The sequence below is a fragment of the Polyangium fumosum genome (genome assembly GCF_005144585.1).
GTDB lineage: Bacteria > Myxococcota_A > Polyangia > Polyangiales > Polyangiaceae > Polyangium > Polyangium fumosum.
In genome coordinates this window covers 1-56,466 of the sequence record NZ_SSMQ01000067.1, presented here as the reverse complement: position 1 = coordinate 56,466, position 56,466 = coordinate 1, and the positions used below count along the sequence as shown (strand labels likewise).

Below are 56,466 nucleotides of genomic sequence, written 5' to 3'. Positions count from 1 at the left end.
GGCACGATGATCGCGTAATCGGGGTGATCCCATTGCGACCGATCGGTCCAGGCGCTCGACGACACGCCGAATCGATTGCCCTGCCACTTGCCCTTGAGGTCGTAGGTGTACTCGCGAGAGTCCTCGAGCATGCCCACGAAATTGCGATCGTCGACGTGCGGGCTCACGAGGAAGAGCCACGTGCGGACGTGCGCCACGCCCTTGTCGTTTGCATCTCTCTCGACCCGCGTGATGGTCTTCCACGCCGGCTCGTTCCACACCTCGGGGCCCGCGTCCTCGTCGATGATGAAGGCGCGCTTCCGGCCGATGAGCTCGGTCTCGAGGATCCGATGCAGCTCGTGGGGCAGGACGTCCTCGTAGACGTCGTCCCATTCGCCATTGAATCGGCTGCCGACGAGCGTGAGCGGCGGGACCTTTTCGTACGTCTTCAGCAGGAGCGCCTTCAGGTCCCCGACCGTGAACGTCACCTCGCCTTGCGTCAACGAGCGCGTCGGCTCGGGCTCCAGGATCGACGCCAGGGCCCACGCGTCGCAGAGGCCCGACCACGAGGCCGCGCGCGGCTGATAGAGCTCCTTGCGCTCGTAGGCCGCGGCCGACGTGCGCGTATTGCCCTCTTTCTCCACCCAGATGTCGTACTTCTCGAGCGTCGAAGCCTCGCCGTTTTTCCCCTGGAACAGCGTGTCCTCCCAGAGCGGGTACCACCAGGATGACCAGGGTTTTTTGGTCGCTTCCGCCTTGCGTTCTCCCTCCTCGACCCAGTAGAGCGGCTGCCCCGTCGCCGAGCTTCCGCCGCCGGTGCCGCCGGTGCCGCCGGCTCCCCCTCTGCCGCCGCTTCCGCCGTCACCTCCATGTCCGCCGGTGTTGTCCGGGCAATCCTCCGCCTGCTCGCAATCGGGTCCGCCGCCGGTGGCCGTGGTGCCGCCGATGCTGCAACCGGCGCCTACGAGGCCGATCACGAGGAGGGTGGAGGTCGTCACGATACGAATCGCCATGAGCCGTCTCCTTGGATGTTTGTCCCGGAATGCTCAGGGGATTTTTGAAAAAGGCCAGGCGGCCGAGCCACGCGGCCCGGCCGCCTGACGAGCGCGCTCCTTGTCACCTCAGCGCGACTTGCGGCCGATGAGGCCCGGGAGCGCCGGGAATTGCCCGCCGATGGTCGGACGCACGCCGATGGCCGGATTCTGGCTCGGCTGCGCGCTGCCCGGCGCCGCCTTGCCGCCATTCTGGATCGGAGCGGCGGGCGGCGACGGGGCCTTCGGGGGCTCGTTCACGAGCCCGGGCGCCGCGCACAGGTTGTACACGCGACCCGTCGCGGTGCGCGTGGCGAGCTGCTGGTTGCCCTTGATCGCGGCGTCGAGCCGACCCTGGCAGAACTCGTTCATGTTGCCCTGGAAGCTCTGGATCTCCTGGCACGAGAGCGAGAAGCTCTGCGTGTGCGAGACCTCGTACTCCCGGAGGCGCGGGCAGCTCGTCGACGTATCCGGCATCTTCACCGATTGCTCCTGCCGGATCACGTAATACTTGTCCGAGCTCAGCGACGCGGTGATTCGCCGCGAGTTCTCCTGATCCACCATGTCGCTATGCTCCGCCTCCCAGACGAGCCGGTTATCCTCGCAGGTCACCCGGATTGCGTTCGGCGGGCGCTGGCTTTGGAATGCCGCCGGGTTTTGACAGGCCGACTGGAGTTGCTGCCACGAGAGCTGCTTGAGCCCCGCGCTCTGACCAGCCCCCGTCTCCGCGAAAGCCGTGGCTCCAAGAGCGAAGGTCGAGACGAGAGCGGCGGCTGCGATGTGCTTGAGCATGGGTTCCTCCTCCACTTCGTTCCGCGTTCCGAGACCGGGCGAGCGCGCCTCGGCCGGCTTCGTTCACGCTGCCAGACCCCAATGCAAGGCCCCTGCCGTCCCCCGTTCCAAGCACATTTCCGCGTGAATCGCGGGGTCGACGCTTTGGAGGCTCTGCGGCGTCCGATCCGGACGGATACAGGGAGCGAGCGTGATCCCGCACATGACCGGCACGGACCCTCACGCCCGACCGATACGGAGGGGACTGACGTCCGTCCGTGCAGGGAGGCAGCACCCGACCCTGCACACCACGGCCAACTCGTCAGTCGCGAAAAGCAGCGGAGGCCATTCGGCGTGCGCTGGACGTCGAGGCTGCGCGGACAGGCCGGAGAACTTGCACTCGGCGTGGCGCGGCGAAAAGCCGGCGTCCATTCCGACCCTCTTGGCGTTCGTGGTCGGCGGCTGCGGCATCGCTGCCTTTCGCAGGTGCCGGAGGGGCGCGCGCACGGGAGGGACGTGGTGCGTGTGCGGCGCGAGGTGCGCTGGGAGGGGCGCAGAACGTCGACAAAAACTCGAAGGTGCGCTAGTCGGTCGGCCGTGGACCTTCTACGCGAGTTCTTCTCCAAGCTGCGCCACCTCGAGGACCTCCTCACCTGGGGCGGCTACCCGGTGCTCATGGCCATCATCTTCGCCGAGACCGGGCTGCTCGTGGGTTTTTTCCTCCCCGGCGACTCCTTGCTCGTGACGGCGGGCGTACTCGTCAACGCGAATCTGATCAACCCGTTCCAGCTCTCCACGTTCTCGAACCTCCTGCTCATGAACGCCGTGCTCTGCGTCATGGCGATCGTGGGGGATACGGTGGGCTACTCGATCGGGTACAAAGCGGGTCCGAAGCTCTTCAACCGGGAGCAAAGCCTGTTTTTCCGGCGTGACTACCTCGTGGCCACGCAGAAGTTCTACGAGAAGCACGGCGGCAAGACGATCGTGCTCGCCCGCTTCATGCCGTTCGCCCGCACGTTCGCCCCCGTCGTCGCCGGCATCGGCAAGATGAGTTATCGCCGCTTCCTCATGTTCAACGTGTTCGGCGGCATCGGCTGGGTCGTGTCGATGACCTTCCTCGGCTACTTCCTCGGCAAGGTGCTCGGCGCGAAGGACATCGAGCGGGTCGTTTACCTGATCATCCTGATTTCGGTGCTCCCGCCCTTCATCGGCGCGCTCCGGACGCACCTCGCCTCGAAGAAGGCGGCGGGCGCGGAGAAGGCGTAGTCGCCGTCATTCAGGTCGGGGGCGGCTCGGGGACGACGCGCATGTGGATGCTGCCCCGGGGCCGGAGCGTGATTCCCGGCTCGGGCGTGATGGTCTGTCCGGGGACGAGGTCGAGGCGGACGCGGCGCAGGATCGTGGCGAGCACGAGCGTCCCCTCGACCATGGCGAAGCTCGAGCCGATGCACTGGCGCGCGCCGCCGCCGAACGGAAAATAAGCAAAACGAGGCATCCGCGCGAGCGCGCCGCCGGCGAAACGATCGGGATCGAAGCCCTCGGGGTTCTCCCAGTACGCCGGGTGGCGGTGCGTGACGTAGGGGGCGAGGAAGACGAGCGAATCCTTGGGGATCAAATATCCCCCGACGACGTCGTCCTCGGCCGCGCGGCGGGTGATCATCCAGGCCGGCGGATAAAGGCGCATCGATTCCTGAAACACACGGCCGACGAGGTCGAGGGCGCCGAGGTCCGCGAACGTCGGGAGGCGGCCGCCCGTCCCCGTGAGGACCTCGGCGCGGGCGCGGCGCCGGACGTCGGGATGCGTGGAGAGCAGGTAAAACGTCCAGGTGAGCGCGTTCGCCGTGGTCTCGTGGCCGGCGGCGAACATGGTCATGACCTCGTCCCGGAGCTGGCGGTCGGTCATTCCTTCGCCCGTCTCGGGGTCTCGCGCGGCCATGAGCGTGGAGACAAGGTCCGTCCCGCCCTCGGGCGCCTTGCGGCGGTGCTCGATGATGCGGAGGACCTCGCGGTCGAGGACGGCGACCGCCTCCTGAAACCGCCGGTTGTCCGGCGTGGGCACGTGGCGGGGGATCTTGAGGATCCGCGTGACGCCTTTGCGCGTGTCCGCGAGGATGAGGTCGAGCGCGTGCGCGGTCGCGGCGGCGTCGATGGGGACGTCGGTCCCGAGCAAGGTCTCCGTGACGATCCGCAGGGCGAGGCGCATCATCTCGCTGACGACGTCGACGGGCGCGTCGGGGCGCGGCCTTCGCATCCATCCGTCGACGAGCTCGTCGGCGGCGCGGACCATGACGTCGGCGAAGGCGGCGATGCGTTGCTTGTGAAAGGCCGGCTGGGCAATCCGGCGTTGCCGGCGCCAGAGGGCGCCTTCGCTCGTGAGCAAGCCGTCGCCGAGCAGCGCGCGGACCTCGCGGACGCCGGGGGTTTGTTTGGTAAAACGATCCGCGGCGTCGATGAAGACGTGCTTGATGTGGTCGGGGTGGCGGAGGAGGTGGCCGGTGCGCTTTGGGCCGGGGCCGAATTGAAAACGGACGACGTCGCCGTAGGTATCGGCGGCGTCGAGGAAGATGCGGATGCGGTCGCGGCGAAGATCGGGGAGGTTGCCGAGGAGCGGCGCGCCGCGAGGTCCCGGCGCGAGGGGGGCGGCGTGCGAGCGCGGGGCGGAGGCGTGGGTCACGGGAGGAACATAGCAGCGAGGCCACGTCGCGGGGAGATCCGGTGTAAGATGCCGGTATGCGAGCGCAATCGATCCTGATTTCGGTGATGTTTGCAGCCGGCCTGTCGCCGACCGTTTCGGGGTGCAGCGACGAGGGCGAGGGGGCCACGGGGAGCGGGGCGTCCGGCGCGGGGACGGGTGCGTCCGGGGGCGCGGGCGGAATCGGGGGCGGCAGCGGAGGCGGCGGCGGAATCGGGGGCGGCAGCGGCAGCGGCGGCGGAGGCGGAATCGGGGGCGGCAGCGGCGGCGGCAGCGTGAGCAGCAGCGGCAGCGGCAGCGGCGGGAGCGCGAGCGGCAGCGGCGGCGGCGGGGGCGCAGGGGGCGGCAATGGGGTCGGCGCGCCGTGCAACGGGGGCGTCGGCGGGTGTGATCCGGGTCTTTATTGCAATGCGCCGGGGTGCGGGGCGGGGGTGTGCGCGCCGAAGCCGCCGCCGGGGCTACAATCGCAGACGCCCTCCCTCGTGTGCGGCTGCGACGGCGTGACGTACTGGAATGCGGAGATCGCCGAGGTGTTCGGGTCGAGCGTGAAATCGGCGGGCACGTGCCCCGCCGCGGAAGCCATGGCCTGTGATCCGCAGATGCCCTGCCCGGCCGGGCGTCAATGCAATCGCAAGGTGGAGACGGCGAACGCCTGTTCGCCCATGGCCACGGGCGTTTGCTGGGGCATGCCCATTTCGTGTTCGGTGAACGGGGCGAAAGCGAAGGGGTGCGCCGGGGGGACGTGCTTCGATCAGTGCAGCCTGATCCAGAGCCAGAATCCCTGGTACGACGACGGCGGCTGCTGAGGCGGGAGAATGGGGGGGGCGGCGCGCGGCGCGGGTTATTGCGTCGTGATCGCCTTGAGGTCGAGCATCTCCTCGACGCTCGGCACCACGATGACGTCGCAGCGGCGGTTCTTCTGCCGCCCCTCGTCCGTGTCGTTCGTGGCGATCGGGTCCGTGTCGCCGAAGCCGGCGGCGCTCCACTTCGCGGTCGGCATGTTGCCGCCCTTGTCGCTCACGAGGTACATCAGCACCTCGCGCGCGCGCATGAGCGAGAGGCCCCAGTTGTCGCGGAAGACGCCGCCCGCGAGGGGCTTGTTGTCCGTGTGCCCAGCGACCTGGTAGTCGCGGCCGAGCAGCGAGGCGTCGTTCTTGATGATGCCCGCCACCTTCGTCAGGATCTCCTGACCCTCTTTCTTCAGCGTCTCGCGGCCCGAGTCGAAGAGCACGTCGCCCGGGAGCGAGATGACCATGCGGTTCTTGCGGATGTTCACCGCGAGGCCGAGCTTCGTGAGCTCGTCGAGCTTCTTGCGCAGCATCTCGAACCGCGCCTTGATCTGCTCGAGCTGCTTGGCGCGCGCCTTGTACTCGGCGAGCGCCTTCTCGCGCTCCTCCAAGGTCGAGCTCAGCGCCGACACCTTCGTCGCCGACGCCTGCAAGCTCTCGTTCAGCTTGCTGATGTCGACGCCGGCGTCCGAGAGCTTCTTCGTCAGCTCAGCGACCTTCGCCTGCTCTCCCGCGAGCTCCTCGGCGAGCCTCTTCTGCGCGGCCGCCGCGGCCTGGTCGTTCGCGTTTTTGTCGGCCAGGAGCTTGTTGTACTTGTCGAGCTGCGCCTGCCACTCTTCCTCGGAATATCCGCAGCCGCTCACAGCGAGCGCCGCGGCGAGCGTGGAGGCAGCAAGGATGCGCACGTTCATGACGATCTCCCCGGTGCATCCCAGGAGAAAATACGTCCCTGGGACGAGCGTTTTTGCACCGTAGCGAGGTCGTCCCTCCCGCGAAAGTCCATTCCGCCCGGAGTCGCCAGGCGGATGCCGAAGCCTGGGCGTTCCATGTAGGGATTCTCTCTTCGACGGGCCGGGGAGCCCCCTGCCCGACGCTTCCGGTTTGCACCCGAGTCGTGATCTTTCCCGCGTACTGCACACGCGAAGGACAAACCAGCGACGTCGCGACAGACAAACCAGGCTCCAGAACGACAAACCGGGCGGACCCGAGATCCCCCGCGGGATCCCGCCGATCGAGGGCGTGTACATCGTTTCCCTGACGAAGACGGGAAGTTCCTCGAACCCACGGCCCCGAGAGCCCGATGGCCGTTTCTTTCCGATGCGCCAGATCGTCCGTGTTCGTCGGGACCACGTTCGTCCCGGCCCGGCCGCGCCGCCGCGCAGGCAAACAAGGGCGCGGCGACGACGCTGCGCGCGAGGATGGCCGCGTCGCCGCGTCGAGAAAGACCCATCCGCCGGAGGAGATCCGATGCGATCCGTCCGTCCGAGTTTCATCGCTTCCGTGATCGTTTGTGCCTCGCTCGGGGCCGAGAGCGCCCACGCCGCTCCGCTGCCCTCGCCCGCGGACACGCTCGCCGCCGTGCTGCGACAAACCGCCGCCGTGATCGAAGGCGACGTCGAGGACGTGAGCTTCCATTTCGACGAGGTCGAAGGCCCGCGGACCGTCGCGACCCTGACGAACCTGTCCGTTCACCTGGGCTCGCTCGGTGCATCGGCGCCGAACTCCGTCGAGATCCGATCCTTCGGCGGGTACCTGCCCGACGGTCGCGAGATCGTCGCGACCCACGTGCCCGAGCTCGCCGCGGGCAAGCGGTACGTCCTGCTTCTGCGCAACACCGAGTGGACGTTGTCGCCGATCGCGTTCGGCCACGTCTTCCGCCTCGACACCTTGGGGAAGACGCGCGCGCTCGTGGACGCCTACGGGCGGCTCGTCACGGGCGTGGGCGCGACCGAGATCCTCACCGGGCCACAGCTCTGGGTGCAGCCGAGCGGCGCCGTGGATGGTGCGTCGTCGCCGCGGCTCTCCACGTGGATCACGGAGGCCGACATGGAGCGCGCGCTCGACGCCGCGGAGCTCGCCGAGGCGCTGCGCGTCTTCGCCCGCGCGACGGGCGCGTGGCCCCACGGGTCGTTCTCGCCCGCGCCGATGTCGGCCGGGCCGTGGCGGCGCGTGACGACGTGGCGCGCGCCCACGCCCACGGAGAGCCCCGCGAGCACCGAGGGCCTGCTCGCGTGCTTCGACCCGCCCGTGGGCCTCGCGGACACATCGACGAAGGAGCTCGCCGTGTGCGAGGCCGGAGGTGCGCCGTGATGCGCATGCCTCTCTCGATCGTCGTGATGTGCGTGCTCGTCGCGTGCATGACGCTCACGCACCGCGCCGAGGCGTTTCGTTACCTCACGTGCGAGGGCAAAAACGTCCGTTGGAAGTCGCCGTTCGGGCTCGTGCAGAACCTGTGCAGCATCCCCTCGGGATCGAGCCAGGCGAAGGCCTACGCCGCGGCAGTTGGGCAGTGGCGCGGCGTCGGCGGCATGCAGGACGCCGTCTACCACTACGGATCCTGGTCCACGAACCACTGCTGGGTCGACCTCGACGACGGCTGGAACGACGTGGCGCTCGTCGAGGCGTCGAGCATCGACGGCTCGCTCGGGACGACGGTGGTCGTGCGGAGCTGCGATCGGATCGACGAGGTGAACGTGCTGCTCGCGAACCTGGCGACGCAGAGCTTCGACAACCCCGACGAAGCGTTCGCCTCGGGCGCGTGCCCGTACAGCCCGACGCGGACAGGCCGATCCACGTTCCTCCACGAGCTTGGTCACGCGCACGGGCTCTCGATCTCGACCCCGGGCGGAGCCGACAACCACACGCTCGACTTCACGGTCATGCGGCCCTCGCCGCCCGTGCCGCTCGGCGGCGGGCCGAGCGCGATGTTCGCGCAGCCCATGCCCGACGACGCGGCCGGCGGGCGCTTCTTGTACCCGTCGACGACCGGCGAGACGAACCTGATGGCCTCCGCGCAGCGCCTGACGAGCGGCAACATCCGCAGCACGGCGCCGTGGAAGACGATCCAGCGCTGCCGCGGCGAGACGTTCTCGTTTCACTTCACCACGGCCAACACGGGGACGAAGAGCGTGGCATCGGACCAGCGCTTCTTCCTCGCGACGAGCCCGACCGCGCACGCGTGGGCAGGGATCACGCTCGGGACGTGGTTCGGCGCGACGGTCAACGCGGAGAAGCAGGTCCATCCGAGCGTGACGACCACGGTGCCGTGCGGCACGCCGAAGGGTTTGTACTGGCTCTACCACCAGGTCGACGCGGGCAACGCGGTCGTGGAGAGCTCGGAGAGCGACAACGTCATTCACAACCCGCTCACCGTCCAGGTGCTCGACTGCGGGTGCTGAAGCCAGAGGATACGTCGATGAAGGACGAGAAAAACCTTTTCTTACTGCGCGTATGCGCCGCGTCCGCCGCCGCCGTGAGCACCACGGCCTGCTCGGTGGGTGACGTGAGTGATCTGTTCGCATTCCGGACGACGTCCGTGGACGACGACCTCACGATCCGGACCTCCGACGGGCGCGTCTTCCGCGGGGATCCAGGGAGCATCGAGATCCGGGCGCCGCTGCCGAACGGCCCTCCCGCGATGGCGTCGGTGACGCTCTCGACGGCCGATCGCCGCGGCTACGGGCTCAGCATCGCGTTCGACATCAGCACGGAGACGCTGCTCGAACGGAGCTTCTCGGTGGCGCTCTCCGAGGGGTACAGCGGAGGGACGCTCGCGTACCTGTCGCAGAGCGGCGCGAGCATCATCGGTCCGGGCACGCTCTTTTTGCGCACGTCGTACGGCAAGCTCAACGGGCAGTTCGAGACGGCGGACGAGGCGTTCCCGGTGGGGACGATCGAGGGTCGTTACGAGGTGGTCTGTCTGGTCCTCCCCGAGATGCTCGGCGCGTCGCCGAACGGAGAGGCCTCGCAGGGGACGTGGATCCTCGTGGAGGACGAGGCCAAGACGAGCAAGTTTTGCCAGACGTTCGCGGGGCTTTAGGGAGACGGTCTCCCGAGGGTGTCGCCACGTGGCGACACCCTCTCCCGGCTGGGACGCGTGGGCGCGAGCTCGCTCTGGAAGTGCATGCGCCGGAGCGAGCCGTCCATCATGACCGCGAGCCGCTCCATCACGACGCGCTCGCTCGCCCCGCGCGTGGCGAAGACGTACACGAAGCACCGCTTGGCCCAGCCGCCAAACGCGAGCACGAAGCCGTCCGTAGGCCCGCCGTTCGTGGCGCGGGGGCCGAGGAAGACCTCGGCGAGGGTGTCGTGATCCGGGGGCACGGCGAGGCGCGAGGCCGACACGAGGCGGGCTCCGTCGCGGGAAGGAAGGTCCCGCCAGGTGCGCGCGCGCGCCTCGCACCGCGCGCGGTTGCCGACCTCGTCCTCGCGCCACGTGCGCACGAGCAGGAGCGAGCTCGTCGCGTCGTGCCGCGCCACGAGCCACCGCTCGGTCCGATCGTCGACGCGGAAGGCCGCGCCGTCGGGCAGCGGCAACGAGAGGTCGAAGCGCGCGGAGGTGAAACGCGTGAAGGACGAGGCCGCGGCGAGGGGATCCGGCGTGGCCCGGGGCGCCGCGCTCCCCGCGGAGGGGAGCGGGCGCGGCGGGTTTGTCGCGGGGGGCGAAGGCGCGCTGCCGCATCCGCAGGCGAGCGCGAGGGCGAGCGCGAGGGGCGCGCGCACGGTCAGACGCGCGTGAGCCACTCGGGGTGCGCGTTGTCCTCGCCCCGCACGATGCCGAAGAAGCGCTGCTGGAGCCTGCGCGTGATCGCGCCGACCTGGCCCTCGCCGATCGCGCGATCGTCGACCTCGCGGATCGGCGTGACCTCGGCGGCGGTGCCCGTGAAGAACGCCTCGTCGGCGAGGTAGAGCTGATCACGCGTGATCATCTCCTCCGCCGCGGGGATGCCCTCCTCGCGGGCGAGCGTGAGGATCGTGTCGCGCGTGATGCCCTCGAGGATCGAGGCCGAGAGCGGCGGCGTGATGAGCCGGCCGCGACGCACGATGAAGATGTTCTCGCCCGAGCCCTCGCTGACGTAGCCGTTCGGATCGAGCAGGATCGCCTCGTTGTAGCCGGCGATGCGCGCCTCGCGCTTGGCGAGCGAGCTGTTCGTGTACTGCCCCATCATCTTCGCCTTGGGCAAACCCACGTTGATGTGGTGCCGGGCGAACGCGCTGATCTTCGCGCGGATGCCGGCCTCGGTCGCTCCCTTGCCGAGGTACGCGCCCCAGTGCCACGCGACGATCGTGGTGCGCACGGGGTTGTCGTGCGCGTACACGCCCATCGGCCCCTCGCCGAGGTACACGAGGGGGCGGATGTAGCCCTCCTGCATGTCGTTCTGGCGCAGCGTCTCCACCGTCGCGTCGGCCACCTGCTGCCGCGTGAACCGCGGCTGGATCGCGAGCAGCCTGCACGTGTCGAAGAGGCGATCGATGTGCTCCTTCAGCCGGAACACGTACGTGCCGCCGTCGGCCCTGCGATAGGCGCGGATCCCTTCGAAGGCGCCGAGCCCGTAGTGCAAGGAGTGCGTCAGGATGTGCACCTTGGCGTCGTCCCAGTCGACGAACTCGCCTTCCATCCAGATCTTCTTCAGCTTGTCGACCATCACGCGCTCCTTCGGAGAATCGTCGTTCCGTGCTTCCTTCGTTGCCCTAACCCCCGCGTCCGACGTCCGCAGCGAGGGGGAGTGCGAGAGAGGAAGTAGCCCGATCCCGTCATCGTGCCAAGAGCGCGAGTACGACTCCGGTGCCGCCCTCCTCCTCGGGCGCCGACGCGAACGCGGCCACATGGTGGGCGGCCGGACCCTGGCTCAACCAGGCTGCGATCTCGCCCCGCAGCACGCCGATTCCCCGCGGCGAGTGGTTCCCCCGACCGTGGATCAGAGCCACGACACGATCTCCGTCCGTGCGGCGCTTGCGCACGAACTTCTCCACCTCACGACGCGCTTCACCTGCGTTCATGCCATGCAAATCGAGCCGACCATCGACCGTATACGCACCGCGTCGAAGGCGGCGCACCTCGCGCGGATCCACGTCGATGCGCCGCCCCTCGATGCGCTCGCCGTCGTCGGTGACCTCGAAGCGGACGCCCTCGGCGACGAGGGAGTGCAGCATGTGACGCGCGTCGGCATCGTGGTCCTTCACCTCGCGCGGAGCCCTGGATTTCGGCTCGATCGGCGTCGAGGAGCGAGGGACGCGTGCCTTGCGATCCTCGAGCATGCGCACGCCCGCCATGTACATCGCGAACGTCTCGGCGTCGCTCGGCTGCCCCTGCGGCTCCGCCGGCTCGGCCGTCGACTGTACAGGTACACGTTGCGACGGCTGCTTCTTCGTCCCGCCTTCGGATTTGTTTGAGGACGCAGTTTTTTCGGGCTTCTCGACCTTGTCGGCCTTCGCGCCCTTCTCTGTTTTCCCCTTGCGTCCCTTCGACGCGAGCTTCGCGAACGGGCGGAAGAAGGGGCTATCGGCCGCCTGTTTGCTCGGCTTCTTCTGCGTCTTCTTGGTGCTCGTCCGCCCGGCTCGCGCCTTGGTCGCCATGAGACAGAACTTCACCCGAGAGCGCCCGCAGCGCAAACCGCACCGACTGAATTCCCGTCAGTTGCCCGTCCTCGAAGTGCCAGTCGGGGTCGTCGAGGTCCGGGAAATCATGAGGATTGCGGATGTCCTCCGGCGTGAGCCCCGGCAAGAGGCGCCGCGCCAGGGAGAGGACCTTCTGCCGCTGGTTCTCCTCCATCGCCTCGAGGAGGGAGAGGATGCGTTCGAAGAGCTGCCTTGTGTCGGGAGCACCCGTCATGCGCGGGAGCGTAGCAAAAGGCCCGGGCGGTCGAGGCGGTCGACGCGGTCGACGCTGGCGCGCGTTCGCGCGTGACGACGGCGAGCGAAGGAGCGGAGGCGGAAACGGAAACGGAGGCGATTGTCAAGCCCTACCGTGGCTACGACTTCGTCGACGCGTCGCCTTCGGCGAGCTCGGCGAGCAGGGCCGCCTCTTGCGCCGCGAGGTCGGCCTTGAGCTTCTGGAGCGCGTCGAGCTTCGCCTTCTTTTCTCGTTTCTCGGCCTGCGCCCGCTGGGCGGCGAGCCTCGCCTCCTGCGCGACGAGCGCTTCCCGCTGCTTCGTCAGCGCGTCGAGCTCCGCCGTGGCCGCGCCAATCTTCTTGTCGAGCTGGGGCAACGTCAGCTCTTCGGCGGACTCTTGCAGGAAGAACGACTCTGCCCATCCGGCGCCGAGCTTGTGCGCGTGCTGGACCTCGCCGAGCTTCCCGTGGAGGGACTTCCGCAATCCGTTGTGATCCTGATTCAGTTTCACGCGGGTGCCGATCGTGCGGAAATCGACGAGCTTTTGCGTTGCGCTCTTCTTCTCCTCCGCGGCCATTGCGCCGGCCTGCGCGCGCGCGGCGACCACGGGGGCGTGGTCCTTCAGCACGGCTTTGTCGGCTTCCACCAGGGCTTCGGGCCAGGTCTTCATGATATCGAGCTGCCCGCCGAGCGTGGGGCGCTTCAATTCGCTGGGCCGCAGATCCCCGAAGAGCCGTTGCGCGAGGAGCGAGCCCTTTTCCACGTTGGCCCAGACGAAATCGACCGAATCATCGAGGTCGTGATCCGCGAACTGGACGGCCGCGGCGGCGGAGGCCTCGGCTGCGAGCAGGTTCCTCTCCTCGGCGATGGCGGCCTCGATGCGCGGCTCGAATGCATCCACCTCGGCGACGAACGCCAGCGTGTGGGGGTTGCGCCGGACGCGGGACGCCATGAAGCGGAAATGGGTCTCGCCGGTCGTCGTGGTCGCTGTTTCGGGGAGGGTCTTGATTCCAACCATGGTGGCGGATGCTAGAGATCGCGCATCCTGGGCGTCAAGGGCAGAGACCGCCCGGCGACGCCGCCGTCCTCTGCGTGGGAGGGCTCGAACGCCTCGGCGACGGTTTGCGGGGGCGTTCGAGCCGGCTGAAGCGGCGTTGCAACGCGTCGCAGGGGCGGTTCGGGCGCCGGACGTGAGGTCGCAACGTCGACGGGCGTGCCGCGGGCGCGTGGAATGGCGGCGCGAGCGCTTGCGTGGGCGCTCGGGACGACGGAAGTCGTGGCGCGAGCGCGCGCGGGGCCGCGCACGGCGTTCGAGGCGACATTCCAAGCGGGTTACGAAGCGGCCCCGGCGCGCATGAGGAGGCGGTGAAATGTCGACGTGCCGGTTCAGACGCGCAACGACACTCGGCAAAGCAGCGCGTATGCGGAGTGATCGGGCGAAGCGGGAGGGCAAGCGGTGTGTCGGGCCGTTCGAACGTCCGAAATGGCAGGGCGACGCGTCGCGGGACGATTTGCGGCATGTCGGCGCGGGAAATGCCGGGAAAACACGGGTCGATGGCTGCAAGCTCGACGTCGGGGGGAACGCACCGGGGTGCGACGCCCGGTGAGGGCGGACACGCACCTCGTTGACAGAGTACAAGGGCTCTGATCGCCTCTAGGCGATGGCCTCACCACGCGTACGGACCCTCGTCTCGTTCGGGCTCCTCGGCTGCGCGACGCTGGCGCTCGTGCCGCTCGGCTGCGCGTCGGCCACGATCCGCTATCCCGCGGACGACCGCCCGCGTGTCCCTGCCGCCACCGCGGAGCGGCTGCGGGCGTGTGTCGCCGAGCTCGGTGGCGAGCTCGGAGGGGGGTACTACACGTTCGACGCGACGGTGAAGGTCGACGAGGAGGGCGGCGTCGTGGATGTCAAGGGAAAAGGCGTACCCTCTCCGGAGCTCGCGGTCTGCATGCGGATCGCGCTGCGAGGGATGACCGTGCCGGAGGAGCTGCTCCGGCTGCGTAAGCTGCGCCTGTCCGATACGTCCGCGCCTGCGAACGGGTAGGCGCCGGCCGAGCGGGGGCTCGTCGGCCACCCCGCGCTCGTGGCCGTGGCGATCGCCCTCGCCGACCTCATCATCGAGGCGGCCCCCATCGTTGTCGTGATCGCCGCGTCGGTGGAGATTGGCAAGAATGAGGACCTCATGGAGGCGGCTCGGAGGCGGCGGCCCAACCGGAACTTGAGCCGTTGCCTTGACGCGGCTGCGGCGGGTGGTGCGCTTTGGGAGAACTTCTGCAACACGATTCCCAACGACATCGACCGTGCGACATGCTGGAGCAAGACGAAGTTGAGCGAACAGGACAGGCGCGGCTGGTGCAACGAAAAATTCGGGTACTGGTGATGTCCAAGCCTACAATGACAAACGCAGAAGCAGAACAAATACCCTGGATGGCCGAGCGTCGCCTCGAGCGACGTGACGCCGTCGGGGGCCTCGTCGTGGTGCGCGTCGGTCATCCTGAATGGCCCCCTGCCGCCGAGGAGTGGAGATGTCCCTACATGATTTCGGGATTGGGTGACGATTCGATCGAGTTTGCTCACAGCGTCGACTCGATAGCCGCTATCCAAAATGCCCTGAGGGGCATCTACTGGACGTTCGAGCAGACCGGCATTCCGCTACGATGGGAGGGGTTTGATGACGACGCTGGGAACGACACGGGTTTTCCCATGGATACGGACGCGGGTTATGGCCTCGCGTTTCGACAACGTATCGAACGAATGATCCTCGATGAAGAAGCCAAGCTCGCCGAGCCCACGCGCGAGCGCGAGGAGCAGAAGCGCCGCGAGGCTCGCCGCAAGGCGCGGGCGGCGAAGGCGCGAAAAGATCCCCAGGTCCGGGACGTGAACATGCCTGCTCCACCCAGAACCACCTCCGAATCCAAACGAACACGCTGGATCGCTGAGCGCCGTCTCGCGCGATGTGATGCCGTCGGGAGCATCGTCCTGGTTCGTATGGGTGCTCCCGAGCTACCCTCTCGCAAAAATGTGTGGAGATGCCCCTTCACGATCCTGGGGCTGGGGGACGACGATTCGATTCATTTTGGTCATGGTGGCGATTCGATGGCGTCGCTCCAGAACGCCCTGCGGGGCATTCGTTGCACATTCGAGCAGAGCGGGGTGCCCCTTCGATGGGCGTTGCAGGGGCTTGAGGAAAATGACACGGGTTTTCCCATGGACACGGACCGAGGTTATGGCCTCGCGTTTCGACGACGCATGGAACAAATGATCCAAGCGGAGATCGAGGAGCTCGTCCGTCCCATTCGCGAGCGCCACGAGCGTCGAGAGGCGCGCCGCAAGGCGCGGGCGAAGCCGCGGACGGAATGACTCTTCCCGTGCGCGAAGTGCTCCCCCACCTCGCGGGCGCGACGCCCGGTGAGGGCGGGCACGCACCTCGTTGACAGAGTGCAAGGGCTCTGATCGCATGGAGGCGATGGGCTCTCCGCGCGGACGAACCCTCCTCTCGTTCGGGTTCCTCGGCTGCGCGACGGTGGCGCTCGTGCCGCTCGGCTGCGGGGCCACGATCCGCTATCCCGCGGACGACCGCCCGCGTGTCCCTGCCGCCACCGCGGAGCGGCTGCGGGCGTGTGTCGACGAACTCGGTGGCGAGCTCGGGGGCGGCTACTACACGTTCGACGCGACGGTGACGGTCGACGAGGAGGGCGGCGTGGTGGATGTCAAGAGCAAAGGCGTGCCCCATCCCGATCTCGCGATCTGCATGCGGATCGCACTGCGAGGGATGACGGTGCCGGAGGAGCTGCTCCGGTTGCGCAAGCTGCGCCTGTCCGAAGCGTCCGCGCCAGCGAATGGGCAGACGACGGCCGAGCGGGGGCTCGTCGGGAACGCCGCGGCGCTCGTGCTCGTGGTGGTCGCCCTCGCGGACCTCGCGATCGAAGTGGGCCCCTACGTCATCGTCGTTGTGGCCGCTTCGCTGGAGATCGCGGAGGTGGCGCGGAGGAGGCCCCCGCCGAACCTGAATCGTTGCCTCGACGCCGCTGCGGGGGGCAAATATATGTGGGAGGAGTTTTGCCGCTCGATCGGCGAGGGACATCCCGGCAGCCCGTGCTGGGGAGAGGGCCCTGAGAGCGAACAACACAAAAGAGGCTGGTGTTATGCCAAGTTCAGGAGATGGTGAAACGCATGAAAGCCAAGTCGAAGACCCCTGTGAAAAAGCTGCCGCCTTCATGGATCGCCGAGCGTGAATACACGCGACTCGACGTACCGGGCCGGGTTGTCGTTCGCATTGGGTGCCCGGAACCCGACCCCATCAAGAGCGCCCATGGCGAAGTTTGGAGATGCCCACTTCAAATCGAGGGGCTTGATCTGACCCAGATCGAAGACCTTCGTCTTGATAAGGATGCTCCGCTTTTCGGATACGGCGTCGACTCGATGGATGCGCTGAAAAACGCGTTTCGTAGCATCCACGTGCTCCTCAAGAGGCACGGCACCCCCCTTCGCTGGGAAAGGACCCAGGAGGAGACGTTTGGTCTCCCCGTACAAGTGCCCACGGGCTACGGGGTCGAATTTGATCGTCGGATGGAAGAGGTGATCAACGCGATCGACGCGGCCATCTCGGAGCGCTTGCGGCCCTTTTACGAGCAAATGGAACGTTACGAGGCTCGCCGCAAGGCGAGGAAAAAGCCGCGAACCGAATGAAGCGATGACCGCCATCCGCGTTTCGACGACGCATGGAACAAATGATCCTCGATGAAGTCGCGAAGCTTCCCGCGCCCACGCGCGAGCGCGAGGAGCGGGAGCGCCGCGAGCGTCGAGAGGCGCGCCGCAAGGCGCGGGCGAAGCCGCGGACGGAATGACTCTTCCCGTGCGGCAAGTGCTTCCCCCACCTCGCGGGCGCGACGCCCGGTGAGGGCGGGCACGCACCTCGTTGACAGAGTGCAAGGGCTCTGATCGCATGGAGGCGATGGCCTCTCCGCGCGTACGAACCCTCCTCTCGTTTGGGCTCCTCGGTTGCGCGACGGTGGCGCTCGTGCCGCTCGGCTGCGGGGCCACGGTCAGACAACTGGCGCAGCAGGACGACCGCCCGCGTGTCCCCGACGCCACCGCGGAGCGTCTGCGAGAATGCGTCGAGGAGTTCGGTGGCGACTTTCCCCGGGGGGCGGTCGTGCTCGACGGCACGGGACTCAGGAGACCAGGAAGGTGATTCCTTTGATACCGCGGTCATCGCTTCATTCGGTGCGCGGCTTTTTCCTCGCCTTGCGGCGAGCCTCTTGACGTTCACGGCGCTCGCACTTGGCCTGGACGAGCTTCGTTTCTTCGTCCAAGAGAATTTTTTCGAGCCGTTGTTGAAACGCGCGCCCGTACGTCCATGTTACGAACGGGGAAAACCCCGTGTAGTCTTTTCTAGCCCCTTCCAATCGAACCGGAATCCCGCTCCGCTCAAGGTCGTAGTGAATGCCTTGAATGGCGTTTTGGAGCGCTGCCATGGACTCGTTGCTGTGAGCAAATCGAATCGAGTCATCGCCCAATCCCTCGATGACATACGGGCATCTCCACTCCTCGGCGCCAGGAGGCCATTCGGGAGAACCGATACGGACCACGACGATGCCCCCGGCGGCGTCGCGTCGCTCAAGACGGCGCTCGGCAATCCATCGTATTCGTTTGGCCTTCGGCGTGGTTTTTGCACCAGTGGACATATTCAATTTCCGAATAGATTCCGGCACCAGTTCCGCTTCTCTTGTTCGCTCATTGATGTCTTGCTCCAGCATTCCTGCGCATCGTATGGGTCCGGCAATTTTTCCGCTACTGCTCGACAAAACTCCTTCCACATAGATTCGCCACCCGCGGCAGCATCCAGGCAGCGGTTCAGGTTCGGATTGGGCCGATACTTCCGAATCGCCTCGATGACCTCGTCGGCGATCGCCAGCGTGATCGTAAACAGGATCGTCACCCCGGCCGCTTCGATGATGATGGGGGCCAGCTTGACGACCACCCCCACGATGACGAGGACATTGCCGGCGAGCCCCCGCGCCGCGTTCGTCTGTCCGTCTCCCCGGGCGAGCGGCCGCGACATCCACGTCAGCAAAAGCTCCGGCGGCACCTCCATCGCCCGGAGCGCCGCCCGCGTGCACCCATCGAAATCGGCATTCAACACGTCCGACGTCACAGAGACCGCCCGCCCCTCTTCGTCGACCTTCACGTCATAGTCAAACTCGAAGCTTCGTCCACCCAGGTCTCCGCCGTACTCCTCGACGCACCATCGCAGGCGCGCGATGGTTTTGTTCGGCGCGTGTGGCCCTTCGACGATCGGCGCCTGTTTCAGCGGAGGATATTCGATATTGCTCGCACAGCCAAACGCGACAACCGCCATCGTCAGGCACGCGAAAAACATCCCCTCGATCCAGACGTTGACCTTCGACATGATCTCTCGCTCGGCCGTCGCTCGGCCGTCGCTGGCCGAGAAGGCTACTGGCTTAGAACACCGAAGAGCAAGTTTGGTGAGCCTGCTCCGCCACGCTTACGGGCGTCATGCTCGACGGCGCAGCCCTCGGAGTGCTCTCGACGCGCGGCGCAGCCTCGCGACGCGCAATGGCCCACGGCGCACCGGTTTGTCCTCGAAGCTCGACAGCCTCGTTGGTCTCCGGTAAGGGTTGTCCTCGGAAGCCGACGCGGAGCCGCTGTCGTTCGAGCCTAGACGGGCGGCGGTGGTTCCGCGTCGGCTCCCTGGACGAACCTCCCTTGCGGTCCCGGTAAAACTCCGGCAACATGGAGTTCGGGATGCGACGCCCGGTGAGGGCAGACACGCACCTCGTTGACAGAGTGCAAGGGCTCTGATCGCATGGAGGCGATGGGCTCTCCGCGTGTACGAGCCCTCCTCTCGTTCGGGCTCCTCGGCTGCGCGACGGTGGCGCTCGTGCCGCTCGGCTGTTCGGCCAGGATCGTCCATCCCACGCTGGAGGACGACCGCCCGCGCGTGCCGGATGCCATCGCGGAGCGCCTGCGAGAATGTGTCGACGAGTTCGGTGGCGACCTTCCCCGGGGGTACTACACGTTCGACGTCGCGGTGAAGGTCGATGAAGAGGGCGGCGTGGTCGATGTGGAATCGAAGGGCGTGCCCCACGCGGACCTCGCGGCGTGCACGCGGATCGCGCTGCGAGGCATGACCGTCCCGGAGGAGCTGCTCCGGCTGCGCAAGTTGCGCCTGTCCGAATCGTCCGCGCCTGGGGACGGCCCGCCGACGGCCGAGCGTGGGCTCGTGGGCAACCCCGGGGTGCTCGTGGCCGTGGCGATCGCGCTTGCGGACCTCATCATCGAGGCGGGATCGAGGCGGGCCCCATCGTCGTCGTGATCGCCGCGTCGGTGGAGATTGGCAAGAATGAGGACCTCATGGAGGCGGCTCGGAGGCGGCGGCCCAAGCCGAACTTGAATCGCTGCCTCGACGCGGCCGCGGCCGGCGGCGTGATGTGGGAGAATCTGTGCAATGATATGACGAATTCCACGGATGCCGGCGAATGCTGGGACAAAACTCTGCGGAGCGAGCAAATGAAGCGCAACTGGTGCTTTAACCGGTTCAAGAAACATTGAATATGCCTGCCAGCGTAAAAAACACCTCAAAAGCGAAACAAGCGCGATGGATTGCCGAGCGCCGTCTCGAGCGACGTGATGCCGTCGGGGGCGTCGTCGTGGTCCGCATCGGTTCTCCTGAATTACCCCCTGGCGACGAGGTGTGGAGATGCCCCTTCGCCATCCTGGGACTGGGTGATGACTCGATTCAATTTGGCAAAAGCATCGATTCGATGGCGGCGCTCCAAAATGCTCTGATAGGCATTCGCTGCAAGCTCGTGCAGAGCGGCGTTCCGCTTCGATGGGAGGGATTTCCTGAGGATTCGGAAAATGATACTGGTTTTCAGATGACTATGCCCTCGGGATTTGGCCTCGCGTTTGAACAACGTATGGAAAAAATGATCCAAGCGGAGATCGAGGAACTCGTCCGTCCCATTCGCGAGCGCCACGAGCGTCGAGAGGCGCGTCGCAAGGCGCGGGCGAAGCCGCGGACGGAATGACTCTCCCCGTGCGGCACGTGCTCCCCCACCTCGCGGGGGCGACGCCCCGTGAGCGGCGGACACGCACCTCGTTGACAGAGTGCAAGCGCTCTGATCGCATGGAGGCGATGGCCTCCCGCGCGTAGGAACCCTTCTTTCGTTCGGGCTCCTCGGTTGCGCGACGGCGGCGCTCGTGCCCCTCGGCTGTTCGGCCAGGATCGTCCATCCCACGCTGGAGGACGACCGCCCGCGCGTGCCGGATAGGGCATCGTCGCGCTGGTGATGAGCCACCGAGATGAGGATCCGATGCGCGAGATGCTCCGCGAGGACATCACAGGCGTCGAGCTGCGGGTTCGGGTTTGAACGAACCTACCCGGCGTAGCTCACGCCTCCGGATGATCCGCGGGCGTGATCAACACCGCGATCATCTGCGCGCGGCGCTGCGCCTCCTCGGCCGGGTAGAACATCTGAAGCGCGTCGCGGAGGGCCGGCAGAGCACGCTTCAAGCCCTCGACGCCGAGCACGCCCGCGTCGACGCCGGCGCGCGCACAAGCCTTCGTGAGCACGCTGCGCGCGAGCATGGGCGCGAGCCCCATCGCCGCGACGACGCGCAGGAGCAGGGGGCTCTCCGAGACCGGGCCGTTCGGGCGCGATGGAGGCGATCGTTCGACGCTCGACGCGCGCGCAGGGGGTGTCGTGGTCTGCGCGGCGCGACGGTTGCGCAGGAGGCTCCGGATCTTCGCGCGCACCGCATCGAGGTCCACGCTCTTGTGGACGAACTCGGAGGCGCCCGCGTCCGTGGCGCGCCGCGCGACAGCGGGATCCTCGCTCGCCGTGAGCATGACCGTCGGCGTGGACTCGCGGCCGGGCAAACGCCGGAGCCTGCGCAACGTCTCGATGCCGTCGACGTCGGGCATCACGAGGTCGAGCACCACGCAGTCGACCGACTGCACCGCGAGCAGCTCGAGCGCCTCGACGCCGGAGCGCGCGAGCACGACGTCGTGGCCGTCTTCGCGCAGCTTGCACGCGAGCTGCGTGAGGAACGTGGGGCTGTCGTCGACGGCGAGGATGCGGCGCGCACCGGCGACGGGTCCGGTCTCCTCGCCGCTCGTCCGCTCGCAGAGCGAGCGCGCGCGGCGGACCAGGTAGGTGATGTCGTAGGGTTTGCCCACGTACTCGTCGGCGCCCGTGGTCAACCCTTTCACGCGGTCGCGCACCTCGGCCTCGGTCGAGAGGAGGAGGACCGGAAGCCGAGCGAGCTCTGCGCTCGCGCGGATCGCGCCGAGCAGCTCGATGCCGCTCCCGTCGGGCAGGATCACGTCGAGCACGACGAGGGAGAAGGCGCGCTCGCGGAGGGCCTTCTCCGCTTCGCGTTTGGACTCGCAGGCGGTGACCGCGAAGCCCGCGGCCGCGAGGGCGCCGCGTAGATCCATCCGAACGGTAAGGCTGTCGTCGACCACGAGGACATGTGGTTTCATCGAATCCCCCATTTCCCCCAAACTACCTTTTACACGTTTCCACCTCGAACCGGGCGACCGAGTGCGAGCAGGGTGCGCCCGAAGTCGCCGACCGGGAGGATCCGGCTGGCGGCGCCGAGCCGGATCGCCTCCCGCGGCATGCCGAAGACGACCGACGTGGACTCGTCCTGGACGAGCGTCGTCGAGCCGGCGCGCTTCATCGCCAGGAGGCCGAGCGCGCCGTCCTTGCCCATCCCCGTGAGCAGGCAGCCGATCGCCGTCCGACCGATCTCCGCGGCGACCGACTCGAACAAGGCGTCGACCGAGGGCTTGCACGAGTGCCGCTCGGGGCCGTCGTCGAGCCAGAGCCGCCCCGCGCGCACGACGAGGTGACGCTCGGGCGGCGCCATCAAGATGCGCCCCGCGCCCGGCGGAGGCAGAGGCTCGCCGTGCTTCGCCTCCAGGACGGGGAGCGGCACCATGCCGTCGAGCCAATCGGCGAACGCTCGACCAAAGGGCTGACCGATGTGGATCACGAGCAGCACCGAGAGCGGGAAGGTCTCGGGCAGCTCACGCAGGATCTGCACGAGCGCGCCCGGCCCGCCGGTGGAGGCGCCGATCGCGATGATCGAGGGGGACATGCCCGTCTCGGCGAGCGACGTCGGCGAGGGCGCGGCGGGGATGCGCGCGGGCGAACGCTCGGGGATCCGCTCGGGCGAACGTTCGGGGATCCGCTCGGGCGAACGCTCGGGCGTGCGCGCGCGCAAAGGGCTCGGCGGCGGGGCCGGCGGCAAGGCCGGGTTCGACTTCAGCTTGGCCCGCGGGTGCGTGATCACCCGGATCTTCGCGGCGAGCTTCACCGTCTCGACGAAGCGCCGCGACCAGTCCTCATCGGGCTCGTCGCCCGTCGGCTTCTCGATCACCTCGAGCGCGCCGGCCCGCAGCGCGTCGTAGGTCTTGATCACGTCGCGGCGGTTGAACGAGGCCGACACGATCACGATCGGCGTCGGGCAAAACGCCATGATGTGCTCCGTGACCTCGACGCCGGTGCCGTTCTTCAGGATCAGATCCAGCGTGACGACGTCGGGACGGAGCGACTCGCAGAGCGTGATGCCCCGCGCGCCGTCCTCGGCCTCGCCGACCACCTCGCAGGCGGGATCGGCCCGGAGCGCCTGGACGAGCCGGCGTCGCACCGTGAGCGAGTCTTCGATGACGAGCACGCGTGTCTTGGTCATGAGGCCGCCCCCAGAAGCTCGGCGACCTTCCGGACGAAGTGCTTCTGGTCGAACTCCCCCTTCACGATGTACGCCGAGGCGCCCGCTGCGCTCCCCTTCTCGCGATCCTTCGTGGTGGCGAGCGAGGTGACGATGATGACGGGCACGTCGCGGAGCGCCGGATCCGCGCGTGTCGTCGCCGTGAACTCGAAGCCGTTCATGCCTGGCATCTCGACATCCACGATGAACAGGCCGTACCTGCGCGCCTTCGCCTTGTGCAGGCCCTCCTCCGCCGACGCGCTGAGCTCCACCTCGTAGCCGGCCGATTCGAGGATGCTCTGCTCCAGCATGCGCGTCGTGAGCGAGTCGTCGATGACCAGGATCGGCAGCCGCTTCGGCGCGGCGCGTGAGGTCGCAGGCGCCGTTCCCCCCTGGCGCGCGCCCGTCCGCGCGAGTGCAGGCGGGTCGAGCACGAGCATCGGATCACCCTGCGCGTCGAACGCCGCGCCCGCCACGGCGGCCGGTGATCCCGCGCCCGGCGGCAGCGGCCGCAACACGACCTCCATCGTGCCGAGCAGCCGATCCACGCCGAGCGCGATCCACGCCTCGCCCGACTGCACGATCACCGCCGAGCACGCCTGCGGCAGAGCGTGCCCCTCGCCCTCGGGCGCGAGCACCTCGCCGAGCGGCGTGAACGGGACGGCCCGATCGCCGAACAGGATCCGCTCTCCATCGGGCCCTTGCAGCCGCTCCGCCGCGGTCACGCGCCGCGTGCCGCGCACGGCGTCGAGCGGCACGAGCGCCGTCGATCCGCCGAACATCACCGAGAGCACCGGGATCGACGAGAGCGACACCGGCACCTCGATCTCGATCGTCGTGCCCTCGCCGAGCTTGCTCGAGAGCTGCACCGATCCGCGCAGGCGGCTCGCCACCTCGCGCACGACGTCGAGCCCCACGCCGCGCCCCGAGATCTCCGTCACCTCCGCGGCCGTCGTGAGCCCCGCGCGGAACACCAGGGCGAGCGTGGCCTCCTCGTCGAGCTCCTCGTTGCCCGAGGCGAAGCCACGACGCACGGCCGCTTGCCGCACGGCCGCGACGTCGATCCCGCGCCCGTCGTCGCTGCAGCGGAACGCCACCCGCCGGCCGCGCCGCTCGATGTCGAGGTGGATGCGGCCCGCCTCCGGCTTGCCCCAGGCGATCCGATCCTCGATCGCCTCGATGCCGTGATCCACCGCGTTGCGGATCACGTGCAGGAGCGCATCACGCACCGCCGAGAGCACGTGCCCTTCGAGCCGCACGTCGCCGCCGCGCGCCGAAAAGTTCACGCTCTTGCCGAGCGCATCGGCCGTGTCGCGCGCTGTCAGCTCCAGCGTGCCCAGGATCGCGCCCACCGGCAGGAGCCGCAGCGTCGCCGCACGCGACTGCACCTCGCCGAGCTCGCGCTCGATCCGGCCGAGCCCCGCGCCGATGTCCCGCTCGGCGTGGACGAGGCTCTGCGTGATCTCGGCGATCGTCGCCCCGAGCCGCGTGCCGCGCCCGCGCTCCCCGACGGCTTGTCCGAGCTCGAGCTCCTCCCGCAAGAGGCTCGCGAGCCGCAGCGCGTGTTGCAGCGCGACGAGGCCGCCGTTCAGCGGGCCAATCTGGATGGACGCCTCGGACAGGCCTTCGAGCAGCGCGTCCATGTCGGCGATGTCGACGCGCACGGTCTCCAGGCGATCGTCGATCGGCGCGGACGGGGGTTTGCTCCCGCCCTTGCCCTCGGCCGGGGAGGCGTGCGCGGGCTTGGCCCCGAGCTTCGAGGTCTCCTCGCGGATCCGTTCGAGGATGCGCAGGAGGTCGCTCACGTAATCGCTCGTGATCGTCTCCTCGCCGTCGCGGAACGGGGCGAGCGCGTCCTCGATGGTATGCGCCATCTCGCCGATGCGCGTCTGCCGGACCACCCGCGCCGCGCCTTTCAGCGTGTGCGCGAGCCGCAGGCTGCGGGCGAGGATCGACGTATCGGTCGGGTTTTTCTCCAGCGCGAGCAGGTCCCGCGTGAGCCCTTCGACGATTTCGTTCGCCTCGTCCCGGAAATAGTCCTCGAGCTCATTCATCGCCGATTCTCCCGGGGCGCGCTCATGGCGCCTCCTCGCGGCGCTCTCCGGCCCGCTGCTTTGCGAGCGCGACGAGCGATTCGAGGACGAGGACGCCGCGTGTTTGCCCAGCGAGCGTGACGATCTCGCGGATGTGCCCCGCGCCGTCCTTCGTCGAAAGGGCGGGCAGGAGATCGGCCGGGTTCACTTCGAGGCAGGCTTCGATCGACGCGACGCCGAGGGCCACGGGCTCGTCGCCGCCCGCGATCAAGAGCCAGCGCGGCGTTTCGGTCCACATCGGCAGGCCGAGCAGCGACCCGAGCGCGTGCACGGCGAAGAGCCGCCCGCGGATCCCCGTGATCCCGAGCAGGCCCGGCGGGCTCCCGGGCAGGGGCACCACCCTGCGGCACTCGTGGACGCCGTCGATGTCGGACAGCCGGATCGCGTAGCCCTGGCCGCCCGCTCGAATGGCGAGGACGAGCTCGCCGGACTGCTCGGCGTGGCGGGGCGGCGCGGCGAACGAGGCGTCGAATGCGTGGCGCAGCTCCGCCACGTGTCGCACCGCTGCAATGGCGCTTTCGGGAAGCGGCGCCCCATCGCCCGGCTTGTCCCGTTCTTGCGACCGAACGCTCATCGCGCCCCCTCGACCCGTAAAATGGATTCACGAAGGTACCACGGGCCCTCGGGCCCGTACAATCCCTCGCCTCCGCCCATCCCCGCTCGTTTTTTGCTTTTCTCCTTCGCCGCGGGCACCCGGATCACGCCGCCTGCTCCTCTTGTCGTTGTCGGATGAGACGCACGAGGTCCCCGGACAACCCCGAGAGCTGCGACGCGGTGTTCAATGTCTGCGACGAACCGGTCTCGCTTTCGCGCGCGGTCTGCGCGACGTCCGCAATGGCGGAGGCCACCTGCTCCATCGCGCTCGTTTGTTGTTTCGTGCTCAGCTCGATTTCGCGCGACGCCTCGGCGGTCGACCCCACGTACTCGACGATCCGCCGGAAGCTCTGCGCCACCTCGCCGAACCGGCGCGTCCCGGCCTCCACGGCCTTCGCGCCGTCCTCGGTGGCCATCACGGTCGTGTTCGCCGCGGCCCGGATCTCCTCGATGAGCCGGCGGATCTCCTTCGCCGAACCGCCCACGCGATCCGCGAGCTTGCGGATCTCGCCCGCCACGACCCCGAACCGCCGCCCCGACTCGCCCGCGCCGACGGCCTCGATCGTCGCGTTGATCGCGAGGATGTTCGTCTGTTCGCTGAGCTCCGAGACGATGTCGAGGATCCCGCCGATCTCCTGGGATTTGCGCCCCAGATCGAGCATGTGCGTGACGATCTGATCGACCTGCCGCCGCACCGTGTCGATCGCGCCCTGCGCGCCCTCGACGGTCTGGTTGCCGCCCTTCGCGGCCAGCGCCGTCTCGCTCGCGACCTGCGTGACCCGCTGCGCGCTCTCCGAGATTTGACGCGAGGTCGTGACGAGCTCGCGCACGGTCGTGCTCACCTCGGTCGCGGCGGAGACCTGGCCTTTGGCGCCCCGGACCTGCTGGGTCGCGGCCGCTTCGAGCTCCGCCGCCGCGCTCCGGATGTGCTGCACGGCCGCGCCGATCCGCGCCCCGAGGCCGCGGGTCACGAACACCGCCACGCCCGCCACGATCAGCACGGCCGCGAGCGTGCCGAAGATCAGGATCTGGCTCAGCCACGCGGCGGCCTGCTTCGCCTCGGTGCTCCGCTCGGTGAGGAGCTTTTGCTCGTGGGTCTTCATCTCGGCCACGATCCGCCGGATCTGCTCCATCACCTTCGGGCCATTGCCTTCGAGCACGAGCTTCAGCGCCGCGTCGAACCCGAGGCTCTTCCGCGCGTCGATCGTCTCGTCGATCTCGCGCAGGCGCTCCTCCACGAGGGGCCGGAGGTGTTTGACGCGCTCATTTTGGTCCGCGTCGTCACGGAAGAGCTCTTCGAGCTGCCGGAGCTCGGTGCCGACGCCTTTTTTTCCCGTGTAATAGGGCTGCAAGAAATCCTCGCGGCCCGTGATCACGAAGCCTCGTTTGCCCGTCTCGGTCTCGTCGAGCGCCGAGAGGAAACCCGACAAACCGGTCAATTCTTCGTGCGCGTGCGTGACGGCCTCGGTCGTCGCGAGGAGCCGCTGCGTGCTCCGGTACGAAAACGTGCCGAGCGTGATCAGGATGAGGAGCGGGAGCAAAAACCCCGCTGCGATTTGCTGTCCGACCGTCCATGACTTACCCACGAGCCCCGCCTCCTTCCTCGATGCTGATCACGCGCGCGTCGAATCCCGTTTCGGGACGCCCAGCGCGTCGAGCTGGGCCTTGCACAGCTCCAGCAACACTTCCCTTCGAAACCCCCCACCGAACATCACGATCCTCGCGCGATCCTCGCGTTCGAGCAACACGAGCGCTTGTTCGAGCTCGACGCGCGCGCTCGCGCCGTGCCCCTCGCGCCGGAGCACCATGCCGAGCCGCAGGCGCGGCAGCGAGAAATGAGGATCCCGCCGCTTTGCCTCGCGGTAATGCCACGCCGCCCGCTCGATGTCGCGCTCGTTCTCGCGCAGGAGCCCGAGCAGGTAATGCGCGCCCGTCTCGCATTGCCCCCGCGCGAGCAGGGCGCCGAGCGTGCGCTCCGCGTCCCGCAATCGCCCTTTTTCCCCGTAAATGGCCGCCCGGCAGAGCTCGAGCTCCGGCGGCGCGTCCGGGCCCGCGGCCGTCACCACGACGAGCGCATCGTCATGCCGCTCCGCTTCGAGCAGATCGAGCACGCGCGCGAGCGCCGAAGGCCCCTCCGCCGCCCTCGCCTTTGGCGCGCCCGCCGCCGCGCCCCCGACCTCCCGCGTCTCTGCGATCCGGGCGATCCGCGTTGACGCGCGCTGGATTTCCTCCGCCCACGAGAACGCCCCTTCCGCGGGCGTGGGCAAGGGCGCGCGGATCGGGGGCTCGGGCAGCAGCCGGGGCGCGGGCGGCGCGATCGTCGTCGCAGCCGGGGATACGTTCGGGCTCTTCGCGCGGTAATAAAACGCGTCGTTCTCGTGGACGAGCTCGAATTCGTCGGAGATCCCGCGCAGCGACTCGCTGTGACCGAGGAAGAGATAGCCGCCCGGGAGGAGCGCCCGGGCAAACCCCGCGAGCGCCCGGCGGAGCGCGCGCTCCGAGAAATAGATGAGCACGTTGCGGCAAAAGACGACGTCGTACGTGGCCTCCGGCAAGCGCGCGAGCACTTCGAGCAGGTTGCCCTCCTCGAAGACGACGCGGCTCTGGATGCGCGGATCGAGCACGAACGCCTCGCCGTCTTTCTTGAAAAACCGATCGCGGATCGGCTGCGAGGCCCCGCGCAAGGCCCAGGACGAATACCGCGCCCGCCGGGCCTTTTCTATTGCGGCCCCGTTCACGTCGAGCCCCGTGATCGACAGGAGCGACGAGAGCTCCGGCGTGGCCAGGTCGGTCGCGATGGCCATCGTATAAGGCTCCTCGCCGGAGGAGCAGCCCGCCGAGAGAATCCGGAGCTTGCGCCCGCGCGCCCCCGCGAGCGCGCGCTCGGGCAGCACCCGCCGCACGAGCGCGTCGATTTGCATCGGCTCGCGAAAGAAATAGGTCTCGCCGACCGTCACCGCCTCGACCAGGCGTTCGAGCGGGATCGGCCCGCCGCTGCGCGCCGGTTTTTCGCCGAGGATCATCTCGATGCGGTCGCGCTGAAAGCCCGAGGGCGCGAGGCCGAAGCGGGCCTCGATGAGGTCCTCGATCCCCTTGGCGTCACGCGGGGCGTTCATCGCGGCGGCGGTGGCAAGGCGGTGGCAAGGGAATCGGCGCTCGGGAGCGAGGCGAACACGGCCTCCGGGAGCAGGCGGGCGGCGTCGAGCACCGCGAGCGCCCGCCCATCCAGCACGCCCAGGCGCTCGACCTCCGCGGGCAGCGCCTCGCCGAGCAGAGGCGGCAGCGTATCGAGGCGCGCCTCGTCGAGCTCCTCGATGCCCACCACGTCTTCCACGAGCAGCGCCATTCGCCGCTCCCCCGCGCGCACCAGCACGAGCCGCCGTGCCTCTGCCCGCTCGCCGCCTTCCCCGAGGACGGCCGAGAGCGATACGACGGGCACGATCTCGCCGCGGACCACGGAGAGGCCCGCGACGAAGCGCGGCGCGTGCGCGAGGGGGTCGATCGCCAGCGGGCGCATCGTCTCGATGACCGACGACGCGGGCAACGCGCAAATCCAGGAGCGCGCCCGGACGAGCAAAAAGCTGCGTCGACCCGTGGGATTCTCCATGGTCATCTTCCTCCATCGCACGCGCCGACATCGCTTGTAAAGCGGATATCGGGCGTTTTCCCGGCGTCAACGCGTCGACGAGCCCTATCTGGTGAAACGGCGAATGGCTGGTGAAGTGTCGGCGCGATGGCGTTTCAACGCCCAGGCTCGCGTCGCACCTTCCAGACGTGCTCTGCCGGATACTTCCGCGCCCATTCGAGCGGGACATACCCTTCGTAGGTCGTCTTGGCGTCCGCCGGCGGACGGATCTCGACGAGGTCCTCGACCACGAACCCCGCGCGCCGAAAGAGCCGGATCCACTCGCCGTACGGGAGCTGGAACGATGTCGAGCCGTCGTCCTCCTCCCACGCCTTCATGCCGAAGTAATCGTTCACGAGCGCGGGCCCCACCAGATCCGTGGCCTTGTCGATGGCGAGGTAGAGCAGCGGCGTCGCCATGTTGAAGATGAACATCCCGCCCGGACGCAGGAGCCGCGCCGCTTCCGGGACGGTTTTGTGCGGGTCGGCGAACGTCATCGCCCCGTGATCGCAGAACACGAGGTCGAAGCTCGCGTCCGGCAGGGGCACCGCCTCGGCGCTGCCCTGCACGAGCGTCACGGAGACGCCCTCCCGCTCGACGAGCGCGCGCGCGTGGCGGAGCTGCTCGTCGGACAGGTCGAGCCCCGTCATGCGCGCCCCGCGCCGCGCGAGCGCCACCGACCACTGCGCGGCGCCGCAGCCGAATTCGAGCACGTCCTTGCCCGCGACGTCGCCCAGGAGCCCGAGCTCGCGCTCCGGGATGCCCCACACGCCCCACGTCGGCTCCACGATGCCGAGCTGATCGGCGTGCTGCTGCTGGTATTCCGCGGCGATACGGTTCCAGTACGCCTTGTTCTTCGCGACATGGTCGGACATCGACATTGCAAGCTCCTCGAACGTGCTTTCGTTGCGTAACGATATCATGCCCTCGCGCCGTATTCGAAACGCAAACGGTGCGCATGACGCGCAATCCGCGCGCCTTCCTAGCGTGAGTTTTTCGCGATTCTCGCGCGGCGCGCGAGGTCATGGCCCCATGTTTTCTCGCTGGGTCCGGGCGGGCACGCGAGGTGCACCGTGGGGACGTTCATGGAGCGCATGGAATCGGCGCGGGAAGGGCAGGCCACGCAGGGTTCGCCCCGAAAGGATCTCGTCCTCGCGGGCGTCTTCACGGCGGTCGGCCTCGGCGCCGTGATCATCGGCCGCGGCGGGCTCGGCGTCATGATCGCCGGCTCCATCGGCTCCGTCGCGGCGAGCGTCGTCGCCGTCGGCCTCGCGGCCGTCGATCCGCGCCTGTCCTACCGCGACCAAGCGCAAGCGGGCGTGTGCATCGTGCTGATGATGCTGCTCGTCGGGTTCCTCGTCGGCGATTCGGCCTTTTTCCTGGCCGGATACCCGCTCCTCGCCCTCGGCGTCGTCGGGCTGCTCCAGGCCCTCCGCGCTCAGGCCGCGCCCGGTCGCTCGCGCGCGTTCGCCTCGTCCGCGATGCGCGCGAGCTCGGACCCCGTCAAGGTCTCGCGGGCGACGAGCGCGTCCGCCGCCGCCTGAAGGCCCGCGCGCCGGCCTTCGAGCAAGCTCCTCGCGCGACCGAAGAGCTCGGCGAGCCGGTCGCGCACCTCCTCGTCGATCTCGCGCGCCGTCTCGTCGCTGCACATCCGCTCCTCCTGCATCACGCCGAGCAGCGGCGCGCCCACGTTCCGCGTGAGCGCGGGGAGCCCGAGCCGACGGCTCATGCCGAAGCGCGTGATCATCTCCCGCATGAGCGCGGTCGCCCGCCCGAGGTCGTCGTGCGCGCCCGTCGACGGCGATCCATGGCAGAGTTCCTCGGCCGCCCGGCCGCCGAGCAGCACCATCACGCGCGTTTCGAGCTCGGACTCGGTGAGCACGTGCCGCTCGTCGCGCGGGACCTGGATGGTCACGCCGAGCGAGACCGCGCGCGCGACGATCGACACCCGCTCCACGGGATCGGCCTCGGGCAAGGCGAGCGCGACGAGCGCGTGTCCCGCCTCGTGCACGGCGACGCGGCGCCGCTCGCCGGGCGTCATCATGAGGCCGCGGCGGCGCAGGCCGAGCTGCACGCGGTCGAGCGCGTCCTCGAAGTCGGCTTGCGTGATCTCCGTGCCGCTCCTGCGCGCCGCGGCGAGCGCGGCCTCGTTCACGATGTTCGCGAGATCCGCGCCGGCCATGCCGGGCGTGCGCCGCGCGACCGCGCCGAGGTCCACGTCGCCCCCGAGCGGCAGCCTCCGCGCGTGCACGGCGAGGATCGCCTCTCGCCCGGCGAGATCGGGCCGATCGACGATCACCTGCCGATCGAAACGACCGGGCCGGAGCAGCGCGGGGTCGAGGACCTCGGGCCGGTTCGTCGCGGCCATCAGGATGACGGTGGCGCGTGGATCGAAGCCGTCGAGCTCGGCGAGGAGCTGCTGGAGGGTCTGCTCGCGTTCGTCGTGGGTGGCGAGCGCGCCGAGGCCGCCGCGGCTGCGGCCGACGGCGTCGACCTCGTCGATGAACACGATACACGGCGCGCTTTTCCGGGCCTCGTTGAAGAGGTCGCGGACGCGGGCGGCGCCGAGGCCGACGAACATCTCCACGAACTCGCTCGCGTTGAGCGAGAAAAACGGCACCTCGGCCTCGCCGGCCACGGCCCGCGCGAGCAGGGTTTTTCCGGTCCCCGGCGGCCCGACGAGCAGGATCCCGCGCGGGATGCGCCCGCCGAGCGCCCGGTAGCGCGCGGGGTGCTTGAGGAAGTCGACGACCTCGACGAGCTCGTCCTTGGCCTCGTCCACGCCGGCGACGTCGGAGAAGCGGACCGGCTCGCGCCCCGCGCGGTCGTAGAGCCGCGTCTTCGCGCGGGTGAGCCCGAGCGGCCCGCCCACGCCGCCCCCGGCCGATCGTCGGAACGCCGCGAAAAACAGGAGGTTGATGGCGATGAGCGGGACGATCCACCAGAGCGCCATGACCCAGAACGGCGTGCGCGAGGGCCGCGCGTCGACGGCGATGTTGCGCGTGAGCAGGGCGTCGACGAGCGGCTCTTGCTCGACGCCGGGGATGCGGCCGGTGCGCACCTCCTCGCCTTTGGCGGAGGGCGTGGGCAGGAGGTTCGGCGGTTTTTTCGTGGGCTCCGTGGGCGGCGCGCCTTCTGGCTTCAGCCGGAGGACGACGTCCTCGGCCGTGATCGAGGCGGATTCGACGCGCCCTTGCTGGACGAGGCGCACGGCCTCGTCGTAGGGCACCGTGCGCGCGCCCGTGGGCCCGAAGACGCCCGAAAACGCGAGCGCCGCGACGATCAGGAACGCATAGAAAAGCCAGCTCCACGTGCGTTGTTTTGGGTTGACCTCGGGCATTCCGAGGGGGGCATGGAGACGGCGTGGTGTCCCGGCAACCCGCTTGCGCCCATGCTTTCCTTGGACAGGGAGCGGCCAGGGCCCTCCGGGGAAGCGGACGAGCGCGCGTCACTTCCTGCAGTTGTCCCAGCGCTCCCTTTCGTTCTTGCAGCTCGTCGACCAATCCGCGCCGCCGCAGCGCCCGGTGTCGTATTCGCACGCCTGGAGCTCGTCCCAGTAATCGAGGCAGCCGCGGCGGTCGGACTCGAAGGCTTCGTTGTCGGTGTGGCGATAACAATCGTCGAGCTGCATGGCGCTACAGCCCTCGCATTCGCACTTGTAGTCGCAGACGGCCTCGGCGTCGGTGCGGCACGCGGGCAACGCCGCGGCGAGGAGGGTGAGCAGAAAGAGCGGACGGATCGCGGAAAGGAGCAAGTTCTTCATGGTCCGAGCGTACCAGAAGACCGCCGCGCGCGCGACCCGCTGCTCGATTTCAACGTTTGGGGTGTGAACCTTTTCGGTGGTCACTCGGGATTCCACGCCGGAGGAGCCAGCCGAAGACGAGCGCGACGAGGCCGAGCGCGCGTCCATCGGATCCTTGCGTCCCGGGGATCCCACAGCCGCAGCCGCCGTCGTCGTCGATGACGGGGCCGGGGTTGTCGCCGCCGCCGACGCCGCCCATTCCACCCGCGCCGCCGCCGCTGCCGCCCGCGCCGCCGCTGCCCCCGCTGCCGCCCGCGCCGCCGTTTCCACCCGCGCCGCCGCTGCCGCTGCTGCTGCTGCTTCCGCTTCCGGTCGTGAAGCTCAGCGGCGCGCTGCACGCCTTGTTTCCTTGTCGATCCTCGGCGCACGCGCGATACACGACCGTCGCGTCCGCGGGGGCCACGAACGTCGCCCGGAACAGGTCTCCGCCGATGAAGTGCGCGAGCGCCGCGCCGCCCGCGTCTTCCAGCTCGACGAAGGCCTTCTTGAGCCGCGGACCCGTGTCCGTCGTCGACGCATCGCTCACCGCGAAACGCACGACCCGCTCGCCGCCTGGCATTCCGCTCGGGAGCGCCTCGACGGACCGGATCACCGGCGGCAGCGTGTCGACCGGCTGCGGCGCTACGCCGAAATACAGCCGATCGAGATACTCCGAGCCCTCGCCCTGGGCCGTGATCGCGTCGAGGATCCCGTCGCCGTTCACGTCGCCGAGGTCGAGCCCGAGCGTGGGATCCTGCACCGTGGGGAAGGTGTTGGCGAGGAGCGTGAAATGGCCCGTACCGTCGTTCAAGAGGACCCGCTCGTTGCCGGAGAGCGACGCGATCACCGCGTCGAAATCACCGTCCCCGTCGATGTCCACGCATTGCACCTCGTTGTCGTCGGCGCCGACGTTTCCCACGACGCGCGCCGCCGTCTCGTCCGTGAAGACGCCTTTCCCGTCGTTCACGAGGAGCTGCTCGTGCAAGTTCGCCGCGCCATTGTCGAGCCACAAATCCAGGTCGCCGTCGCCGTCGATGTCACACGCGTCCGGGCCGTACACGTACGGGCCCGGCTGATCCGGCAGGTCCCCGTTCGCGTCGACGAACGTGCCCGTGCCGTCGTTGCGGAACAAGAGCGACTCGCCCTGGCGGCTCGCGAGGAGCAAATCGAGATCAAAATCGCCGTCCACGTCGACGAGGTCCACGTCGATGGGCCCCGTGCCGATGGCCTGCGTGTCCTGCGGGACGGCCGCGGCCTTTTCCTGGAAAAACCCGTCGCCGTCGTTGAGGTAGATCCGCGCGGTGCCGGCCGAGCCGGGCGGGTCGGCGCCCCAATCCGTGGAGACGAGATCGAGATCCCCGTCGCCGTCGAGGTCGCCGAACCGCGCGCCGGCCGAGCGCGACGACGTGCCCATCCGCGCCGCCCCTTCGTCCGCGAACACGGGCGGGGTCTGGCCGTTGTTCACGAAGAGCGCGTCGGGCTGCATGCCGTAGGAGTCCGGCACATACAGATCGACGTCGCCGTCGCCGTCCACGTCGGCCGCCGCGATTTGCCTCACGCGCCCGGAAAAACCCCCGAACGAGGTGGCGCCGACCTCCGTGAACTTGCCCGTACCGTCATTGAGGTAGGCCGCGAGTGGAGCGGTCGTGGACGGCGTGTAATACCCTCCGCCGTTCGCGAACACCGCGTCGAGGTCGCCGTCGCCGTCGAGGTCGACGAGCAGCACATAATGGGAGTAGCAACCTTCCTTCGTGTCGGCGCAGGGCTGCGGAGAGCCGAGGTTTCCCGTCTTTTCGACGAAATACGGCGCAGCGGCCGCGGCGCTCGGGAGGACGGTGAGGGTAAGAAGAGCGAGACAAGCTGAGAATCGAGGGCGCATGCGGCGCAGGGTAGGCCAGCATGCGCCCCGATGTCGAGCGCTCGGGTATCAGGCGCCGGCGGGCGCGCCCTTCGTGAGATCCGCGGGGTCGAGCTCGATCGGAAAGATCACCTCGAGCACGCCCTTCGTCGCGGCCGGCAGCGTCATCGAGCCGAGCTCCTTCGCGAGGCAGGTGCCGAGCGCCGCGTCGCCGATCGAGCCGCCGCTCACGCGCGAGGAGCTCACTGCGCCGCTCGCCTCCACGTGCATCCGGACGATGACCTTGCCGCTGAGGCCGGGCTCCTTCTTCAGCGCCTCCGCATAACAAGCCCGGAGCGCCGGGATCTTCGCGTTCGCCTGGCGCAGGACCTCTTCCGGCGCGACGCGCCCATCCGGCGTCACCGCGTCCGCCGCAGGCACGGCCTCGCCCGCGACGAGGCGGAGGTCTTTCATTTCATAACCATAATCGCTCTTCGCATTGCCGGACTCGGAGGCTGCCTCCGCCGTCGTTTTCTCGTCGATGCCCGCCGCATCGGCCGCGCAGCCGCCGATGCACAGCGCCGAGAAGAGGCCAATCGTGAGCGAGAGGATCGAGTGCTTGAGCGTCGTCATGGGAACCTCCATCATTTCAGCCGGGGTTATCGTTGGCTTCGTCGAGGAGGCATTGCAGCGAGCGTGCCAAGCTCAAAAGGGCGCCGCAGCGCAGAGATTCGTGGGCTGGCGCCCTGAAACACGGCTGCATCCGGGTGCTGCGTGGCGGTTGCACCCGTTGCACCCCCCTGTTGCACCCGTTGCACCCGTTGCACCCCTACTTCTTGAACGCCTCCGGCTCGATCCCGTACCGCTTCATCCAGCGCTGCACCTGCATCCGCGCCTTGCCCATCACGCGCGCCACGGCCGACACGTTGCCCTTGTGCTCGCGGAAGAGCCGCACGAGCTCCTCGCGCAAGGGTTCGCCCGCGCCGTCGTTCGCCGCCGTTGCGGGCTCCTCCGCGGGCGCCTCGCCCCGCGCCCAGGGCGGCAGGTGGTCGAGCGTGACCTCACCTCCGGCCGCGAGCGCGAGCGCCGCGCCGAGCACCTTCTCCAGCTCGCGCGCGTTGCCCGGGAACACATGCTCGAACATCGCGCGCGCCGCCGACGGATGCAGCCGCACGCGCGCCGCGTCGGCCCCCGCGTGGCGCTCGATCAGCGAGGCCGCGACGAGCCACAGATCCTCGCGACGCTCCCGCAGCGGCAAGAGCTCGATGCGATGGCCCGCGAGCCGGTGGAAGAGGTCCGCGCGGAACGTGCCCGCCTCCACCATGCGTTCGAGGCCGCGGTTCGTGGCCGAGACGAAGCGCACGTCGACCTTCACCGGCGACGTCGCCCCGATCGGCCGCACCTCGCGCTCTTCGAGCACGCGGAGCAGCGCCGCCTGCGCGGGTGGCCGAAGCTCGCCGATCTCGTCGAGGAACAACGTGCCGCGATCCGCCGCGCGCACGAGGCCCGGCCGATCCTCCTTCGCATCCGAGAACGCGCCGCGCCGATGGCCAAAGAGCTCCGCCTCGACGAGCGACTCCGGCAGCGCGCCGCAGTTCACCGCGACGTACGCCCCCGGCCGCCCCGAGAGCGCGTGGATCGCGCGCGCCGTCACCTCCTTGCCCGTGCCCGTCTCGCCCGTCACGAGGATCGGCAGCGTCGCCCGCGCGATCACCCCGAGCGTCTCGTACGCGCGGGCGAGCGAGGGCAAGAGCGTCGCGAGGCCGGGCGCCTTGGCCCCGTCCGAGGAGACCTCGACGACGGGCGGATCGTCGGGCGCGACCTCGAGCCCCTCGCGGAACACGAAGAACGTGCGGCCGAGCTCGATCAGATCTCCATCCGCGAGCGCCGCGCGCGTGACGGGCTCGCCGTTCACGCGCGTGCCGTTCTTCGAGCCGCTGTCCTCGATCGTGAACCGGCCGAGGACCTTCCCGAGGCGCGCGTGGTTCGTGGACATCCAGGCGTCGTCCACGCGCACGGCGAGCCGCCGCGGTGGTACGCGTTCGAACGATCGCGCGGCGCCGCGGCCGAAGGTGATCTCGTCGAGGCCCACGAGCGAGAGGCGCGCGGCGGGGGCGAACGGGCGGTGACTCTCGAGGCAGAGGAGAAGGATCGGCGCGCGGATCGCCGCGCGATCACTGCCGGCGTCCCTCGTCGGCGAGAGCGTCTTCGTGTCGCTGCTCGTCATCGCAGAGCCGTTTTACTTCATGCGGCGAACGAAGTCGCGTAGGCCCGGATCCGCCCCGGCCCAGGCCTTGTCCACGACGGCATCGAGCGAGCGGGCCTCGTCCGCCTTGCCCGCCGCGCGGAACATCTCCGCGAGCCGGACGCGCGCCGCGATCGCGTCGAAGGGCGCGCTCCACGGCTCCACGAGGCAATCCCGGTAAGCGCCCTCCGCTTTTTGTTTCGAGCCACGCGCCTCCAGGGCGAGGGCCGCTTCCAAGGAGCCACGCTCGCCTTCCGCGCGTGGTTCGCCTTTCTCGCGCCCGAGCAAGCGACGGATCCGGCGTTCGTCCTCGGCGAGCACCTTGGCTTGTTTTTCGCGTCCCAGCGCCTTCTGACGACCCGCTTCGAGCTTCGACGCCGCGAGGGCATCGTCCACGCGGCCGGACAGGAGCATCGCGTCGATGCGCAGCGCGGCGCCTTCATGGTTCGCCTCGGGATCGGGCTCGCCGAGCATCTCCTCCGCGGCCGCGATCGCCGCCGCCCCATCGAGCGAGGCGAACGCGATGAGCGCTCGATCCCGCGCGAGCGCCGCGCGCGTCGCCGACTCCACGCCGAGGGTCCGCCGGATTTCCTCCGCTTCGCGCGCCTCCTCGATCCGGCCGGCGCGGAGCAACGTCTCGACCCACAGGCCCCGCAGCTCCGGCAGCGTCGCGCTCGTCCAGCCGAGGAAACGCGAGAGCCGCGCGGCGTCCTCGTCCGCCCAAGGGAACGCGCAGCGCAGGATCGGCAGCGCCAGCGTGGGCCATCGTTTGGCCAGCCAATCCGTCATCGGCAACGTCTGATCCGTCAAGATGCACCCGCACGACGTGTAGAGCGCCGCGAAATCCGGGTCCTCCGCGAGCTCGCCGTACGATTGGATCAAGAGCGACACGCCCCGCCCGACCTCGTCGTCGTTCGCGGGCTGCACGTACGTACGGAGCAGGCCTTCGAGCACGCTCGCGCGACCCTTGGGCACGTCCGCGAGGCGGCTGAGCGCTTTCTCCTTCGCCGCCGTGGCGCGGGCCGGATCGGCGTGGCTCCGCAGATCACACGCGAGCAGCGTGTGCGCCACGACCGACGTCGGGTTCGTTTGCACGAGCGCCTCCGTCTCGACGCCGTCCCGCGCCGCGAAGCCAAAGGCGCGCCGCCGCACCAGGCGCTCGATCCGGAACGCGCTCGCCGCGTCCGAGACACCCCACAGCACGAGGAGCTCCTTCGACGGCGCCGGCCTCGTCAGCGCAGGCAGGAGCGCCTGGATCGCGGCGTTCGTCGCGGCGATCGGCGTCTCGCCCTTGCCTTCGGCCTTCTTGCCGGCGATCCCGAGCGTGACCTTCGTGGTGCCCTCGCCGATCTCGGCGTTCACGTCGAGCCGCGTGGCGGGCTCCTTTTTCCAAACCACGCCGAGCTCGACCGCGAGGCGCGCGCAGGCCCCTTTGCCGAGCGCGTCGCCGAGCGCGGCCGTCGCGCCTGGCCCGGTGATGGTGGCGGCCGTGCATTCGACAGCCTCGACGATCACGGGCGGCGCAGGCTTCGGCGGCGGCGTGGGGGCCTCGGTGTTCTGCCGGAGCGCGAGCCAAGCGCCTGCCGCCATCGCCGCGATCACGAGGGCCACCTCGATCGTTCGCTCGAACGAGCGCCTCTTCGTGGGAGGGGCGTCCGCGGGCGCCTGCGAGATCGCCGCGGCCTCCTTCGCGGGGACGACCCTCAGGTTTGACGGGCCCATCTTCTCTTCGCCCCCGAGGGAAAGCGTCCGCGTCGCAGGCTCCGCCGGTGCGAGCGCGGGCATCGTCTCCGCCTCCGATGACACCTCGCGCCGAGGCGCCTCCGGGGCCGCGCGTGTCGGGCCCTCGGCCTTCACGTCGAGCGCGCGCGCGAGCGCCTCGGCGGCCGCGCCCGCGCTCGGGAAACGATCCTCGGCCTCCTTCGCCGTCGCTTGCGCGAACCACGCGTCGAACGCGGCGGGGAGCGAGATCCCGGCCTGCGCCGCGCGGGCGGACGCGGGCTCCTTCGGCCCGTCGAGCGTCGTCAACGCGAACGAGAGCGTGCTCTCCGAGGCCTTCGCCTCGTCGGCCCAGTACTCGCGCCCGACGAGGAGCGAATACGCGACCATGCCGAGCGCATACACGTCCGTCGGGGGACCGACCTTGCCGTTTCGGAGCTGCTCGGGCGCCATGTAGAACGGCGTCCCGACGGCCGCGGTCGAGCCCGCCGTCTCGGCCACGCGCTTCACGACGCCGAGATCGAGCAGCTTGATGCGCGGCGCCTCGCCCGCGCGCTCCGCGACGAAGAGGTTCGAAGGCTTCAGGTCCCGATGCACGATCTCCGCGGCGTGCAGCGCGTCGAGCCCACGCGCGGTCTGCGTGATCCACGTCGCGACCTCCTCGGGCGGCAGCGGCCCGAGCCGCGCTTTCCTGCGGCCGAGGTCCTCGCCGCGCAGCAGCTCCATCACGAGGAACGGGCTCTCGGTCGCCTCGTCGACGCCCGCGTCGAGCACCTCGACGACGTGCGTGCTCTCGACGAGCGCGGCGGCGCGCGCTTCGAGCCGGAACCTCTCGCGCAGCGCCGCGCTCTCGGCGACGTGCGGCAGCATCACCTTGAGCGCGGAGGGCCGCTCGGTTTCGAGGTGCCGCGCCTCGTAGACCTCGCCCATGCCGCCCGCTGCGATTCGACGTACGATCCGGTAACGCCCGGCGAAGACCGTGTTCTCGGGGAGCATCGCGACTCGACGACCCCGCATTCTGCACAAGGTCTCCGGTCCGAGGTATCTTTTTGGTAGACTCGCCGAATCTTTTGCCAGCGGCCTCGGGCCGCGGAGAGGCGTTCAAGATGGTTATCTTGGAGGATGGGAAGCGGTGGTGCGTCGCCCTGGCCCTCACGCTCGGCGCATTCGCGTGCTCTTCGGGCGGCGGAGAGAGCGCGGGCGGCGAGGGCGGCACGGGAGGCGTGGCAGGCCCGGGATCAGGCGGGAATGCGGGGACGACGACGGTCGCCTCGTCCTCGTCGAGCGTGGGCGCGGTAGCGAGTTCTTCGGCGAGCGTGGGATCCGGCGGCGCCGGCGGGGCGATGGGCTTCGTCTGCGACCCGCCCGCCGCGCCGGGCAGCCTCTACGAGCATTCGGTCGAGTCCTACGACGTGAACGACCTCGAACCGGTGCCGCTCTGCAAGTACCGCGGGGAGGTCCTGCTCATCGTCAACACCGCGGCCGCTTGTGGCTACACGCCACAATATGCGGGCCTCCAGGCCTTGGCGGAGAGCTTCAGCGGTCAGGCGTTCCACGTGCTCGGCTTCTTGAGCAACGATTTCGGCAACCAAGGAGGTTCGGACGAGCAGATCGGCGGGTGCATCGACAGCTACCATTTGAGCTTCAAGCAATTCGCGATCGACCACGTGAAGGATCCGGACGGCGCCGGGCCCGAGGTGCCGCAGCCCGTGTGGCAATGGATCCTCGCGCAGCAAAACCCCGGCCCCGCGTCCACGATCGAGCCCTTGTGGAACTTCCACAAGTACCTGATCTCGAAGGACGGAAAGCTCGTGGCGCAGTGGACCTCGTCGACCTATCCCGGTGACGATCCGCAGAACCCGAACGACAGCTTCGACACGAACCCCATCGTCCAGGCCATCCAGGCCGAGCTCGCCAAATAGTCGAATCGCTTCAGCGCGCGTGCCGGTGCTCGACCATCAAGCAACGGTCCTGCACGACCTCGATCCCCGCAGCGGCGAGGCGCGTGGCCACCTCGTCGTTGCGGATGCCCGACTGGAACCAGACGACCTTCGGGCGTTTGGCGAGGATGTCGTCCACGTGCGGCGGGAGGTCGCTCGGGCGCCGGAAGACGTCGACGATGTCGATCTCGCCCGGCACGTCCGCGAGGCGCCGAACCACGGGCTGGCCGAGGATACGCGTGACGTCGGGGTAATACACGGGGACCGGGACGACCTCGACGCCCGCGCCCTGGAGATACGCGGGCACGTAGAAGGCGGGCTGCTCGGACTGCTGTTCGGTCTTGATGCCGAGGACGGCGACCCGCTTGGCGCCGCGGGCGATCTCCGCGATGCGCCGGCTGTCCGTGACGATGCGACCCTTCGGTTCGGCGTTGGCCATGCGGCGGAGCCTAACCACGGGCTCGTGCGCGTGCACGTCAGAGGGTGTTCCCCAGGCTGCTGCGCGGCTCGATGCGTCGGTCGGCCTCGCTCGACGTACCCCTCTCGGGGCCTGGGGACGAACAGGAGCTTCGAGTCCTTGCATCCAGAAGCGTGCTGCCCGATGCTTGGACCTCGGAGGAATAACATGCGCACGAAACAAACCATCTTCCTTTGCGCGTTCGCTGCTTTCTCTCTCGGCGGCGCGGCGCTCGGCGTGGGCTGCTCGGGCGGGGACAACACGGCCTCGGGCTCGGCCAACACGGGCGGCAACTCGTCCGGCTCGTCGCAGGGCGGCGGCGGCAATGGGCAGGGGGGCAGCGGCAATGGCGGTGAGGGCGGCGACATCAACTTCTTCGACGCAGGGCCGGGGGACGGCGGGCTGACCGAGGACAGCGCGTGCGTGAGCCAGAGCTCGGAGGCGACGCTCGTCAAGAAGCCGGTCGACGTCATTGTCCTGATCGACAACTCCGGCAGCATGTCGGCCGAGATCATCGGCGTTCAGAACAACATCAACCAGAACTTCGCGCAGATCCTCGAGGCGAGCGGGCTCGATTACCGGGTCATCCTCATTGCGAGGCACGGCAACGCGTCGAGCGCGCAGAGCGTGTGCATCGAGGCGCCGCTCTCCGGCATTCCCGCGGGCGGCTGCACGCCCCCGCCGGTGTCGCCCGTGAACAACCCCGGCAAATTCTACCACTACAGCGTCGAGGTCGCGAGCCACGACTCGCTCTGCAAGGTCCTCTCGACGTACGGCGTGCAGGACGAGTACGGCTTCGCGCCGACGGGCTGGAAGGAGTGGCTGCGGCCCGACGCGTTCAAGACGTTCATCGAGCTCACGGACGACGGCGTCAACTGCAGCTACGGCGGCAAGACCTACAACGACAGCAACTCGGTCAACGGCGGGAACACGGCCGCGACGAACTGGGACACGGCGCTGCTCGCGCTCTCGCCGGAGAATTTCGGCACCGCCGAGAATCGCAACTATCGCTTCTACAGCATCGTCGCGATGGCCTACAACGACCCGGCGGACAAGCCGTACGAGCCCACCGACCCGGTCATCACGGGCAAGTGCCCGACGGCCGCCGATCCCGGCACTGGCTATCAGGGCCTGAGCAACCTCACGGGCGGGCTCAAGTTCCCGCTCTGCGACACGACCTCGTACGACGCCGTGTTCAAGGCGATCGCGGAAGGTGTCGTCGCCGGCGCGCAGGTCGCCTGCGAATTCGGGATCCCCGATCCGCCCGAGGGCACGACCGTCGATCTGGCCAGCGTGGTCGTCGATTACACGCCCGGCGACATGTCCCCGAACAAGCAGTTCAAGCAGGTCGCGGACGCGGCGGCGTGCGCGGCGGATTCGTTCTACATCGACAAGGCCGCGAACCAGATCATCCTCTGCCCGGATACCTGCGGCGTGCTCAAGAACGACGCTGCGGCCAAGGTCGCCGTGCTCTTCGCCTGCGACCCGGGCGGCGCGAACTGAGCGGATGAAAAGGACCATGCTCCATCGAAAGACAGTTCTTTGGGCCTCGGTCCTCGCCGGGTTCGTCCTGGCGTGTGGACCCGAGGTCGGCAATGGCAGCGGCGCGGGCGGCTCCGGCGGCGCGGGCGGCTCTGGCGGCTCCGGCGGCGGCACCCCGGTCGATCCGCCCGGGGCCAAGGATCCGGACGACGTCCTGAAAGCGGCGATCCTCATGGCGAGCTGCGTTCCCGACGACCGTGTGGACAGTTGGCTCCGCAATTTTTATGCGGAGCGCGGGGTCCACAGCGACGAGCTCGACGTCCGGAACTACACGAAGTGCCTCGCGAGCAAGAACAACGGCTGCAAGGCCATTGAGGAGTGCCTCGGGCTGAAGGTCGATCTCTCCGGTCCTTGCATGCCTACCTGCACGGGCAACGTGCTCAAGGTGTGCGACGACCAGCTCGCCTTCACGGTCGATTGCAGCGTGATCGGCCGCGCGTGCTCCGAGGAGGCGAGGGACTGCGTCGACACGAGCGTTCAAGCTGGGCCGGCGTGCAGCTACGATACGTTCAAGGAGGTTTGCCAGGACGGCGCGCCCCGGGTGTGCTCGGGCGAGGTGGAGACGAGCGGCCCTGTCTGCGCTGATGACGGGCTCGCGTGCAAGGACCTGCAATTCGGCGGTGTCGGGTGCGTGGGAACGGGCGCGACGTGCCAGTCGGACACGGGCGGTGGTCTCACGATCGACTACAGCTCAGGTCTCACGTGCGACGGTCCGGAGCTGCGCGCCTGCGTCAACGGAGGCGAGCAGGTGGTCGACTGCGACAAGCTCGTGAAGGGGTCTGTCTGCAACAGCGCGGGAGCGTCGTACTTCTGCGGATTTGGGAACGAGTGTGAGCCCTTCAACGGGGACAACTCGAAGTGCGAGGGCGATTCGATCGTCGTCTGCAACGCCGGCCGGATCGACAAGGTCGACTGCAAGTCGCTCGGGTTCACGGGCTGCAATGCCAACTGGGGTACATGCAGCCCGAGCATCTACGACCAGGCCCCCGCGCCCGATCCCGGGCCCGCTCCCGCTCCCGATCCCGGCCCCGGGCCCTGATCCCATCCTCGCCGAAGAGGGGGTTCCACGAACCTCACCCCCCTTCCCCCTCTCCGCGCGGCCTGAGCATTGGTCTCCTCTCGAAGGCGCCTCGCCGGGCAACGCTCCGGCGCGGTGAGGGTCGGCAAAAGGGGCCGACCCCGGACAGACAACGTCTGCCCACCTCGTGTTTTGTCTTGCCCGACCCGTTCGTCTTCCTGATAGATAGGCCACAGCTCATCGCAGGAGGGGTTCCAGATGAGACGAGGGGATCTTCTCGTCGCGGCGCTCGTCGTCGCGGCGCCGGGCGTCGTGTTGCCTGGGTGTTTGTGGTCGTTCGGGGAGGACGAAGGGCAGGGCCGCATTTGCGCGGCGCTGCTGCGGTTCTTTCGGCTTGGGCTTTTGTTCCTCGGCGCGATTTGCGTCTCGGCATGGCTTCTCGGGTGCGGCGCGACACCCGCGTATACGCAGACGTGGGCGCAGGCGACGCCGAACGGAAAGCGCTTGTTCCGTATATGCCGGCGCCATCCCCAGGTCGATTCGAATGCGCGTTATTGGTACGATCGCGGGGACGGAACACCTCGAACGACGTCCCTGCCGCTCGACGCGCTTCTGGAGAGCCGCGAGGCCAAGGCCATCTTCATTCTTGATGCCAGCGCGCCACCCGAGAGCCGAAAGCTTTTGGGAATTGCATTCCAGGATCTGCCCTGCGACAAACCACCGCCGCCGCCACCCGCGCCGGAGAAGCTCGCGGCAAAGGAGAAGGAGGGCGAACCAAAGAAGGACGAGGCCCGGAAGGACGAGCCGCCGAAGCCGCTGCCGCGACCGAATCCGCGCGGCGCGTCCGCGGTGGAGAGGCGCGTCGAGGTGCATCGCTGCACGGCGTACGTAGAGCCGGGCCAGACGCGAAGGCGTAGCAAAACGGGCGGGCGGACCTGCACGAGGATCCTCCTCCACCGGGGCCGGGGCGACACGGAGCCCATCGTCGCGGAGAACCAGCCGCGCCCGGTCGAGGCGCCCGTGCCCGCGCCGAGTCAGGTGCCCCCAGGTGAAGTCTGGCGGTATGACGACGGGAGCTTGCCCCCGGAGGAGATGGCTCAGCTCGAACGAGCCTACGAGTGCCTCCAGGGAGTTTGCCATGCAAGGCACAAAAACTTTCAGGAGGGAAAGAACAAGCCCGCTGGGACGCACAATGGGCAATCGTTGTCCACGGGGAGCGGTGGGGGAGCGAGCCCGCCGCAGCCCCCGCCGAAGACGAAGGTCCGGACCAAGACGCGGACCTTCGGGAAGCCAAACGGCGCGAAGCCAAACGGCGCGGCGGCGGGAGAGGCGTCACCGGCGAATACGGGCGCGGCGGCGAATGAGAGGCGCGTGCCGAATCCGAATGGGAGGAACGGCGGGGATGCGCACCAGGCGAAGGTGAGAGAGGTCACGGAGAACGTCAAGAAGCGCGGCCTCGAACCGGCGAAGGAGGATCGCGTCAAAACCCCGGGCGGCCACAAGGAAAACCGCTATGTGGACGTTGCCGGAAAGCGTGGGAACGAGGTCGTGGAGCGGCACCAGGTCGGAAAACAAACCAAGGACGGACAGCCGGTGGCGCGTGAACGGCAGGCGCTCGACGACGTGGAGCGCGCGACGGGTGAACGGCCGACGTTTCATCCGTACAACAAGGAGAAGTGAGGAGAGCCATGGGACATCAATCATGTTTCTACATCACGCCCAAAGACACGGCAGCTCTCGAGCAGCGGCTCCGGGAACGGACGGACTTCATCATCCTCCTCTGGAAGTCGCCTTCCGCGTCGCCGCGCGTCGTGGACTCGTTGAACTTCTACGAGAACGGGGAGCAGTGGTACGGCCTCTACCTCGCGCGGCCCGAGGACCTGGACGCGATTGTGATGGACCACGTAGAGACACAGGGGTACTGGACGCTGGAGAGCGATCCTTCGCCCGTGGTCGAGTTCAGTTGTTGCTCCTTGAAAGGGAACCGACTGCGGGAGGGACGCGTGTACTACGTCGACAAGTTCTGGAAGCCAGACAGCGGGTGGGAGGAAAAGAGCGAGGCGTTCCGGAAGTGGGCCAGGATGGTGCATACCACCCTCAAGAAATCGTTGAAGCGGCGTGATTCGCGGTATGTCGAGTACATCGGCGAGGATGCCCAGGCGTGGCTCGATGCCGGAGGAGGACAACTCGAGACCTCCAGCGGGCAGCCTGTGACCTGGTAGCGGACGGCCTGTAGACCTGAACCCAGCGCATCCTCGGGCCCGAGCAGCGCGCCGGTCGTCCGCTGCGCAAATCGCAACGACGCCGAAAACCCTCCACGACCGCCGTCGCAGCGGCAATGCTCGCAGGAACCGCGCTTCCCGCTCGCGGGTGGCGCGGGCGGCCGGGTTTTCGCCGGACGATCCGTTCGAGGATTCGCTGACGTCGTCCGAGGTGCCGTGGGTGGAGGTGCCCGACGTCTCGGGCACTGCGGGGGCGTTCGAGCCGGGGAAGGATCCTTATGCGGCGTATGCGGATGCGGTGATCGAGGCGCTTTCGCAGGACGTCGAGGGCGGCAAGGTGGTCCTGCGCGGGGACTTCGTGACGAATATAAAGGCGTGGCGGTCGAACACGGCGGCGATCGAGAAGGCGCTGGCCACGCGGGTGAGTGTTTCCCAGGCGGAGACGAGAGCGTTTCTGGCCGCGCAGATCCGCGTCACGGAGTACGTGCGGCAGTTCATGGATGCGTCGGATTGGTTCCTGGATTCGCCGATCCCGCCGGATGTCCGGGCGCAGGTGGATGGGGTTCTGAAGAATGCTTTCGCCGAGATGGCGGAGCAGATGAAGGAGAGCCTCAATGGTTGGGAGGCGATCGTGCTCGGGCCGGAGCAGGGCTCCTTCGTGGAGACGGTACGTGCATTTGCCGGGGCGATGTCATTCGTCGGGGAAGGGGCCGCGGCGTATGCGGAGGTGATGCAGACGCTGGTGCATGCGTCGTCGCGCATTGCGATCGGATTCGTGCCGTATGCGGGGCCGGCGCTCGATCTCTGCGAGGCGGTGCTTTGGCCCCTCTGGGCCGACGCGCTCGCGCTCCTTGGAATTCGGCCGAGAGGCGGAGGCTGAGACCCCTCAGCCGAGACGGCGGCGCTGACGGTTCAACGGGCAACGTCCCCGTCGCCAGCTTGAAACGCTCCTCCTTCATCTTGCCACCGGCGCCTTGGAAGGACTGCGCATCGCGCAGTGCTCAGACCATGTGGAGAGGGAGGGTTGGGGTGGGTGAGGTCCGGAAACATCCCCCACCTCACCCTGGCGCGTCCCGCGCCACACGCTCGCTGACTTCGTGGTCGAAGGGCGAGGACTCCGATCACGGGCTCGCCGACCCCGATCACGGGCACGCCGACTCCGATGTCGGAGAGGGAGCACTCCGATCACGGGCACGCCGACTCCGATGTCGGAGAGGGAGCACTCCGATCACGGGCACGCGGACTCTGATGTCGAAGAGGGAGCACTCCGATCACGGGCACGCCGACCCCGATGTCGAAGAGGGAGCACTCCGATCACGGGCACGCCGACTCCGATCACGGGCACGCCGACTCCGATCACGGGCACGCCGACTCCGATGTCGAAGAGGGTGCACCCCGATCACGGGCTCGGCGACTCCGATGTCGAAGAGGGTGCACCCCGATCACGGGCTCGCCGACGCCGATGTCGAGCGGGCTCCTGGAGGAGTCGCGCTACAGCCCCCCGTCCCGCAGCCATTCCCCGAATCGCTCGCCGATCATCAAAGCCGTGACGTTCGTGTTCGTACTGACGATCGTCGGCATGATGCTCGCGTCCGCCACGACGAGGCCCGAGACGCCGCGCACGTGGCCGCGGCCGTCGACGGCCGCCTCGGGATCTCCCTCCGGCCCCATGGGGACGGTGCCGGAGGGGTGATACCCGGAGCCGGAGCTCCATTCGATCCAGCGCGAGATTTCGGCTCGATTGCGGAGGACGCGGTCGTTCGGCCAGAAAGGGACGACGAGGTCGCGCATGGGCTTCGTGCGCGCGACGTGGCCGGCGAGTTCCATGGCCTCGACGGCGCAAGCGCGGTCGTCGGGGTGGAGGATGATGTCGAGCTCGATGCGGGGTTTGGCGGAAGGGTCGGCGCTGGTCCAGGTGATGCGGCCGTGGCCGCGGGGTTTGCCGACGCAGCAGGAGATGCCGACGAGCGGCATGTAATTGCCCGGCCAGGCGAAAAACGAGAACGGCTGGAGCTGCATGTCGCTCGGGAAGGGGCTGCCCTCCGAGGTGTATCGCAGCACCGTTTGAATGAGCGGGTGCCGGATGCTCGCGAATTCGTAGCTTCGCGGGACGAAGAGCGCGAGGGAGCCCGGGTGATCGAGGAGGCGCGCGCCGATGGCCGGGATGTCGGAGACGACGTCCACGCCGAGCCGTTCGAGCAAGTCGCGCGGCCCGATCCCCGAACGAATCAGGATCCCCGGCGTGGCGATCGCGCCGGCCGCGAGGACGACGTGGTTCGTCGCGAGGACCTCGATCTTGCCCGAGGTCTCGACTTCGAGGCCCGTGACCTTGCCATTGTGGAAGAGGACGCGGCGCACGGAGGTGTGCGGCCGGATCGTGAGGTTGTCCCGGCGGCGGACGTCTTCGCCGAGGTAACAACGCGCGGCGCTCATGCGGACGCCGCCGAGCTTGTTCATGGGCTGCGGGCCGACGCCGAACGGGTCCGGGTCGTTTTGATCGGGGCAGGCCGGAAACCCGAGGGCGCGGCAGGCTTCCATGAAGGCGACCTGGAAAGGCGCGAGCTCCTCGGGCGGGTGGCGCCGGATGGGGAGGGGGCCGCCGCGGCCGTGCCAGCGATTCTGGACGTCCTGATCGTCTTCGAGGCGCTTCAAGGCGGGCAGGCACTTCTCGAAGCTCCACTCGGGCAGGCCGAGCGCCGCCCATTCGTCGTAATCGTAGGGCTGGCCGCGGAGCGCGATGCAGGTATTGACCGCGGAGGAGCCGCCGACGACCTTGCCGCGGGGGTACACGAAGGGCTTGTGCCCCGGCATGGGAAAATAGGAAAACCCCCAGTCGTGGGCGTTGATCGAGTTGCGGGTGCCGTCCACGAGGTCCGAGGGGAGCGTCACGCGCGGGGGATAATCGGGCCCCGCCTCGACGAGCAGCACCTCGCGATCCGCGCGTTCGGTCGCGCGGGCCGCGATCACCGCGCCGGACGAGCCGGCGCCCACCACGATGGTCTCCGCTTGCATGGGTCCGAGCCTACCATGTTTTCGGGGCGGTTCACGTCGTCCGGACGCCCGGGAAACATGGCAAACGGTTTTACAGGAAGACCCGCTTCACCTCGGCGGCGAGGGGCTTGTCTGCCCAGCCGGAAGGCAGGTGGCCGAGGGCGGCGCCGATCTTGGCGGCGGCGCCGGGGCGATCGGTGAGCGAGAGGCCCGTGAGGGACGCGGCGATCGGGGCCGGGAGGCCTTCGGGCGCAGGGTCGCCGTGGGGCATCGTGAGGAGCGCGAGGGCGAGCAGGGCGAGGTGTTTGTCCTCGGCGGACATTCCACCGAGCTTGCCGCGCAAGGTGACCGTGGTGCGGCGGAGCTCGGCGCGGAAGAGGCCCTCGCGGGCGGTGTGGCCCCGCGCGACGAGGGCGGCGACGGCGGCGAGCGTGGCGCCGAGATCGGCGTCGAAGAGGCCGTCGGCCTTTTGATGGAGGAGGAGCGCGCGGAGGCCGGCGTCGTCGTTCGTGAGGCGCGGGGCCGCGGGCGGCGCGGATCGGGCCATTTCGACAGCAGGGGCCGGGGCAGCGGCACGGCCCGGGGGCGGCGGGGGCGGCGCGCCGGGGACGGCTAGTCTTGGCGGCGGCGGTGGGGCCGGCCTTGCAGGGGAAGGCGGCGGCGCGCCCATGGCGGGGGGCGGCGGCGGGCCGAACCCGCCGGGCGGCGCGGGCGCGGCCGAACGGAATGCGGCGGCGGCCGGTTTGGCGCCGGGCGGGGCAGGCGACCCGGGGAGCGCATTCGCAAAGAACGCTTCCTCGGCCACGTTCGCCGGCAAGGGCAGGGTGACCGGGACCTTTCCTTCGATCGTCACGTTGCGATGGTCCGGATTCACGCCGATGAGCGCGACCGTGCGGTTGACCAGGCCAAAGGTGGTCCCGAGGCCTTCGAGGGTGGGGTCGTCGTCCGGATCGAACCGATACGTGAGGCGCTTGTTGCGGAGCAGCGCCCATAACGTGGCCGCGCCCTCCGCGCGCGCGTCCGCGGGCACGGCGAGCGAAAGGGCGACGCGCTTCTCCTCGCCATCCGCGCGCTGGCCGAGGAGCACGAGGCGATCGCCCGGCTCGACGGGGCCGCGAAATGCGAGAAGGACGGGCTCGGCGGCGAAGAGGTCGATCGGGCCGGGGGGTTCGAGCATCTTCGGGCTTTTCCGTTCGCCCTCGCGCTCGACGAACACCCGAATGCCTGTCCACAGCGGCGCGGTGATCGCATTTTTGAGCCGCACGAGCGCGCGCTCGAGGTCCTCGTTCGTCGTGACGGGCGTGTACGTGCCGCCGCCGAGCTGCGCGAGCTCGGCGAGCATCGAATGCTGGACGGACTCGCCGATGCCGAGCACGTGCAGGCGCGTGTCGAGGAGCTGGTCCTTCGCGGCCCGGAGGACGTTCGCTGCGTTCGCGACGTCGCCGTCGGTCATGAAGACGACGATGCGGAGCCGGTAGATCTGATCGGGGGGCGGGAGGTTCGTCGTGGCGACGGGGACCTCGGTGCCGAGCCGCGACGAGAGCGCCGCGCGGAGGGCTCTGGATGCTTCCGTGCCGCCGCGCGCGGTGATGCGGCCGATGAAATCGTCCGCGGCCTGGAGGTGCTCGTCGTCGAAGGGGACGGGCGCGACCGCGAGGGCTTCGAGTCGGTCGTCGAACGCGATCACGTTGAAGCGATCGTCGGGCCCGAGCGAGCGCAAGGCGCCGCGCACGGCGCGGATGGCCGATTGCATGGGCGCGCCGCCCATCGAGCCGGAGCGATCGACGAGGAAGGTGACGGTGCGGGGAAGGACGGGTCCCTCGTCCGCGAACGCCGGCGGGACGATGCCGATCGCCGTCGATGGGCCATTCTGATCGGGGCCCGCGGTCGTGTCGTGGCGGATCCACAAGGCGGGTTGGTCGCCCCGGGGTCGATTGGCGATCTCGATCTGCAAATCGCGATCGAGCGGGGCGTCGCGCACCTCGATGCGCCGCTTGCGCGCGCCGGCCTGCATCATGGTCGTGGAATGGGAGGTGCAACGAAGGGTCGCCCGTTCGTCCGGACCATCGTCGATCGTGATGTCCACCCGGGCCCGCGCGGCGAGCGTCGTCGGTCTCGGGCGATCGAGCGCCGCGGCCTCGGTCTCCGTGACGTTCGTCGCGTCCTCCACGTACCGCGGCATGTACGTGAGCGGGACGATGAGCCGGTGGCCGTCGGCGATCGGCAGGAGCCTTTGATCGACCGTGAGCGTGACCTCGACGTCCTCGCCAGGCTCGATCGGTGCGATGCGCAGCCGCGCGAGGTCTTCGCCCTCGGATTCGGCGAGCGCGGCCGATTGCCCCGCCTCGACGGCGCGCTGGTAGTCGGCGCGGGCGCGGGCCCGCCCGCGGATGTTGCCCTCGATCGTGCGGCCGCCGAGCTTCACGACGAGCTCACGCAGCGCGGCCATGGGCGGGAGCGGAAAGACGAGGTCGCCCTCCAGCGTGCAGCCGAGGTCATTGTGGAACGTGACGACGAGGCGGGCCCGCGAGAGGAGCCCGTCGACGTGGATGTCGGCGGTGACGCCTCGGACCGCGAGGAAATCGCCTTCGTTCGCGTCCGAGAGGAGCACGCCGTTGTGGTTCGGAGCGGGTTGTCTCGGCCGCCTGCGTTTTTGCGGCAGGCCCCACGGCTGCTTGCGCGGCTCGCGCCAGACGGCGGGGTCGGCCTCGATGCGCAGGCGCCTCCCGCCGATCTCGATCACGTCGTCGGGGGCCAGATCCATCTTGCCCTGGATCTGCTTGCCATTGACGATCGTGCCATTCACCGAGCCGAGATCCTCGATGCAGACCCGGCCGTCTCGCCATTCGATCTGGGCATGGCACCGCGAGGTGCCGTTCGAGGCGATGACGACGTCGCAGGTGCTCGCTCGGCCGACGTAGAGGATCGGCGTGTCGAACACCTCGCGCGTCTCGCGCCCCCTCGCGTCCTCGACGACCAGCGTGATCATGCCCGCCTCCTCACACACGCATTTCAGGATCGGTCCCCGGCGTCAAGGGTTGACGCGCAGAGCAAGGGCTTCCTAGCATGCGCGTAATGCTGGCCGAACGCCTCGGGACCGCCGAAAAAACGGGCAAGCTCGATCTGCGTGGCCTCGTGCTCGGCCAGGTCCCCCCCGTGATCCGCGCGCTCCGGAACCTCGTCGAGCTCGACCTCGGGAGCAATGCCCTCACCGAGGTGCCCGCATGGCTCGGGGAGCTGACGTCGCTGGAGGTCCTGCGGCTCGAACGCAACGCCCTCGAAGACCTGCCCCGCAAGCTCGGGCGGCTCGACAAGCTGCGTGTCCTCGAGCTGAGCCACAACAAGCTCCAGGCCGTGCCCTCGTTCGTGGCCGATCTGCCAGCGCTCGTATCACTCGACCTCGGCCAGAACCGCGTCGAGTCCGTGCCGCGGTGGCTCGCGGACCGGTCGGCGTTGCGGGCGCTCGTGCTCGGGAAGAACCCGCTCGACGCGTTCCCGGAGCCGGTGCTCGCGCTCTCGGGCCTCACGGAGCTCGGGCTCGCGGGGCTCGGGTTCGAGGCGCTGCCCGGTGATCTCGGCGCGCTCGTGGCGCTCCAGAAGCTCGACCTCGGGGAAAACCGGCTCTCGGGGCTGCCCGCGTCGATCGGCAAGCTCGGCGCGCTCCGGGCGCTCGTGCTACGCGGAAACCGGCTGACGGAGCTGCCGCCCATGCTCCCCGGGCTCCGGTTGCGCGCGCTCGACGTGGCGGGCAATCGCATCGGCGCGCTGCCGCTCGCGGGGCACGCGTGGGACGAGATGGAAGCGCTGGAGCTCGGCGACAACCCGCTCGTCGTGTTGCCCGAGGAGGTCGCTGCGTTCGCCGCGCTCCGGCGGCTCGACCTGCGAAGCACGTGGCTCGAAAGCCTGCCCGACGTGCTCGCGCGGCTGACCGGGCTCCGGACGTTGCTGCTCGCCGGGTCGCCCGTGGGCCTGCGGGACGGCAAGCCGCCGGACGTGCTCTTCACGCTGGAGGGGCTCGAAGAGCTCGATCTGTCGCTGACGGGGATCACGGCGCTGCCCGAGGCGCTCGGCTGGCTCTCGCGCCTGAAGTTCTTGTGGCTGCAAGGCATCCCGCTCACGAGCGTCCCGGCCGCGCTGCGGTCGATGAAGCACCTCGAAGAGCTCGACCTGACGGACACGCCGTTCGGCCGGTCGGATGAGGTCGAGGCGCTCACGGCCGCGCTGCCGACGACCCGGGTGGTGTGCGTCGATTGGGCAGCGACGTACCGCGCAATGCTGGGGGACGTGTACATTCTGCGGGACGACACGGGGCTCGACGATGTCGAGATCGCGAAGTGGGTGCTCGCGCGCGAGCGTGGAGGGCGTTTGCCGGCGGCGGGGCGGCTGCGGCCGGTGGACGAGGAGGTGCTCGAGCGGCTCCACACGCTGGTGTTCATGCAGGCGCCGCGGCGGCGCGTGACGACGCGGAGCGCGGTGGGCGTGATGGTCGATCTCGTGGCGAGGGATCAGCTCGGCTGGCACGAGGTGCTGGAGCAACTGCTCGAAGGCGCGCATGCGAGCGGGATGAAGAGCCGGCGCATCGGGGACACGTCGCGATGACGAGGAAGCGACGACGCCGCGCGGATGTTCGGGTATTCGCGGGAGGAGGCCCTCGGCCGCTCCTTCCCATTGCGGGCGGGGATCGCCTGGGCGCTCAGGGGTTGAGGTCGGCGCGGTAAGGTTCGAGGGTCGCGCGGAAGGTGTCGGTCCAGGGGACGGGCCGGTGCGTCGTGGGATCGACGCGCACGACGGTGCGGGTGCCGCGGGCGAAGTCCTCGTCCTGGTCGGTGGGCAGGACGCGAAAGCCGAAGGTGAGGCTCGATCGTCCGAGCTTCTCGACCCAGACCCGGACGCGCACGTCGCGGACGCCGACGACGGGGCGGAGGTATTCGATGTTGTTCGCCCGGACGAAGTGGAACTGGTCGGGGTTCTTCTGGGCGTCGAGGACGCCGCCCCACCCGAGGTGCTTCCAGAAGGAGCCGATCGTGCGCTCGAAGAGGAGGAGATACCGCGCGTTGTGCAGGATCTGGAAGGCGTCGAGGTCGTCGAAGTAGACGCCCATGAGCGTCTCGTGAAAGCGGGTCATGGTGGCGGAGCGTAGCAGCTAGCGCGCGAACCGTTCGGATCAACCTGACCCGGGGGCGCCAACCCCGCGGATCTTGGCTGGACTTCCACGGACGCGGGCGTCCCTCGCCGCGAGCGTGGTGCCCTTTCCGCCGCCCTTTCCTCCGTGCGGGCCCGCTCGTCCCTCGTCGCGTCGATCGGACGGGGGCGCCACCGACTCCGACGGCAAGACTGGGGCCTCCTTCTTCGCGGGCGGCGGCGGTGGCGCAGGCTTTGGCTTCGGCGGAGCGCCGAGACAGCCAAGAGCCGCGCGCAGTTCCAAGGCGAAACGCCCGAATACGGACGGCGCGCGCCCTTCGCCGGGCGTGGCGCTGCTCGAAGAATCGGCGCCTCCGCAGTGGCATTTGCAGATTGATGGAGGGAGGTGGGTCGTAAGGGTGCGGGCGGGACGGGCCCGCAGCGCTCCGGGCCTATTCGTCGACGACGTGGATCGGGAGCCAGTGGAAGCCGGTGACGCCTGCGTCGAGGAAGATGCGGCGGACCTTGGGTGTGACGAGGAACCTGGGATATGCGAACAGGGCATCGCCCACGTCGCCTTCGTAGTGAGTATCGCCGAACCATTCCCAGGTCACGTTGACATCGCGAATCCCTGTGAGGTCCGAGGTGCGGTAGACGAGGCGGATAGGGACCTCCCAGGGCGTATCGAAGCCGCTCCTTCTGCAAGAGCAGAGGTCGCCAGGTAGAATCGCGGTCGAACGTGGAGACATGGGCGGCATCGTGTGCGTGGCGCAGAGCTGCCGCCACGGGAGTTGGATGTGGCCCCTCTTCTCGAACGCGGCGAAGACGCCCCGGAACGAGATCCCGGTGACGCTGCTCTCCACGAGCACGGCGGCCAGCTTCTCGTCGACGAGTATGTCGTTGTAGGGGGTCGCGGCGACGCGCTGGCCTTCGAGTTTGTGGAGGTCTTCGCCGTCGATGATCATCGCGGACGTCTGCCGGGCCCCGACGCCGCAGCGCTCGCAGGCTTTGGACATGTCGTAGGTCGTGCCCATCCGCGGCCCACCGAAGACCGTGTCGGTGACGTTGAACCACATATTAAGCAGCGGCGCCGCTTCGATCTCCTCTTCGGTGAAGCGGTCGCCGCGAAGATCCCGCCATTGAGCGCCGTGCTCTTGGAGGAGCGCCAGAAGCTTGGAAAGTCGCTCGTCCGTTACGTCGAGGGTGACCCACACGTGCAACACATTCAGGACCGGGGCGTCATCTATCTTTGCGACGTCCGCCCCGCAGCCGATGGATTCGAGGACAGCTTGTGGATCGCCGAGCAGGTCCAACCCATCAAACCAGATCTTCGCTACGGTTCTCATCGCTTTCGCTCCCTGCCGCAACGACACCCTATTTGCCGCCGAAGTACGGCTTGATCGCTGCCAACCAGCGCGGGTTATCCGCATACACTTTCTCATATATCCTCCACAGCTCACGTGGGTTCAGGTTCCTTCCCTCCTCCTGCAACGCCTTCCGCGCATCGCCCAGGAGGCCCGTGATCCGCTTGTGTTTCGCCTCCGTCAAGATCACCGACGGTATCTCGTCAAGCTGCTTTTTCGTGAGCTTGAGGTCACGCCCCATCGCCTTTTCCAGGATGTGATGCGCCTGGAAGTCCCCCTCAAGGCCCCGCGTGAACTCGCGCATCGTTTTGTAGGGGCCGATTGCACCGTTTTGCTCCAGGGCCTCCGCGATCGCCCGCCCATACTTCTGCGCCAGGAGCTCCGCCGTCTCCTTCGATACCTCCTCGGCCCCCTGGAGGATGATCGGCGTCTTCTTCGCGCAAGCCTCCTCCAGCTTCTTCGCGAACGTCTCCGCCTGCCCGATGAGCACACCGGAGGCGATCTGCGTGATCGCCGCCGCTGCCTGGACGATGGCGTTGTCGACGCCGTCCTCGTCGTCGCCGCCGATGATGCCGAACCGCTTGCCGTCTTTCCGCGCGAGGTCGTGGTTGAACTCGCCGTTCAGCATCGCCGAGGCGATCGCCAGCTCACGGACCATCCGCTCCATCGGCGTCAGGGCTTTGCCTTTGCCGGTCCCGTCCCCCTTTCCGTTGCACCCTTGCTTCGTGTCCTGGCAGCGAACCGCGCTCACGAGCGGGCGCCCTTGCCCGTGCTGGAGCTCCGGCAGCGCGCCTCCCCGATCTACCAGCGTGCACGCGTCGTCCACGCATTCCGGCGGATGCACCTCGTCACGTGAGGGCAACACCCGCTCCTTGCTCAGGGCCCCCGACTCCGACGGCAAGACCATGTCCTTCGAGCGCGGATCGTGCGGCGCAGCCTCCTTCCGCGGCGGATCCTCGCGACGAATACGATGCTTCTCCACCCGCTCCTCGACGCTGTCCGGGTCGCTCCCGCCTTTGCCGCCGCTCCCGTTTTCGCTCCCGCCGCCGCCGCCCTTGCCGCTCCTGCCGCCGCCTTTCT

General features: G+C 68.7%; 52 protein-coding genes and 1 pseudogene (1 of these 53 only partly in view). 22 read left to right on the top strand and 31 right to left on the bottom strand.

Annotated features, from left to right (window positions below):
* Positions 1-992, bottom strand: the 5' portion of a protein-coding gene (locus E8A74_RS55180; RefSeq protein ID WP_136934586.1) for a hypothetical protein. Its footprint begins 73 nt before the window's first position; only the first 992 of its 1,065 coding nucleotides appear in the window; its start codon is at positions 990-992; its stop codon lies off the left edge, out of view.
* A gap of 108 nt (positions 993-1,100) precedes the next feature.
* Positions 1,101-1,802, bottom strand: a complete 702-nt coding sequence (locus tag E8A74_RS41065; RefSeq protein WP_136934585.1) for a hypothetical protein — start codon at positions 1,800-1,802, stop codon at positions 1,101-1,103.
* 576 nt (positions 1,803-2,378) lie between these two features.
* Between E8A74_RS41065 and E8A74_RS41060 the strand changes: the two genes are divergently transcribed.
* Positions 2,379-3,047, top strand: coding sequence for a VTT domain-containing protein (locus tag E8A74_RS41060; protein ID WP_232379970.1), 669 nt, complete (start codon positions 2,379-2,381; stop codon positions 3,045-3,047).
* A 10-nt stretch (positions 3,048-3,057) separates the two neighbouring features.
* On the opposite strand, the gene E8A74_RS41055 is transcribed toward E8A74_RS41060, so the two are convergent.
* The gene (locus E8A74_RS41055) at positions 3,058-4,455 is read right to left on the bottom strand and encodes a cytochrome P450 (RefSeq protein WP_136934584.1); all 1,398 of its coding nucleotides are present in this window, start codon (positions 4,453-4,455) and stop codon (positions 3,058-3,060) included.
* Positions 4,456-4,511: 56 nt separating this feature from the next.
* On the opposite strand from E8A74_RS41055, the gene E8A74_RS41050 reads away from it, so the two are divergent.
* Positions 4,512-5,279, top strand: coding sequence for a hypothetical protein (locus E8A74_RS41050; protein WP_136934583.1), 768 nt, complete (start codon positions 4,512-4,514; stop codon positions 5,277-5,279).
* A gap of 35 nt (positions 5,280-5,314) precedes the next feature.
* On the opposite strand, the gene E8A74_RS41045 is transcribed toward E8A74_RS41050, so the two are convergent.
* Positions 5,315-6,172 carry an OmpA family protein gene (locus E8A74_RS41045; RefSeq protein WP_136934582.1) on the bottom strand — a complete coding sequence of 286 codons (858 nt, stop codon included), beginning with the start codon at positions 6,170-6,172 and terminating at the stop codon, positions 5,315-5,317.
* A gap of 556 nt (positions 6,173-6,728) precedes the next feature.
* Between E8A74_RS41045 and E8A74_RS41040 the strand changes: the two genes are divergently transcribed.
* From E8A74_RS41040 to E8A74_RS41030, 3 genes are read left to right on the top strand one after another with little or no spacing between them, the layout of a single operon-like run.
* A complete protein-coding gene (locus E8A74_RS41040; RefSeq protein ID WP_136934581.1) occupies positions 6,729-7,571 on the top strand; it encodes a hypothetical protein in 843 nt (280 codons plus the stop codon).
* Positions 7,568-8,659, top strand: coding sequence for a zinc metalloprotease (locus E8A74_RS41035; RefSeq protein ID WP_136934580.1), 1,092 nt, complete (start codon positions 7,568-7,570; stop codon positions 8,657-8,659). Before E8A74_RS41040 ends, E8A74_RS41035 begins: the two co-directional genes overlap by 4 nt.
* 17 nt (positions 8,660-8,676) lie before the next feature.
* Positions 8,677-9,300: a hypothetical protein gene (locus E8A74_RS41030; RefSeq protein WP_136934579.1), complete on the top strand. Its 624-nt coding sequence runs from the start codon at positions 8,677-8,679 to the stop codon at positions 9,298-9,300.
* On the opposite strand, the gene E8A74_RS41025 is transcribed toward E8A74_RS41030, so the two are convergent.
* From E8A74_RS41025 to E8A74_RS41005, 5 genes are all read right to left on the bottom strand, one after another.
* Positions 9,297-10,004 (bottom strand): hypothetical protein, encoded by a 708-nt coding sequence (locus E8A74_RS41025; RefSeq protein ID WP_136934578.1) that lies wholly within the window; start codon positions 10,002-10,004, stop codon positions 9,297-9,299. The two genes, E8A74_RS41030 and E8A74_RS41025, sit on opposite strands and share 4 nt — an antisense overlap.
* The gene (locus E8A74_RS41020) at positions 9,986-10,906 is read right to left on the bottom strand and encodes a branched-chain amino acid transaminase (RefSeq protein WP_136934577.1); all 921 of its coding nucleotides are present in this window, start codon (positions 10,904-10,906) and stop codon (positions 9,986-9,988) included. Before E8A74_RS41020 ends, E8A74_RS41025 begins: the two co-directional genes overlap by 19 nt.
* Positions 10,907-11,015: 109 nt before the next feature.
* On the bottom strand, positions 11,016-11,837 hold the full coding sequence (locus E8A74_RS41015; RefSeq protein ID WP_136934576.1) for a Smr/MutS family protein: 822 nt from the start codon (positions 11,835-11,837) through the stop codon (positions 11,016-11,018).
* Positions 11,761-12,093, bottom strand: a complete 333-nt coding sequence (locus tag E8A74_RS41010; protein WP_136934575.1) for a hypothetical protein — start codon at positions 12,091-12,093, stop codon at positions 11,761-11,763. Before E8A74_RS41010 ends, E8A74_RS41015 begins: the two co-directional genes overlap by 77 nt.
* A gap of 139 nt (positions 12,094-12,232) precedes the next feature.
* A complete protein-coding gene (locus E8A74_RS41005; protein ID WP_136934574.1) occupies positions 12,233-13,111 on the bottom strand; it encodes a hypothetical protein in 879 nt (292 codons plus the stop codon).
* Between the two features lie 643 nt (positions 13,112-13,754).
* On the opposite strand from E8A74_RS41005, the gene E8A74_RS41000 reads away from it, so the two are divergent.
* The 6 genes from E8A74_RS41000 to E8A74_RS55715 all read left to right on the top strand — a co-directional run bounded on the left by E8A74_RS41000 (position 13,755) and on the right by E8A74_RS55715 (position 16,941).
* Complete coding sequence (locus tag E8A74_RS41000; protein ID WP_136934573.1) at positions 13,755-14,138, top strand: hypothetical protein; 384 nt, start codon at positions 13,755-13,757, stop codon at positions 14,136-14,138.
* A gap of 45 nt (positions 14,139-14,183) precedes the next feature.
* The gene (locus E8A74_RS40995) at positions 14,184-14,474 is read left to right on the top strand and encodes a hypothetical protein (RefSeq protein ID WP_136934572.1); all 291 of its coding nucleotides are present in this window, start codon (positions 14,184-14,186) and stop codon (positions 14,472-14,474) included.
* Positions 14,402-15,454, top strand: coding sequence for a DUF6968 family protein (locus E8A74_RS40990; RefSeq protein ID WP_170229761.1), 1,053 nt, complete (start codon positions 14,402-14,404; stop codon positions 15,452-15,454). Before E8A74_RS40995 ends, E8A74_RS40990 begins: the two co-directional genes overlap by 73 nt.
* 106 nt (positions 15,455-15,560) lie before the next feature.
* On the top strand, positions 15,561-16,262 hold the full coding sequence (locus tag E8A74_RS40985) for a hypothetical protein (RefSeq protein ID WP_136934570.1): 702 nt from the start codon (positions 15,561-15,563) through the stop codon (positions 16,260-16,262).
* Between the two features lie 5 nt (positions 16,263-16,267).
* A complete protein-coding gene (locus E8A74_RS40980; RefSeq protein ID WP_136934569.1) occupies positions 16,268-16,783 on the top strand; it encodes a DUF6968 family protein in 516 nt (171 codons plus the stop codon).
* A gap of 32 nt (positions 16,784-16,815) precedes the next feature.
* A complete protein-coding gene (locus E8A74_RS55715) occupies positions 16,816-16,941 on the top strand; it encodes a hypothetical protein (protein WP_269749923.1) in 126 nt (41 codons plus the stop codon).
* Between the two features lie 372 nt (positions 16,942-17,313).
* Here E8A74_RS55715 and E8A74_RS40975 read toward each other — a convergent pair whose 3' ends face one another.
* Both E8A74_RS40975 and E8A74_RS40970 read right to left on the bottom strand, forming a co-directional pair.
* A complete protein-coding gene (locus E8A74_RS40975) occupies positions 17,314-17,853 on the bottom strand; it encodes a DUF6968 family protein (RefSeq protein ID WP_136934568.1) in 540 nt (179 codons plus the stop codon).
* Positions 17,784-18,506, bottom strand: coding sequence for a hypothetical protein (locus tag E8A74_RS40970; protein WP_136934567.1), 723 nt, complete (start codon positions 18,504-18,506; stop codon positions 17,784-17,786). The genes E8A74_RS40975 and E8A74_RS40970 overlap by 70 nt, the downstream gene beginning before the upstream one ends.
* Before the next feature lie 426 nt (positions 18,507-18,932).
* Here E8A74_RS40970 and E8A74_RS40965 point away from each other — a divergent pair, with 426 nt between their 5' ends.
* The 3 genes from E8A74_RS40965 to E8A74_RS40955 are packed head-to-tail and all read left to right on the top strand — an operon-like array spanning position 18,933 to position 20,148.
* The gene (locus E8A74_RS40965) at positions 18,933-19,433 is read left to right on the top strand and encodes a hypothetical protein (protein ID WP_136934566.1); all 501 of its coding nucleotides are present in this window, start codon (positions 18,933-18,935) and stop codon (positions 19,431-19,433) included.
* Positions 19,430-19,669, top strand: coding sequence for a hypothetical protein (locus tag E8A74_RS40960; protein ID WP_136934565.1), 240 nt, complete (start codon positions 19,430-19,432; stop codon positions 19,667-19,669). The genes E8A74_RS40965 and E8A74_RS40960 overlap by 4 nt, the downstream gene beginning before the upstream one ends.
* A 2-nt stretch (positions 19,670-19,671) precedes the next feature.
* Positions 19,672-20,148 carry a DUF6968 family protein gene (locus E8A74_RS40955; RefSeq protein WP_420814235.1) on the top strand — a complete coding sequence of 159 codons (477 nt, stop codon included), beginning with the start codon at positions 19,672-19,674 and terminating at the stop codon, positions 20,146-20,148.
* A gap of 362 nt (positions 20,149-20,510) precedes the next feature.
* Here the strand turns inward: E8A74_RS40955 and E8A74_RS40950 are convergent, their stop codons facing one another.
* The 8 genes from E8A74_RS40950 to E8A74_RS40915 form a co-directional block, all read right to left on the bottom strand.
* On the bottom strand, positions 20,511-21,605 hold the full coding sequence (locus E8A74_RS40950; RefSeq protein ID WP_170229760.1) for a response regulator: 1,095 nt from the start codon (positions 21,603-21,605) through the stop codon (positions 20,511-20,513).
* Positions 21,606-21,634: 29 nt separating this feature from the next.
* Positions 21,635-22,819 carry a chemotaxis-specific protein-glutamate methyltransferase CheB gene (gene cheB, locus E8A74_RS40945; RefSeq protein ID WP_136934562.1) on the bottom strand — a complete coding sequence of 395 codons (1,185 nt, stop codon included), beginning with the start codon at positions 22,817-22,819 and terminating at the stop codon, positions 21,635-21,637.
* A complete protein-coding gene (locus E8A74_RS40940) occupies positions 22,816-24,891 on the bottom strand; it encodes a hybrid sensor histidine kinase/response regulator (RefSeq protein ID WP_136934561.1) in 2,076 nt (691 codons plus the stop codon). Before E8A74_RS40940 ends, cheB begins: the two co-directional genes overlap by 4 nt.
* Positions 24,892-24,913: 22 nt before the next feature.
* Positions 24,914-25,504, bottom strand: coding sequence for a chemotaxis protein CheW (locus E8A74_RS40935; RefSeq protein ID WP_136934560.1), 591 nt, complete (start codon positions 25,502-25,504; stop codon positions 24,914-24,916).
* 124 nt (positions 25,505-25,628) lie between these two features.
* Positions 25,629-27,110: a CHASE3 domain-containing protein gene (locus E8A74_RS40930; protein WP_136934559.1), complete on the bottom strand. Its 1,482-nt coding sequence runs from the start codon at positions 27,108-27,110 to the stop codon at positions 25,629-25,631.
* 27 nt (positions 27,111-27,137) lie between these two features.
* Positions 27,138-28,640: a CheR family methyltransferase gene (locus tag E8A74_RS40925; protein ID WP_136934558.1), complete on the bottom strand. Its 1,503-nt coding sequence runs from the start codon at positions 28,638-28,640 to the stop codon at positions 27,138-27,140.
* Positions 28,637-29,131: a chemotaxis protein CheW gene (locus E8A74_RS40920; RefSeq protein ID WP_232379969.1), complete on the bottom strand. Its 495-nt coding sequence runs from the start codon at positions 29,129-29,131 to the stop codon at positions 28,637-28,639. The genes E8A74_RS40925 and E8A74_RS40920 overlap by 4 nt, the downstream gene beginning before the upstream one ends.
* Positions 29,132-29,265: 134 nt before the next feature.
* The gene (locus E8A74_RS40915; protein ID WP_136934556.1) at positions 29,266-30,024 is read right to left on the bottom strand and encodes a class I SAM-dependent methyltransferase; all 759 of its coding nucleotides are present in this window, start codon (positions 30,022-30,024) and stop codon (positions 29,266-29,268) included.
* 198 nt (positions 30,025-30,222) lie between these two features.
* On the opposite strand from E8A74_RS40915, the gene E8A74_RS40910 reads away from it, so the two are divergent.
* Entirely contained in the window at positions 30,223-30,693 is a 471-nt protein-coding gene (locus tag E8A74_RS40910) for a hypothetical protein (protein WP_136934555.1), read from the top strand.
* Here E8A74_RS40910 and ftsH read toward each other — a convergent pair.
* The 6 genes from ftsH to E8A74_RS53310 form a co-directional block, all read right to left on the bottom strand.
* Positions 30,588-32,489, bottom strand: coding sequence for an ATP-dependent zinc metalloprotease FtsH (ftsH, locus tag E8A74_RS40905; protein WP_136934554.1), 1,902 nt, complete (start codon positions 32,487-32,489; stop codon positions 30,588-30,590). The genes E8A74_RS40910 and ftsH overlap by 106 nt on opposite strands.
* Before the next feature lie 108 nt (positions 32,490-32,597).
* Positions 32,598-32,912, bottom strand: a complete 315-nt coding sequence (locus E8A74_RS40900; RefSeq protein ID WP_136934553.1) for a hypothetical protein — start codon at positions 32,910-32,912, stop codon at positions 32,598-32,600.
* A gap of 49 nt (positions 32,913-32,961) precedes the next feature.
* A complete protein-coding gene (locus E8A74_RS40895; protein ID WP_136934552.1) occupies positions 32,962-34,809 on the bottom strand; it encodes an FG-GAP repeat domain-containing protein in 1,848 nt (615 codons plus the stop codon).
* A gap of 48 nt (positions 34,810-34,857) precedes the next feature.
* The gene (locus E8A74_RS40890) at positions 34,858-35,400 is read right to left on the bottom strand and encodes an AgmX/PglI C-terminal domain-containing protein (protein WP_170229759.1); all 543 of its coding nucleotides are present in this window, start codon (positions 35,398-35,400) and stop codon (positions 34,858-34,860) included.
* Positions 35,401-35,596: 196 nt separating this feature from the next.
* Entirely contained in the window at positions 35,597-36,994 is a 1,398-nt protein-coding gene (locus E8A74_RS40885) for a sigma 54-interacting transcriptional regulator (RefSeq protein WP_136934550.1), read from the bottom strand.
* A gap of 12 nt (positions 36,995-37,006) precedes the next feature.
* Positions 37,007-39,727, bottom strand: coding sequence for a serine/threonine-protein kinase (locus E8A74_RS53310; protein WP_170229758.1), 2,721 nt, complete (start codon positions 39,725-39,727; stop codon positions 37,007-37,009).
* A gap of 110 nt (positions 39,728-39,837) precedes the next feature.
* Here E8A74_RS53310 and E8A74_RS40870 point away from each other — a divergent pair, with 110 nt between their 5' ends.
* A complete protein-coding gene (locus tag E8A74_RS40870; protein ID WP_136934549.1) occupies positions 39,838-40,653 on the top strand; it encodes a glutathione peroxidase in 816 nt (271 codons plus the stop codon).
* A 10-nt stretch (positions 40,654-40,663) separates the two neighbouring features.
* Here E8A74_RS40870 and E8A74_RS40865 read toward each other — a convergent pair whose 3' ends face one another.
* Positions 40,664-41,110 carry a CoA-binding protein gene (locus E8A74_RS40865; RefSeq protein WP_136934548.1) on the bottom strand — a complete coding sequence of 149 codons (447 nt, stop codon included), beginning with the start codon at positions 41,108-41,110 and terminating at the stop codon, positions 40,664-40,666.
* A 186-nt stretch (positions 41,111-41,296) separates the two neighbouring features.
* Here E8A74_RS40865 and E8A74_RS40860 point away from each other — a divergent pair, with 186 nt between their 5' ends.
* The 5 genes from E8A74_RS40860 (at position 41,297) to E8A74_RS40840 (ending at position 46,790) form a co-directional block, all read left to right on the top strand.
* Positions 41,297-42,631, top strand: a complete 1,335-nt coding sequence (locus tag E8A74_RS40860; protein WP_136934547.1) for a hypothetical protein — start codon at positions 41,297-41,299, stop codon at positions 42,629-42,631.
* Between the two features lie 16 nt (positions 42,632-42,647).
* Entirely contained in the window at positions 42,648-43,709 is a 1,062-nt protein-coding gene (locus E8A74_RS40855; RefSeq protein WP_136934546.1) for a hypothetical protein, read from the top strand.
* Between the two features lie 237 nt (positions 43,710-43,946).
* The gene (locus E8A74_RS40850) at positions 43,947-45,368 is read left to right on the top strand and encodes a hypothetical protein (RefSeq protein ID WP_136934545.1); all 1,422 of its coding nucleotides are present in this window, start codon (positions 43,947-43,949) and stop codon (positions 45,366-45,368) included.
* A gap of 8 nt (positions 45,369-45,376) precedes the next feature.
* Positions 45,377-45,910, top strand: coding sequence for a hypothetical protein (locus tag E8A74_RS40845; RefSeq protein WP_136934544.1), 534 nt, complete (start codon positions 45,377-45,379; stop codon positions 45,908-45,910).
* A gap of 148 nt (positions 45,911-46,058) precedes the next feature.
* Positions 46,059-46,790: a hypothetical protein gene (locus E8A74_RS40840; RefSeq protein ID WP_136934543.1), complete on the top strand. Its 732-nt coding sequence runs from the start codon at positions 46,059-46,061 to the stop codon at positions 46,788-46,790.
* 611 nt (positions 46,791-47,401) lie between these two features.
* On the opposite strand, the gene E8A74_RS40835 is transcribed toward E8A74_RS40840, so the two are convergent.
* Positions 47,402-48,922 carry a GMC family oxidoreductase gene (locus E8A74_RS40835; protein ID WP_232379968.1) on the bottom strand — a complete coding sequence of 507 codons (1,521 nt, stop codon included), beginning with the start codon at positions 48,920-48,922 and terminating at the stop codon, positions 47,402-47,404.
* A 70-nt stretch (positions 48,923-48,992) separates the two neighbouring features.
* Entirely contained in the window at positions 48,993-51,890 is a 2,898-nt protein-coding gene (locus E8A74_RS40830) for a VIT domain-containing protein (protein ID WP_136934542.1), read from the bottom strand.
* Between the two features lie 86 nt (positions 51,891-51,976).
* Between E8A74_RS40830 and E8A74_RS40825 the strand changes: the two genes are divergently transcribed.
* Positions 51,977-53,500 (top strand): leucine-rich repeat domain-containing protein, encoded by a 1,524-nt coding sequence (locus tag E8A74_RS40825; RefSeq protein ID WP_170229757.1) that lies wholly within the window; start codon positions 51,977-51,979, stop codon positions 53,498-53,500.
* 94 nt (positions 53,501-53,594) lie between these two features.
* Here the strand turns inward: E8A74_RS40825 and E8A74_RS40820 are convergent, their stop codons facing one another.
* From E8A74_RS40820 to E8A74_RS53305, 3 genes and pseudogenes are all read right to left on the bottom strand, one after another.
* Entirely contained in the window at positions 53,595-54,026 is a 432-nt protein-coding gene (locus E8A74_RS40820; protein ID WP_136934540.1) for an acyl-CoA thioesterase, read from the bottom strand.
* A gap of 448 nt (positions 54,027-54,474) precedes the next feature.
* Positions 54,475-55,368, bottom strand: coding sequence for a hypothetical protein (locus E8A74_RS40815; RefSeq protein ID WP_136934539.1), 894 nt, complete (start codon positions 55,366-55,368; stop codon positions 54,475-54,477).
* A gap of 28 nt (positions 55,369-55,396) precedes the next feature.
* Positions 55,397-56,466 (bottom strand): annotated as a pseudogene (locus E8A74_RS53305) (hypothetical protein); the annotation flags it as partial.

Coding starts and splice junctions, on each gene's coding strand:
- cheB (WP_136934562.1), bottom strand. CDS start 22,819: ATGACCAAGACACGCGTGCTCGTCATCGAAGACTCGCTCACGGTGCGA.
- E8A74_RS40955 (WP_420814235.1), top strand. CDS start 19,672: ATGCCTGCCAGCGTAAAAAACACCTCAAAAGCGAAACAAGCGCGATGG.
- E8A74_RS41050 (WP_136934583.1), top strand. CDS start 4,512: ATGCGAGCGCAATCGATCCTGATTTCGGTGATGTTTGCAGCCGGCCTG.
- E8A74_RS40895 (WP_136934552.1), bottom strand. CDS start 34,809: ATGCGCCCTCGATTCTCAGCTTGTCTCGCTCTTCTTACCCTCACCGTC.
- E8A74_RS41030 (WP_136934579.1), top strand. CDS start 8,677: ATGAAGGACGAGAAAAACCTTTTCTTACTGCGCGTATGCGCCGCGTCC.
- E8A74_RS40850 (WP_136934545.1), top strand. CDS start 43,947: ATGAGACGAGGGGATCTTCTCGTCGCGGCGCTCGTCGTCGCGGCGCCG.
- E8A74_RS40920 (WP_232379969.1), bottom strand. CDS start 29,131: ATGGAGAATCCCACGGGTCGACGCAGCTTTTTGCTCGTCCGGGCGCGC.
- E8A74_RS40885 (WP_136934550.1), bottom strand. CDS start 36,994: ATGACGAGCAGCGACACGAAGACGCTCTCGCCGACGAGGGACGCCGGC.
- E8A74_RS40845 (WP_136934544.1), top strand. CDS start 45,377: ATGGGACATCAATCATGTTTCTACATCACGCCCAAAGACACGGCAGCT.
- ftsH (WP_136934554.1), bottom strand. CDS start 32,489: ATGCCCGAGGTCAACCCAAAACAACGCACGTGGAGCTGGCTTTTCTAT.
- E8A74_RS40925 (WP_136934558.1), bottom strand. CDS start 28,640: ATGAACGCCCCGCGTGACGCCAAGGGGATCGAGGACCTCATCGAGGCC.
- E8A74_RS40935 (WP_136934560.1), bottom strand. CDS start 25,504: ATGAGCGTTCGGTCGCAAGAACGGGACAAGCCGGGCGATGGGGCGCCG.
- E8A74_RS40860 (WP_136934547.1), top strand. CDS start 41,297: ATGCGCACGAAACAAACCATCTTCCTTTGCGCGTTCGCTGCTTTCTCT.
- E8A74_RS55715 (WP_269749923.1), top strand. CDS start 16,816: ATGGAACAAATGATCCTCGATGAAGTCGCGAAGCTTCCCGCGCCCACG.
- E8A74_RS40975 (WP_136934568.1), bottom strand. CDS start 17,853: ATGCTGGAGCAAGACATCAATGAGCGAACAAGAGAAGCGGAACTGGTG.
- E8A74_RS41005 (WP_136934574.1), bottom strand. CDS start 13,111: ATGGTTGGAATCAAGACCCTCCCCGAAACAGCGACCACGACGACCGGC.
- E8A74_RS40950 (WP_170229760.1), bottom strand. CDS start 21,605: ATGAAACCACATGTCCTCGTGGTCGACGACAGCCTTACCGTTCGGATG.
- E8A74_RS41065 (WP_136934585.1), bottom strand. CDS start 1,802: ATGCTCAAGCACATCGCAGCCGCCGCTCTCGTCTCGACCTTCGCTCTT.
- E8A74_RS40890 (WP_170229759.1), bottom strand. CDS start 35,400: ATGACGACGCTCAAGCACTCGATCCTCTCGCTCACGATTGGCCTCTTC.
- E8A74_RS53310 (WP_170229758.1), bottom strand. CDS start 39,727: ATGCTCCCCGAGAACACGGTCTTCGCCGGGCGTTACCGGATCGTACGT.
- E8A74_RS40985 (WP_136934570.1), top strand. CDS start 15,561: ATGGGCTCTCCGCGCGGACGAACCCTCCTCTCGTTCGGGTTCCTCGGC.
- E8A74_RS40965 (WP_136934566.1), top strand. CDS start 18,933: ATGGGCTCTCCGCGTGTACGAGCCCTCCTCTCGTTCGGGCTCCTCGGC.
- E8A74_RS40825 (WP_170229757.1), top strand. CDS start 51,977: ATGCTGGCCGAACGCCTCGGGACCGCCGAAAAAACGGGCAAGCTCGAT.
- E8A74_RS40900 (WP_136934553.1), bottom strand. CDS start 32,912: ATGAAGAACTTGCTCCTTTCCGCGATCCGTCCGCTCTTTCTGCTCACC.
- E8A74_RS40915 (WP_136934556.1), bottom strand. CDS start 30,024: ATGTCCGACCATGTCGCGAAGAACAAGGCGTACTGGAACCGTATCGCC.
- E8A74_RS40940 (WP_136934561.1), bottom strand. CDS start 24,891: ATGAATGAGCTCGAGGACTATTTCCGGGACGAGGCGAACGAAATCGTC.
- E8A74_RS40990 (WP_170229761.1), top strand. CDS start 14,402: ATGCTGGAGCAAGACGAAGTTGAGCGAACAGGACAGGCGCGGCTGGTG.
- E8A74_RS40865 (WP_136934548.1), bottom strand. CDS start 41,110: ATGGCCAACGCCGAACCGAAGGGTCGCATCGTCACGGACAGCCGGCGC.
- E8A74_RS40835 (WP_232379968.1), bottom strand. CDS start 48,922: ATGCAAGCGGAGACCATCGTGGTGGGCGCCGGCTCGTCCGGCGCGGTG.
- E8A74_RS41020 (WP_136934577.1), bottom strand. CDS start 10,906: ATGGTCGACAAGCTGAAGAAGATCTGGATGGAAGGCGAGTTCGTCGAC.
- E8A74_RS41015 (WP_136934576.1), bottom strand. CDS start 11,837: ATGGCGACCAAGGCGCGAGCCGGGCGGACGAGCACCAAGAAGACGCAG.
- E8A74_RS41000 (WP_136934573.1), top strand. CDS start 13,755: ATGGCCTCACCACGCGTACGGACCCTCGTCTCGTTCGGGCTCCTCGGC.
- E8A74_RS40980 (WP_136934569.1), top strand. CDS start 16,268: ATGAAAGCCAAGTCGAAGACCCCTGTGAAAAAGCTGCCGCCTTCATGG.
- E8A74_RS40870 (WP_136934549.1), top strand. CDS start 39,838: ATGGTTATCTTGGAGGATGGGAAGCGGTGGTGCGTCGCCCTGGCCCTC.
- E8A74_RS40830 (WP_136934542.1), bottom strand. CDS start 51,890: ATGATCACGCTGGTCGTCGAGGACGCGAGGGGGCGCGAGACGCGCGAG.
- E8A74_RS40815 (WP_136934539.1), bottom strand. CDS start 55,368: ATGAGAACCGTAGCGAAGATCTGGTTTGATGGGTTGGACCTGCTCGGC.
- E8A74_RS41010 (WP_136934575.1), bottom strand. CDS start 12,093: ATGACGGGTGCTCCCGACACAAGGCAGCTCTTCGAACGCATCCTCTCC.
- E8A74_RS40820 (WP_136934540.1), bottom strand. CDS start 54,026: ATGACCCGCTTTCACGAGACGCTCATGGGCGTCTACTTCGACGACCTC.
- E8A74_RS40855 (WP_136934546.1), top strand. CDS start 42,648: ATGCTCCATCGAAAGACAGTTCTTTGGGCCTCGGTCCTCGCCGGGTTC.
- E8A74_RS41040 (WP_136934581.1), top strand. CDS start 6,729: ATGCGATCCGTCCGTCCGAGTTTCATCGCTTCCGTGATCGTTTGTGCC.
- E8A74_RS41045 (WP_136934582.1), bottom strand. CDS start 6,172: ATGAACGTGCGCATCCTTGCTGCCTCCACGCTCGCCGCGGCGCTCGCT.
- E8A74_RS40970 (WP_136934567.1), bottom strand. CDS start 18,506: ATGTCGAAGGTCAACGTCTGGATCGAGGGGATGTTTTTCGCGTGCCTG.